Below are 57671 nucleotides of genomic sequence, written 5' to 3'. Positions count from 1 at the left end.
AGCACCACGACGGCATTCAGGTAGTCAGGTTGATCCTGGGGTCCCAGCGGCGGTGTACGGTAGAAAGAGGAAACCGCTACGATCCGGCTCTGTGGGATCTCACCCAGCGCCTGAACGGCAGCGTTAACCTGCTCCAGCGGAGAGGCCAGATTGCTGCCGATGGCGATATACGCGAGGGTCATGCGCTGCCTTCGCGGCGTGGCGCACGTTTGCGTGGACGACGATGGCGACGACGCGGTGCGGGTTCATCATCCAGATCCGTCAGCATATCTTTTTGTTCTGGCGGCGCAGAAACCTGGAATTCACCCCACCACTGCGCCAGACGCTGCAGTTCCTGATTCTTTTCGATCTCAGCACGCAGTGACAGCAGATCGAACGCGGCGCGGAATTTTGGATGCTCCATCAGCTTCCAGGCGCGTTTGCCCTGACGACGGGACATGCGTAGCTGAAGCTGCCAGATATCACGTACCAGGGTGGTAATACGTTTCGGGATCGCCAGCGTGCGACAGCCTTCATCCAGCACGTCGTTTGCCGCCAGCGCGAATGCATCGTAATAGGCCAGACCGCTTTCCTGGGCAATTTTCTGCGCGGTTTCCAGCAACGGATACCAGAACATCGCCGCGAACAGGAATGCCGGGTTCACACGCATATCATTGTGGATACGGGTGTCGGTATTCTTCAGCACCTGCGCAATCATGCGCTCCATTGGGCTGTCACCGTTTTCGGTGAAGTAGCGGGTGATGGTCGGGAACAGCGGCTGGAACAGGCTGTATTCGCGCAGCAGATTGTAGGTTTCAAACCCGTAACCCGCCTGCAGCAGTTTCAGCGCTTCTTCAAACAGACGAGCGGGTGGCACGTCGTTAATCAGCGTTGCCAGACGTGGGATCGGCTCTGCGGTTTCCGGGCTGATGCGCATATTCAGCTTGGCAGCGAAACGCACGGCGCGCAGCATGCGCACAGGATCTTCGCGATAGCGTGTTTCCGGCGTGCCGATCAGACGAATCAGACCCTCTTTCAGGTCCTGCATGCCGCCGACGTAATCACGAACGGTGAAATCTGCCACGCTGTAGTAAAGGCTGTTGATAGTGAAATCGCGACGCTGAGCATCTTCTTCGATAGAACCGAAGATGTTGTCACGCAGCAGCATGCCGTTCTGGCCGCGCTGGGAGGTGGTGCGATCGGTTGTGCCCGCTTCGTGATGGCCACGGAACGTTGCTACTTCAATAATTTCCGGCCCAAACATCACGTGAGCAAGACGGAAACGGCGGCCAACAAGACGGCAGTTGCGGAATAATTTGCGCACCTGATCAGGTGTGGCGCTGGTCGTCACGTCGAAATCTTTTGGTTTTTTGCCCAGCAGTAAATCACGTACTCCGCCGCCGACGAGATAGGCCTCGTAGCCTGCTTTATTCAGACGATAGAGCACCTTGAGGGCATTTTCACTGATATCTTTGCGGGAAATATTGTGCTGCTCACGCGGAATAACCGACATGTGGGTTTGCGCAATAGCATCATTCGCCATGCTCTCTTCGCGGCTTAGCACTTTACGGCAAAAATTAGCGACTCGGGTAAAAATGGTACACCTCGTAGTGTGTTTTGTTATGAAAAAAGCGGCTAATCATAGCTCAGCGCAACGCATTTGAGAATGCTGGATTTTTGGCACAGTCCTGAGCGTCCAGTTGGCAACCGCCAGATCCAGCAATTCGTCAATACGCAGATCCTGCCATTCACTGGTTACATTCTGGTTGAGAAATCGCAGGGCGTCGATCAAAACAGGGCGCGCATCGCCGTCTGGCAGGGCGGGCGCGTGATTCTGTTTTGACAATTTATTACCCTGTTCATTGACCGCCAGCGGCAGATGAATGTAATCCGGCTCTGTCCAGCCAAACTGGTGGTAAAGCGATATTTGCCGCACGGTTGGTTCTACCAGATCAGCTCCGCGCACAATCTCCGTGACGCCCTGAAAGTGATCATCCACTACCACCGCCAGGTTATAGGCAAACAGGCCGTCACGGCGGTGAATAATAAAATCCTCACGCGCAAGACGTTCATCGGCATGGATAACGCCCGAGAGTAAATCGTTAAAGTGCGTCACCGGCGCGTGCTGCCGCAAACGCACGGCGGCATTTTCGGGGCCGTGGTTGAGCGTACGACAGTGGCCGTCATAGACGCCGCCCACGCTCTGAATACGCGCACGCGTGCAGGTACAGTTGTAGGAAAGCCCCTGCTCGCAGAGCCAGGCCAGGCGTTCCCGGTAGGCATCGTGACGTTTTGACTGCCAGAGTACGTCGCCGTCCCAGTGAAGACCGTAATGTTCCAGCTGACGCAGAATGGTTTCTGCCGCACCGGGAACTTCACGCGGAGGATCGATATCTTCAATGCGAACGAGCCATTTACCCTGCTGAGCGCGCGCCTGCAGGTAGCTGCCGAGGGCGGCAATTAACGAGCCGAAGTGGAGTTCACCGGAGGGAGATGGCGCGAAGCGCCCGATATAGTGTGATTCAGACATATCAATAGTAACAAGGCGGGAGTGACTCCCGCCTTTACAGTATTGAGATAGCGGTTATTAACCGGCCATCTGTTTTTCGCGAATTTCTGCCAGCGTTTTACAGTCGATGCACAGATCGGCAGTTGGACGCGCTTCCAGGCGACGAATACCAATTTCAACACCGCAAGATTCGCAGTAGCCAAAATCTTCGTCCTCAACCTTTTTCAGCGTTTTTTCGATCTTTTTGATCAGTTTGCGTTCGCGGTCACGGTTACGCAGTTCGAGGCTGAACTCTTCTTCCTGAGCGGCACGGTCTACCGGATCCGGGAAGTTTGCAGCTTCATCCTGCATATGTGTAACGGTGCGATCGACTTCATCCCTGAGTTGATTACGCCATGCTTCAAGAATACGCTTGAAGTGCGACAGCTGGGCTTCGTTCATATACTCTTCGCCCGGTTTCTCTTGATACGGCTCCACCCCAGCGATGGCGAGAATACTCAGGGACGATGTTTTACGGTTTTGCCCTTCTTGCATGTTGCTTCTCCTTAACACGCACTATCGATCCCCGTGTTGGGGGAAAAATCAGGTCGCTATAAATAGCAGATGCTTTTCCGTATGGCAATTATCTAAACGTAACACTTGACAAGCCTGTGAGGAAAAGCGTATTTGCGCACGCGGCCAGAACACTTAATAGACAATCGTCTAATCCCTTATAAGACAACGGGAAGAGAGGATCTCAGAGTCATATTATCGGCAGAAAGTTCCGCTTTATAAGCGAAAACCTCTACCCCCTGCTTTTGTGCCTCATTCAACAATTGCGCGTATTTAGGATCAATATGGCGGGCTGGAGAAAACCGTTCAATGGCTGAATGCAAAACCGCAAACAGCAACACGGCGCGTTTGCCCACCGCCGCAACACTCATCAGCTCCCGCAGATGCTTCTGGCCACGTAACGTGACTGCATCCGGAAAGTAGCCATTTTCCTGTTCCGCTAACGTCACTGATTTTACTTCAATATAGCACTCAGGCCGGTCTTCCGCCTGTAACATAAAGTCAATTCTGCTGCCTTCATCGCCATATTTCACTTCACTTTTTTGTGTGTCATAACCGACAAGTTCGGGGAGCGTCCCGTTCGTCAGCGCTTCCTTTACTAACTGGTTTGCACGCAGTGTGTTGACGCAAATAAACGCCCCTTGTTGTGTCTGGGTCATTTCCCAGGTGTGGGGATATTTACGTTTAGTATTTCCCGAAGTGGAATACCAGACTGTATCACCGGGCGTCGCGCAGCCGGTCATCGCGCCGGTATTAGGGCAGTGCAGAGTTAACGTTTCACCTTCCGGTGTCACCACGTCGGCGAGAAAGCGTTTGTAGCGCTGGATAAGCGTAGCGCGCTGTAGCGCGGGACTAAACTTCATCAGAATTCCTTAAAGTATCGCCCAGCGTCCAGCGCTGTAGCGGCGTGTAGCGAGTGCGTCCTTGTGCAAAGACAGATTCGTACAGTGCGAACTCCTTCACCGGAAAGGCCCAGTGAAAGCCCGGCGCTGGGATGGCGACGGCCTGACCTGCATCGCGCAGCAACGTAATATGAGGATGAAACGGCTGTGGGCTTTGGTAACAGCCGCTGCGAGCGGCCTGTGCGCGTAGCATACTGGCAAGCTGTAACAATCCACGTGGCGGCTGGCGCGTACCCAGCCAGACCACGCGGGAACGCAGCCACTGTCCGGCATCGTCAAGGTGCAGCGTAAACCCTGGCTGAGAAATCCGTCCGGCCATTGACGCCAGGGCGCGCTGTTTTTCAGCGCTTATGTCGCCCAGAAAGGCCAGCGTCAGGTGCAGGTTGGCAGCCGCAACGGGGCGGCCCGCTTCCGGTGGGAAGTGGCTGGCGCGCCAGCGGACGATTTGCCGCTGTATCGTGGCAGGCATTTCAATGGCGAAAAACAGCCGTTTCGACTCAGACATACGGGGGACTCGGTAATGATATGCGCCGATGCTACAATGTACGCCGACTAATGTTAACCCTCTGGAGCTGTTAGTGTCCTCATTGCCGGTCGCCGTCGTCCTTCCTGAGCTACTTGCTGCCTTACACCATGCCCCGCAGGTTTTACTTAATGCTCCCACGGGCGCGGGTAAATCCACCTGGCTGCCGCTGCAGATCCTGAAAGACGGTAATATCCGCGGGAAAATTATCCTGCTGGAGCCACGCAGGCTGGCCGCGCGCAATGTGGCGCAGCGTCTGGCGGAACTGCTGAACGAAAAGCCCGGAGAAACCGTGGGTTACCGTATGCGTGCTGAAACCTGCGTCGGCCCGTCCACCCGGCTTGAGGTGGTCACCGAGGGCATTCTTACCCGCATGCTGCAAAACGATCCGGAGCTGACCGGCGTCGGGCTGGTCATTCTGGATGAATTCCACGAACGCAGCCTGCAGGCGGATCTGGCGCTGGCGCTGTTGCTGGATGTCCAGCAGGGGCTGCGCGACGATCTCCGGTTACTCATCATGTCGGCTACGCTGGATAACGAACGGCTGCAGCAGGTGCTGCCTGATGCGCCGGTGATCGCCTCAGAAGGTCGCGCTTTCCCGGTTGAGAGACGCTATCAACCGCTTTCGGCTCATCAGCGTTTTGACGATGCCATTGCCATCGCAACCGCAGAACTGCTCCGTCAGGAACCCGGCTCGCTTTTGCTGTTTTTACCCGGCGTGGGTGAGATCCAGCGTGTACAAGAGCAACTGGCCTCGCGTGTGAGTAGCGATGTGGCACTTTGCCCGCTCTACGGTGCGCTGTCGTTGGCTGACCAGCGTAAGGCGATTCTTCCCGCACCGACGGGGCAGCGCAAAGTCGTGCTGGCCACCAATATTGCTGAAACCAGCCTGACCATCGAAGGGATCCGTCTGGTGGTGGATAGCGCGCAGGAGAGGGTGGCGAGCTTCGATCCGCGCACCGGGCTGACCAGACTGCTTACGCAACGCATAAGCCAGGCATCAATGGTTCAGCGTGCAGGCCGCGCGGGGCGACTTGAACCGGGTATCTGTCTGCATTTAACCAGTGCAGAGCAGGCGGAACGCGCTGCGCTGCAAAGTACACCGGAAATTCTGCAAAGCGATCTCTCTGGCCTGGTGATGGATCTGTTGCAGTGGGGCTGTCCGGATCCCGCTCAACTGACCTGGCTCAACCTGCCGCCTGCTGCAAACCTTGCCGCTGCACGGGCTTTACTGACCCGGCTTGGTGCGCTGGAAGGGGAGCGTCTGACATCGTGTGGACAGAAGATGGCTGCTCTGGGGAATGACCCCCGTCTGGCGGCAATGTTGATGGCGGCGCAAGGGGAAGATGAAATTGCGACGGCAGCAAAACTGGCGGCTATTCTTGAGGAGCCTCCGCGCGGCGGGAGTAGCGATCTGGCGCAGGCCTTTTCACGTAATCAGGGAAACTGGCAGCAGAGGGCGAAACAGCTCTGTAAACGGCTTAATATCCGTGCGGGCCTGCCTGACAGCGATAAGATAGCCCCTCTCCTGGCGCAGGCATTCCCGGACAGGATTGCACGCCGTCGCGGGCTGGACGGGCGCTATCAGCTGGCAAACGGCATGGGGGCGATGCTGGACAGTGATGATGCCCTGACGCGCCATGAATGGTTGATTGCGCCATTGCTGTTGCAGGGCAGTCACTCGCCGGATGCGCGCATATTGCAGGCGATGGCTGTTGATATCGATGTCCTGACGCGTGCTTGTCCACATTTACTGCAGCAGTCAGATACCGTGGAGTGGGATGATGTACACGGGACGCTGAAGGCGTTTCGGCGTAGCCAGATTGGCAAATTAACCCTGGGCACGAAGCCGCTGGCGAAGCCATCAGAAGAAGAGCTGCATCAGGCGATGCTGAACGGCATTCGCGAAAAAGGGCTGAGCGTTTTGAACTGGACGCCGGAGGCGGAGCAATACCGTATTCGTCTGCACTGCGCCGCACGCTGGCTGCCGGAGTATGCCTGGCCTGCGGTTGATGATGAGACCCTTCTGGACTCTCTTGAAACGTGGCTACTGCCGCAAATGAGCGGTGTACACTCGCTGCGTGCGCTAAAAGCCCTTGATGTTAAGGTCGCGTTACAGAATTTACTGGACTGGTCATTACGTCAACGTCTGGATAGTGAACTGCCAGGGCATTACACTGTGCCGACCGGAAGCCGGATTGCCATTCGTTATCACGAGGATAATCCTCCGGCGCTGGCGGTACGGATGCAGGAGATGTTTGGTGAGGCGGTGACGCCCTCTATCGCCGAAGGACGTGTTCCTGTGGTGCTTGAACTGTTGTCACCCGCACATCGTCCGCTACAGATCACCCGCGACCTGGGGGCGTTCTGGGCGGGAAGCTATCGTGAAGTGCAAAAAGAGATGAAGGGACGTTATCCCAAACATGTCTGGCCTGACGATCCGGCGAATACCGCGCCGACAAGACGTACGAAGAAATATTCGTGAGTTAGGTGAAAAAGGGGAGTGCGGCCTGTTGCCCTCACCCCGGCCCTCTCCCACGGGGAGAGGGAGAAAACACTAAAGACTTTCCTGTCAGGAAAGTCTTGCTGTTTATTTTGAGAGATTTCTTCTTCCACAGATCGGTGGAAGAAAAGAGAATCGGGCCTTTGCGCCTGAAAGTTGCGGAGAAAAAGCATGGCGGGGAATGACCGCGAGCCAATAGGACGTAAGGGAAAACCAACGCGTCCGGCGAAAGAGAAGGTGAGCCGTCGTCAACTCAGAGATGAGGATTATGACGATGACTATGAAGACGATTATGAGGATGAAGAACCCATGCCGCGTAAAGGGAAAGGCAAAGGGCGTAAGCCTCGTGGCAAGCGCGGCTGGTTCTGGCTGCTTCTGAAGCTGTTCATTGTTTTTGTTGTGCTGATGGCGATTTACGGCGTCTATCTGGATCAGAAGATCCGTAGCCGTATCGACGGGAAAGTCTGGCAGTTGCCTGCAGCGGTGTATGGCCGCATGGTGAACCTTGAGCCGGATATGGCCATCACGAAGAACGAGATGGTGAAACTGCTGGAAGCCACTCAGTATCGTCAGGTGTCTAAAATGACGCGCCCTGGCGAATTTACCGTGCAGGCGAATAGCGTTGAGATGATCCGTCGTCCGTTCGACTTCCCGGACAGCAAAGAGGGGCAGGTGCGTGCGCGTCTGACCTTTGATGGCGATCGTCTGGACACCATCGAGAATATGGATAACAACCGCCAGTTCGGTTTCTTCCGTCTCGATCCACGCCTGATCACCATGCTTTCGTCGGCGAACGGCGAACAGCGCCTGTTCGTGGCGCGTAACGGTTTCCCGGATCTGCTGGTGGATACGCTGCTGGCGACCGAAGACCGTCACTTCTACGAGCATGATGGTATCAGCCTCTACTCCATTGGCCGTGCGGTGCTGGCGAACCTGACCGCCGGACGTACGGTGCAGGGGGCGAGTACGCTGACCCAACAGCTGGTGAAGAACCTGTTCCTCTCCAGCGAACGCTCATACTGGCGTAAAGCCAACGAAGCGTACATGGCCGTGCTGATGGATGCGCGTTACAGCAAGGATCGCATCCTTGAGCTGTATATGAACGAGGTGTACCTCGGCCAGAGCGGCGATAATGAGATCCGCGGCTTCCCGCTGGCGAGCCTGTACTACTTTGGCCGTCCGGTGGAAGAGCTGAGCCTTGACCAGCAGGCGCTGCTGGTGGGCATGGTGAAAGGGGCGTCCATCTACAACCCGTGGCGTAACCCGAAACTGGCGCTGGAGCGTCGTAACCTGGTGCTGCGTCTGCTGCAGCAACAGCAGGTCATTGACCAGGAACTGTACGACATGCTGAGCGCACGTCCACTCGGCGTTCAGCCACGCGGTGGTGTGATCTCTCCACAGCCTGCGTTTATGCAGCTGGTGCGTCAGGAGCTGCAGAGCAAGCTCGGCGATAAAGTGAAAGATCTCTCTGGCGTGAAGATCTTTACCACCTTCGACTCCGTTGCTCAGGATGCGGCAGAAAAAGCCGCTGTCGATGGCATTCCGGCGCTCAAGAAGCAGCGGAAGCTTAGCGATCTTGAAACCGCGATGGTGGTGGTTGACCGTAACACCGGTGAAGTTCGCGCAATGGTAGGAGGGGCTGAGCCGCAGTTTGCAGGCTACAACCGTGCAATGCAGGCGCGTCGTTCGATTGGTTCTCTGGCAAAACCGGCGACCTATCTCACCGCCCTGAGCCAGCCCAATCAGTATCGCCTGAACACCTGGATTGCCGATGCCCCGATCTCCCTGCGCCAGCCTAACGGCCAGGTATGGTCACCGCAGAACGATGATAAACAGTTCAGCGGCCAGGTCATGCTGGTGGATGCATTAACCCGCTCCATGAACGTGCCGACGGTTAACCTGGGTATGGCGCTGGGTCTGCCAGCGATCGTCGACACCTGGCAGAAACTGGGGGTACCGAAAGATCAGCTGAATCCGGTTCCGGCGATGATCCTGGGGGCACTGAACCTGACGCCTATCGAAGTCGCGCAAGCGTTCCAGACCATTGCCAGCGGGGGTAACCGCGCACAACTGTCCGCACTGCGCTCGGTGATTGCCGAGGATGGCTCCGTGTTGTATCAGAGCTTCCCACAGGCGGAACGCGCTGTACCGGCACAGGCTGCCTATATGACGCTGTGGACGATGCAACAGGTTGTACAGCGTGGTACGGGGCGTCAGCTTGGGGCGAAGTATCCGAACCTGCACCTGGCAGGTAAAACCGGGACCACCAACAACAACGTCGATACCTGGTTCGCCGGTATTGATGGCCGTGAAGTGGTGATCACCTGGGTAGGCCGCGATAACAACCAGCCAACTAAACTGTATGGTGCCAGCGGGGCGATGTCGATTTACCAGCGCTATCTGGCTAATCAGTCTCCGGTTCCGCTGAATCTGGTCGCACCGGAAGATATCGTCGATATGGGCGTGGACGGTGCCGGTAACTTTGTCTGCGGTGGTGGTATGCGTACGCTGCCGGTCTGGACGACCAGTCCGGATTCATTATGCCAAAGCCAGTCTCAGCCACCAGCGGGTAATCCGTTTGACTCGTCTTCTCAGCCGCCGCAACAGCAGCAGCAACAGCAGCCGCAGCAGCAGAATGAGAAGAAAGACAGCGATGGTGTAGCCGGTTGGATCAAGGATATGTTTGGCGGTAACTGATCTGACGGGGTTGTTTGTCTCTGTTAAGAAAGCAGGGCAGGTAAAAAAGCCGGGTGGCGCTGACGCTTACCCGGCTTGTCAAACTGTACTGTTGTGGGCCGGGTAAGGCTAAACTGCCACCCGGCAACACATCGACAACTCAGAGCTTGCCAAACACCTTACGCGCCGCGTCGATGGTGTTATTGATATCGTCTTCGCTGTGCGCCACAGACATAAAGCCTGCTTCAAACGCGGATGGAGCCAGGTATACACCTTCTTCCAGCATCAGGTGGAAGAAGCGCTTAAAGCGTTCAACATCGCATTTCACCACGTCCTGATAACAGGTCACGGTCTTGGCATCAGTGAAGAAAATCCCGAACATTCCACCAACGTGGTTGACGACCAGCGGAATTCCCGCATCTTCAGCGGCGTCCATCAGGCCATTTGCCAGTTGAGTCGTCAGAGCTGTCAGCGTTTCATGGATACCCGGCTGTGCCACTTCGGTCAGACAGGCAAAACCGGCTGCCATCGCAATCGGGTTACCGGACAGCGTACCCGCCTGGTAAACCGGGCCTGTCGGAGCCAGAGCTTCCATCACATCCCTACGACCACCGAATGCACCGACCGGCATGCCGCCGCCGATGATTTTGCCCAGGCAGGTTAAATCCGGCTCGACGCCATAGTAAGACTGCGCACCCGCCAGTGCCACGCGGAAGCCGGTCATCACCTCGTCGATGATCAGCAGCGCGCCGAATTCATCGCACAGTGCGCGCAGGCCCGGCAGGAAATCAGGCTGTGGTGGAATGCAGTTCATGTTGCCCGCAACCGGTTCAACGATGATGCAGGCAACCTCCTGCGGATACTGTTCGAATGCGGCGCGAACGGTGTCCAGATCGTTATAGGTGCAGGTCAGGGTGTGCTTAGCGAAATCAGCAGGTACGCCCGGAGAGTTTGGCTGGCCGAGGGTCAACGCACCGGAACCGGCTTTTACCAGCAGGCAGTCCGCATGGCCGTGGTAGCAGCCTTCAAACTTGATGATTTTGTCACGGCCAGTAAAGCCGCGCGCCAGACGAATGGCGCTCATGGTGGCTTCAGTACCGGAGTTCACCATACGCACCATGTCCATTGTGGGGACCAGTTCAGTGACCAGCTCCGCCATTTTGACTTCCATCTCGGTTGGTGCACCGAAGCTCAGACCGCGCTGGGCCGCTTCAATGACCGCATTGCGGATCGCCGGGTGGTTATGTCCCAGCACCATCGGTCCCCAGGAACCGACGTAATCAATATAGGCTTTGCCGTCGACATCAAACAGGTACGCGCCGTCAGCACGTTCAATAAACAGCGGGGTTCCGCCTACGCCGGTAAAGGCGCGAACAGGCGAGTTTACGCCACCCGGAATAAGCTCGCGGGCTGCACTGTAGAGGTTTTCAGACTTGCTCATGGCGTCGTTCCTGGTTCGTATAAAATGATTAAGCACACTATTCTAAGTGATTCGCGAAAGGTTATGAAATTTTTGCCCCATTAATGCATAAACAATTGTTAAGGATTTTTCAGGGGACGAGAAGACAGTCTCTGGTAAAATTTCCGCAGTGATTTGTATGATGAAAAAAACGGACAATGAAAGCAGAATCTCCCTCTTTTGAAGAACAACAGTTTACGCGTGCGAGACACCGTATCAGCATCCGGCGATTGCTCAATCGCGATAAAACGCCGCTGGCAATTCTGCTGGCCGCCGCCGTGGTGGGCTCGGTAGCCGGGTTGGCGGGTGTCGCGTTCGAAAAGGCAGTGAACACGGTACTGAACTGGCGCATTGGCACCATTGCCGGTTTCGCCAATAGCGGATGGCTGGTCTGGGTGTGGGCGTTTGGTCTGTCTGCCGTGTTTGCGATGGTGGGCTATTTTCTGGTGCGTAAATTTGCACCTGAGGCCGGAGGGTCTGGTATCCCGGAGATTGAAGGGGCGCTTGAAGAACTACGTCCGGTTCGCTGGTGGCGGGTGATCCCCGTTAAGTTTATCGGTGGCATGGGAACGCTGGGGGCAGGGATGGTGCTCGGGCGGGAAGGGCCGACGGTACAACTGGGCGGTAATGTGGGACGCATGGTGGGCGATCTGTTTCGGATGCGCAGTGCCGAAGCGCGCCATACGTTGCTGGCAACGGGTGCCGCGGCGGGGCTTTCTGCCGCATTCAATGCCCCTCTGGCGGGGATCCTGTTTATTATCGAGGAGATGCGCGCCCAGTTCCGTTACAACCTGATCTCCATAAAAGCGGTTTTTACCGGTGTGATTATGTCGAGCATCGTCTTTCGCATTTTTAATGGCGAAGGGGCGGTGATCGAAGTGGGAAAACTGACCAATGCGCCAGTGAATACGCTGTGGTTGTATCTGGTTCTTGGCATGATTTTTGGCGTAGTAGGGCCGCTTTTTAATACGCTGATTTTACGCGCTCAGGATATGTTCCAGCGCATCCACGGCGGTAACACGACCAAATGGGTGCTGGTCGGTGGTTTCCTCGGCGGGGCTTGTGGCATCCTCGGCGTTATTGAACCCAATGCAGCGGGCGGTGGTTTTGGGTTGATCCCCATTGCGGCGGCGGGCAATTTCAGCGTGGGCCTGCTGCTGTTTATGTTTATTTCCCGGGTGGTAACCACGGTGCTTTGCTTTTCTTCCGGTGCGCCGGGCGGGATTTTTGCTCCGATGCTGGCGCTGGGAACTCTACTGGGAACGGCGTTTGGGATGGCGGCAGCTGCCGGGTTCCCGGCGTATCATCTGGATGCAGGGACGTTTGCCATTGCCGGGATGGGGGCGCTGCTGGCCGCGTCTTTGCGTGCGCCGTTGACCGGGATCGTGCTGGTGCTGGAGATGACGGATAATTATCAGCTCATTTTGCCAATGATCATTACCTGTCTCGGCGCGACACTATTAGCCCAATTCCTGGGTGGAAAACCGCTATACTCCACCATTCTTGCCCGTACCCTGGCAAAAGTTGAGGCTGAGCAGGCCGCGAAGCAGAATACTTGAATGAATTACCAGGGTATTAGATAATGAAAAAAAGAATTGGGTGATTTTTACCCAATAGCAGTAAGCAGTATTCATGGGAGCATAAGATGAGTGATGATGTAGCGCTGCCGTTGCAGTTTACCGAAGCAGCAGCCAACAAAGTGAAAACCCTGATTGCCGACGAAGACAATCCGGATCTGAAACTGCGTGTTTATATTACCGGTGGCGGCTGTAGCGGCTTCCAGTACGGTTTTACCTTTGATGACCAGGTGAACGATGGTGATATGACTATCGAGAAGCAGGGCGTCGCGCTGGTGGTTGACCCAATGAGCCTGCAATATCTGGTGGGCGGTGCGGTTGACTACACCGAAGGTCTGGAAGGCTCTCGCTTTGTTGTGACCAACCCGAACGCGAAAAGCACCTGTGGGTGTGGTTCTTCGTTCAGCATCTGATAGCGTCTGGTGTCGTTGTGGGCCCGGTAAAGCGTCGCGCTACCGGGCTTATAAACGGCCTTATCTTGAATTATCATCCAGCGCAAACGTCGGCAGCTTCAGGTGCCAGCGGATCGCCGCTAAACGTATCCCCAGCGTCACAACCATCCCCAGCATTGCCGCATTCTCCAGTGGAATGGCAAAGGTATAATACGCCGTGGCGTGAACAATGCCGCCGACGATACAGGCTGTCGCGTAAATCTCCGTTCGCAGGATCATCGGCACTTCGCGCGCCAGAATGTCACGAATGATCCCGCCGCCCACACCGGTTAAGACCCCCATGCAGATAGCCACCATTGGGCCGGTTCCCGCATTAAAGGCTTTATTCACCCCAATGCCGACAAACACCGCCAGGCCGACGGCATCCAGCACCGGGAGCACCCATTTTGGTAAACGGCGGGGCTGTCGAACTAACGCGATCGTTAACAGGCAGGTGACCATTGCCACCACCAGATCGGTGGGATCTTTCACCCAAAATACCGGGCCATTTGCCAGCGCCATATCGCGGATCGTTCCGCCGCCAACGGCAGTAACCACGCCAAGTACCAGCACGCCAAACGGATCCATGCGTAATTTCCCGGCGAGCAAAACGCCGGAGATAGCAAAAACGGCGGTGCCAAGAATATCCAGCCAATAAACGAGCATCGTTAAATCCTCGAACTTTTGTGTCTGTTTCTATGTTAGTGACTCTCTGCCAGTGCGGCACAGAGTTGTTTTGCGGCGAGGATAATACGCGGGCTGGCGCGTTCAAACCAGTCGCTGTTGAGTGGGATCACCGGAATTTTTAGCTGGCGTTGCCAGAATTGTTCAATTTTAGGAATCTCACTCGCATTTCCGACCACCACGATAGCCTGCGGATGGCGAGCCAGAACCTGCTCCCGGCTGACCTGCGGCCACGGAACCCGGCTGGCAGCAAAGATATTTTCACCGCCACAAATCTCAAGCACCTGGTTCTGAATAGAGCCTTGCCCGGTAGTGAACAGCGGCTGGCTGCCAAACTGCAGGAAGATGCGTTTTTTCGTCGGGGTGTCGTATCTGGCTTTCAGTGCCGCATAGTCGCTGAGCATCTGTTGTGCTGCACTTTCGGCTTTCTTCGGCGTTGGGCTATAAGGTGCCAGCGCGCGCAGCGCCTGAGCAATTTGCTCAATGCTCACCGCGTCTATCCACATCACCTTGATCCCAAGTGAAGTGAGCTGGTTGACCTGCCGCTCGGCATTGCCACCGCGCCAGGCCAGCACGAGATCGGGTTTAAGTGCCACGATGCGCTCAAGGTTCATCCCTTGCCAGGTCGATACCTCTTCAATGCCAGCCGCTTGCGGTGGGTAATCCGAAAAACTGCTTACGCCAACGGGAGTGATCCCGGCGGCAAAGGCCAGCTCGGTGTTAGCGGGGGAGAGGGTAATCACACGCGGCACAGCATAAAGCCATGCCGGTGCGAGCAGAAGCAGGGCAACCAGTGCCCTAAAAGGGTGTTTAGCCACGTGCCAGTTTCTGCACCAGGCTTTCCACCATCACGGTGGACTGTTTTGCCGCAACGGCCAGGAATTCGTCGAAGCTGATATGAGACTGTTGGTCAGCCACGTCAGAGATCGCACGAACCACCACGAACGGGACGCTGAAGTTATGGCAAACGTGGGCAATCGCGGTTGCTTCCATCTCAACGGCAACGGCCTGAGGGAAGTTATGGCGGATTTTAGCCAGACCAACTGAGCCATTGATGAAGGCATCGCCGCTGACAATCAAACCGCGCACTGCGTTGAGGTTCAGCTCTGCGATGCAGGTTTCTGCTGCAGCAATCAGTTTATCGTCAGCTTTAAACCCGGCCGGACAACCTGGGAGCTGGCCATATTCGTAGCCGAACGCAGTCACGTCTGCATCGTGGTAACGCGCTTCGTCAGAGACAACGATATCACCGACTTTCAGCGTTGGTGCGAGACCGCCAGCGGAACCGGTGTTGATGATCACGTCCGGCTTGCAGCGTTCGAGCAGCAGGGTTGCGCCCAGTGCTGCAGCAACTTTACCGATGCCAGATTTCAGCAGAGCAACGTCAACGCCGTTCAACTGGCCGGTGTAGATCTCGCAACCACCCAGAGAGAGGGTCTGACGGTTCTCAATTTTGTCACGCAGTAGCGTAACTTCTTCTTCCATTGCACCAATAATGCCGATTTTCATAGATTTACTCGCGATGTGCTTCGTTAAGATGCATAGTCTATCATGCGGTTAAGGGGAAACGCATTCTCACGCGGGGGAGCACATGGCACCAATCGATTTTCGCACCAAAATTAACTGGCACCGACGTTTCCGCTCGCCGCAGGGCGAAAAGAGCGAACATGAGATCCTGCGCATCTTCGAAAGCGATCGTGGGCGCATTATTAACTCACCTGCAATCCGTCGCTTACAGCAAAAAACCCAGGTGTTCCCGCTTGAGCGAAACGCTGCGGTGCGTACGCGCTTAACCCACTCAATGGAAGTTCAGCAGGTTGGGCGTTACATTGCCAAAGAGATTTTAAGCCGCCTTAAAGAGCAGCGTTTGCTGGAAACCTATGGTCTTGATGAGCTGACGGGGCCGTTCGAAAGCATCGTCGAGATGGCCTGCCTGATGCACGATATCGGCAACCCGCCGTTTGGCCATTTTGGGGAGGCGGCGATAAATGACTGGTTTAAACAGCGACTTTATCCTTCGGATGCGATAAGCCAGCCGCTCAGTGATGATCGCTGTGTAGTCAGGGATTTACGCCTGCGTGAAGGTGAAGAAGGATTAAACGATCTGCGCCGCAAAGTGCGTCAGGATCTTTGCCACTTTGAGGGTAATGCGCAGGGGATCCGCCTGGTACACTCCCTGATGCGTATGAACCTGACCTGGGCGCAGGTGGGCTGCATTCTCAAATATACGCGCCCCGCCTGGTGGATGGGGGAAACACCTGCCTCACACAGTTATTTGATGAAAAAGCCGGGCTATTATTTATCTGAAGAAGCCTATATAGAGCGGTTACGTAAAGAACTTTCACTGACCCCGAATGGCCGCTTTCCATTGACATGGATAATGGAAGCCGCTGACGATATTTCCTATTGCGTTGCCGACCTCGAAGACGCCGTTGAGAAAAGAATATTCAGTGTTGAGGAACTTTATCAGCATCTTTATGTTGCCTGGGGTAAACATGAAAAAGGGTCGCTGTTTGCTCAGGTTGTCGAAAATGCCTGGGAAAAATCGCGCTCAAATTCATTAAGCCGCAGCACGGAAGATCAGTTCTTTATGTATTTGCGGGTCAATACATTAAATAAACTGGTGCCGTATGCGGCTTCGCGTTTTATTGACAACTTGCCGATGATTTTTAGCGGGGAATTCAATCACGCGTTGCTGGAAGATGACAGCAGCTTCAGTCAGCTTCTTGAGTTATATAAAAACGTGGCGATGCGTCATGTGTTCAGCCATCCGGATGTCGAGCAGCTGGAGCTGCAGGGATACCGGGTTATCAGCGGTTTACTGGAGATTTACCGCCCACTGCTTCAGCTATCGGTCAACGAGTTCAGCGAGCTGGTGGAACAAGAGCGCGTGCGGCGATTGCCAATTGAATCCCGGCTTTATCAAAAACTTTCTACCCGCCATCGCCTGGCTTATGTTGAAGCAGTCAGCAGACTGGATCGACAATCACCTCAATGGCCTATTATGGAATATTATTCTCGTTGCCGTCTTATTCAGGACTATATCAGCGGCATGACGGATTTGTATGCCTGGGATGAATACCGCAAGCTCATGGCTGTCGAATAAACGCTGAGTTTTGTAAAGACGGCCAATAAATTTTTACTTTTTCCATAAACTTAATCCCGGAACTAAGCGGTATAAAACGAATCTGAGTTACACAGCAATTTTGCGTTACCTGTAAATCGAGATTGAGAAACATGAAAAAAACCACATTAGCAATGAGTGCACTGGCTCTGAGTTTAGGTTTAGCGCTGTCTCCTCTGACTGCTACTGCAGCTGAGAGCTCATCGTCGGCAGCAACCGCGCAGCAGATGCCAAGCCTGGCACCGATGCTCGAAAAAGTGATGCCATCGGTGGTGAGTATTAACGTTGAGGGCAGTACGACCGTCAATACGCCGCGTATGCCGCGTAACTTCCAGCAGTTCTTCGGTGATAACTCACCGTTCTGCCAGGACGGTTCACCCTTCCAGAGCTCCCCGTTCTGTCAGGGCGGTGGTGCAGGGGATGAAAGCCAGGGCGGTAACGGTGGCGGCCAGCAACAGAAATTCATGGCACTCGGTTCGGGCGTCATTATTGATGCGGCAAAAGGCTACGTGGTGACCAACAACCACGTTGTTGATAACGCCAACACCATTAAAGTTCAGCTGAGCGACGGACGTAAATTCGACGCTAAAGTGGTGGGTAAAGATCCACGTTCGGATATCGCGCTGATCCAGATTCAGGATCCGAAAAACCTGACGGCGATTAAGCTCGCCGATTCCGACGCGCTGCGTGTGGGTGACTACACCGTAGCCATCGGCAACCCGTTCGGTCTGGGTGAAACCGTGACCTCTGGCATTGTCTCCGCGCTGGGTCGTAGCGGCCTGAACGCAGAGAACTACGAGAACTTTATCCAGACGGATGCGGCGATTAACCGGGGTAACTCCGGCGGTGCGCTGGTGAACCTGAACGGTGAACTGATTGGTATCAACACCGCAATCCTGGCTCCGGACGGCGGTAACATCGGTATCGGCTTTGCTATCCCAAGTAATATGGTGAAAAACCTGACCGCACAGATGGTGCAGTATGGCCAGGTGAAACGCGGTGAGCTGGGTATCCTGGGGACTGAGCTGAACTCCGAGCTGGCGAAAGCAATGAAAGTGGACGCCCAGCGTGGGGCATTTGTCAGCCAGGTGCTGCCGAACTCCTCTGCGGCGAAAGCGGGGATTAAAGCCGGTGATGTGATCACTTCTCTGAACGGTAAACCGATCAGCAGCTTTGCGGCCCTGCGTGCTGAAGTGGGTTCCATGCCGATTGGTAGCAAAATCACCCTCGGTCTGCTGCGTGAAGGTAAGCCGGTTAACGTGAGCCTGGAACTGCAGCAGAGCAGCCAGAATCAGGTGGACTCCAGCACCATCTTCAATGGTATTGAAGGTGCTGAGATGAGCAACAAAGGCGAAGATAAAGGCGTTGTGGTGAACAACGTGAAAGCGAACAGCCCGGCTGCCCGTATCGGCCTGAAAAAAGGCGATGTGATCATGGGGGCTAACCAGCAACCGGTGAAAAACATCGCTGAACTGCGCAAAATCCTCGACAGCAAACCTTCCGTGCTGGCGTTGAATATTCAGCGTGGTGATTCTTCAATTTACCTTCTGATGCAGTAATCCCTCCGCGCCCCTGCTCAACCACGAGCAGGGGCCATTTTTGTTTCTGTGACCCTTTCCACAAGTCCATATTTCTCTCCGTGGCTTTGTGCATTTGCACAATGCAGCCGTGACTGAACTTCCCTATTCTTGAGCCCTGCTCACAGGAGGGTTACATGGCTGGCAGGCATCTTGATACCAAAATGGCGCAGGATATTGTGGCGCGTACCATGCGCATCATTGATACCAATATCAATGTAATGGATGCTCGCGGGCGCATTATTGGCAGCGGCGATCGTGAACGCATTGGGGAAGTGCACGAAGGTGCGTTGCTGGTGCTCTCTCAGGGGCGCGTGGTGGATATCGACGATGCGGTTGCGAAACACCTTCACGGTGTCCGTCAGGGGATCAATTTCCCGCTGCGGCTGGAGGGGGAAATTGTTGGCGTGATCGGCCTGACGGGCGAACCGGAGTCGCTGCGTAAATATGGCGAGCTGGTCTGCATGACCGCCGAAATGATGCTGGAGCAGTCGCGTCTGATGCACCTGCTGGCACAGGATAGCCGCCTGCGTGAAGAGCTGGTCATGAACCTGATCCAGGCAGAAGAACACACACCTGCGCTGAGCGAGTGGGCGCAGCGTCTGGGCATCGATCTTGATCAGCCACGCGTGGCGGTGGTCATTGAAGTCGATAGCGGCCAGTCTGGCGTAGACAGCACGATGGCCGAACTGCAGCAGCTGCAAAATGCACTGGTCACACCGGAGCGCAACAACCTGGCGGCAATTGTTTCTCTGACTGAAATTGTGGTGCTCAAACCGGCGCTTAACCCGTTTGGCCGCTGGGATGTTGAAGATCACCGTCGCTGGGTGGAGCAGCTGATTGCACACATGAAGGAGGGCGGACAACCGCGTTTTCGCGTTGCCCTGGGAAATTACTTTACCGGGCCGGGCAGTATCGCCCGCTCATGGCGCACGGCGCGTACCACGATGATGTCAGGTAAACAGCGGATGCCGGAAAGCCGGAGCTACTTCTACCAGGAACTGATGTTGCCGGTGCTGCTCGATGGCCTGCGCGGTGGCTGGCAGGCCGATGAGCTGGCGCGTCCGTTAGCCCGTCTGAAAGCGATGGACAACAACGGTTTGCTGTACCGCACGTTGCAGGCATGGTTTCATCATAACGTGCAGCCGCTGGCAACGTCGAAAGCGCTGTTTATTCACCGCAATACGCTGGAATACCGGCTTAACCGGATCTCGGAACTGACCGGGCTGGAGCTGGGGAATTTTGACGACAGGCTGCTGCTGTACCTGGCGCTGCAGTTAGATGAGCAGAGATGAGGTTTCACCCTCTCCCTGTGGGAGAGGGCCGGGGTGAGGGCATCAGGCCGCACCTGTCATTACTTATTACGAGTAAGCTTCTCAAGATCCGCTTCAATCTCGCTGATCTTGTTCGTGACAACGCTTTCCAGATGACGCAGGTCATCGAGGATCTTACGTTTCAAATCGACTTCGGTGCGATCGCGCTGGCAGATCTGATCGAGTTCATCGATCACATAGCGCAGGTTAGGGCTGATTTCCTGTACTTCTTTGTACCCTTGTCCTACGCCGTCAGCGACGACGGTCTTACGCTGGCGTGGATATTTAAACTTCACGCTCTTGGCGAAAAACTCGCCTTTATCCTTGTGAAAATAGATTTTCAAAATATCGTTATTCGCTTCCTGGCGGAGGCTGTAACGATCAATTTCATCAGGATTGGTAATGCCCAGACTTTTCAGATTATCGTACATAGCGGTACCCTTGATCTCAACATAACCTTTGAATAATTAACGAAAAAATCTATTTTCGCCACCCTCAGATATAAAAAAAGCGGGGTTGCCCCCGCTTTTTGTTATACCCGATTAATCGATGGTGCGCAGCAGTTCGTTGATACCCACTTTACCGCGGGTTTTTGCATCGACTTTTTTCACGATAACCGCACAGTACAGGCTGTATTTGCCATCTTTTGACGGCAGGTTACCGGAGACGACGACGGAACCCGCAGGTACGCGACCGTAGTGAACTTCGCCGGTTTCACGATCGTAAATACGGGTGCTCTGACCGATGTAGACGCCCATAGAAATAACGGAGCCTTCCTCAACGATCACACCTTCAACCACTTCGGAGCGTGCGCCGATGAAGCAGTTGTCTTCGATAATGGTTGGGTTCGCCTGCAGTGGCTCCAGAACGCCACCGATGCCGACGCCGCCGGACAGGTGAACGTTTTTACCGATCTGCGCGCAAGAACCGACGGTTGCCCAGGTGTCTACCATTGTGCCTTCATCAACATACGCACCGATGTTCACGTAGGATGGCATCAGCACGGTATTGCGTGCGATGAATGCGCCCTGGCGAACTGCCGCCGGAGGCACAACACGGAAACCTTCTTTCTGGAAACGCGCTTCATCGTAGTCAGCGAATTTCATTGGTACTTTATCGAAGTAGCGGCTTTCTGCTCCGTCGATAACCTGGTTATCGTTGATACGGAAAGAGAGCAGCACGGCTTTCTTCAGCCACTGATGAGTTACCCACTGACCGTCGATTTTTTCTGCCACGCGCAGCGCGCCGGAATCCAGCAGAGAAATCACCTGATTAACCGCTTCACGGGTAACGGTATCCACATTTGCCGGGGTAATCTCGGCGCGACGCTCAAAAGCGGACTCAATAACGTTCTGTAACTGCTGCATTGTTTACTCTTTCCATTTCACTAAAAAACACGTCACCCTTTATCGTTTGGATTGAGGGCTGCTGTCAACCGTTGTTGCACTTCCAGCTGCAGGTCATTATTAAGGGCACGCCGGTCGGCCGTTGCGATTATAAATAAATCTTCTACTCGCTCACCAATGGTTGTAATTCGGGCTCCATGAAGCGAAATTCCCAGATCGGCAAAAACCTGGCCGACGCGGGCGAGCAACCCTGGCTGGTCGAGGGCGATAAGCTCCAGGAACGATTTGCGGTCGGTGTGGGTCGGCAGGAAATTGACCTCGGTATCGACGGTAAAGTGACGCAATTTGGCCGGTTGACGACGCGGTTGCGGCGGTTGCCAGCTGCGCTGGGTGATGGCCTGTTCCAGACCAAAGCGTATCCCTTCATGACGGTCCGACGACAGCGGGCTGCCGTCCGGCTCCAGTACGATAAAGGTATCCATCGCCATGCCGTCTCGGGTGGTAAAAATCTGTGCGTCGTGAACGCTGAGGTTGCGTCTGTCCAGCTCGGCGCAGACGGCGGCAAACAGATAAGGCCGGTCCGGGCTCCAGATAAAGATCTCTGTGCCGCCGCGCGTGGCCTGCGGGCTGAGCAGGATCATCGGTTTCGACAAATCATGCTGGAGCAGATGCCGCGCATGCCAGGCAAGCTGGTTTGGGCTATGACGCACAAAGTAGTTGGCGCGACAGCGGGCCCAAATCTGATGTAATGCCTCTTCATCAATGTTATCCATCCGCAGCAACGCCAGCGCCTGCACCTGATGGTGACGTACACGCTCGCGCATGTCCGGGGTGTTTTGCATTCCGCGACGCAGCTGTTTTTCCGTCGCGAAGTAAAGCTCGCGCAGCAGGCTTTGCTTCCAGCTGTTCCACAGCGTTTCGTTGGTGGCACAAATATCCGCTACCGTCAGGCAGACCAGATAGCGCAGGCGGTTTTCAGTTTGCACCTCTTCGGCGAATTGCTTAATGACTTCCGGATCCTGAATGTCACGACGCTGTGCGGTAACTGACATCAGCAGGTGATGGCGCACCAGCCAGGCGACCAGCTGCGTCTCGCGCGAGTTCAGACCATGCAGCTCGGCAAATTTCAGTACGTCCTGCGCACCCAGTACCGAGTGGTCGCCACCGCGACCTTTCGCGATATCGTGGAACAGGGCGGCAATCAGGATCAGTTCCGGGTGGGAAAGACGCGGCCACAGCTCAACGCACAGCGGATGGCGGGAGCGCGTCTCTTCTTTGGCAAAGCTCTCCAGCTTGAGCATGACGCGGATCGTGTGTTCATCCACCGTATAAGCGTGGAAAAGATCGAACTGCATCTGCCCGACGATATGCGACCACTGCGGCATATAGGCCCACAGCACACTGTGGCGGTGCATCGGTAGCAGGCCCCGGCTGACGGCTCCCGGGTGGCGTAGCATGCTGAGGAACAGGGCTCGCGCTTCCGGGATATAACACAGCGGCTGTGTCAGATGGCGGCGCGCGTGGCGCAGATGGCGCAGGGTCGTGGAGTAGATCCCGGTGATCGCGCTGTTGCGCACCATCGTATAGAACATGCGGAGGATCGCTTCCGGCTCGCGGATAAACAGCGTTTCGTCGCGCAGATCGATAAGCGTGCCGCGCAGCTGGAATTCATCATCAATGGGCCGTGGTTTTTCGTCCGCCGTCAGCGCCAGGATCGCTTCGTCAAACAGCTGCAGCAGCATCTGGTTGAGTTCGGTCACGCGGCGGGTAACGCGGAAGAAATCCTTCATCATGTGCTCAACCGGCTCGTTGCCCTCACCGCTGTAATTGAGGCGCTGAGCCACGCTGAGCTGGCGGTCAAACAGCAGACGGTTATCGTAACGGCTGACTTCAAGATGCAGGGCAAAGCGAATGCGCCACAGGAGATGTAAACACTCGTTCAGTTCATTACGTTCGGCTTCGGTTAAGAAACCAAACCCGACCATCTCGTCCAGCGACGTTGCACCAAAATGACGACGGGCGACCCACTGCAGGGTGTGGATGTCGCGCAGACCGCCAGGGCTACTTTTGATATCAGGCTCCAGGTTATAGCTGGTACCGTGATAGCGCTGGTGGCGCTGATTCTGTTCCTCGACCTTTGCGGCGAAGAATTTCTCTGACGGCCAGAACCCGTCGCTGAAAATGTGTTTTTGCAGTTCCAGGAACAGCGCAACGTCGCCGATCAGCAGACGGGTTTCAATCAGGTTGGTGGCAACGGTGAGGTCAGATAACCCTTCCAGCAGACACTCTTCCAGCGTGCGCACGCTGTGACCCACTTCCAGCTTCACGTCCCAGAGCAGCGTCAGCAGTTCGCCAATTTTCTGCGCCTGTTCGTCTGGCAGCTTTTTACGGCTTAAGATCAGCAGGTCGATATCGGAAAGCGGATGAAGCTCGCCACGGCCATAGCCCCCGACGGCGACCAGTGCGACGTCGCTAATCTGACCGAAACCATAGTCAATCCACAGGCGCTGCAGGAGCTGGTCAATAAATTCGGTGCGCGCTTCGATGAGCTGCTCGGCAGAAATACCCGCATCAAACGCGCTACCCAACCAGCGATGGAAAACATCCATATGCGCTTTGATATGGGCGCAGGTCAGCTCGTGCGGTGGCCAGACGCCCGGGTTGTCGGGCTGGTCGGGGAGGGTGGGAAGTGCTGTATTCGCATACTGTTCGGGTAATAGATTACTCATCGCGTGCCACCCATAAGAAAAAGCTATCGCCATTAAAAAAGCCGGCATTTGCCGGCTTTTTTATCATTCATCGTGCGTCAGTATCGCCGGGATGGTGTCATCCTTGCGCAACGTCATAATCTCACAGCCGTTGTCTGTTACCACAATAGTATGCTCGTACTGCGCAGACAAGCTTCTGTCTTTGGTTTTCACCGTCCAGCCATCTTTCATGGTACGGATGCGGTAGTCGCCAGAGTTGACCATTGGCTCGATAGTAAAGGTCATGCCTTTTTGCAGCACCACGCCGCCGTCATCGGCATCGTAGTGCAGAACCTGCGGCTCTTCGTGGAAGACGCGGCCGATACCGTGACCGCAATATTCACGCACCACAGAGAAACCTTCTGCTTCAACGAATTTCTGGATAGCGGCACCGATGGTGCGCAGGCGGATACCGGGTTTAACCATCTTCAACGCCAGGTAGAGACTTTCCTGAGTCACTTTGCACAGGCGCTCGCCCAGAATAGTGGGTTTACCAACGATGAACATCTTCGAGGTGTCACCGTGGTACTCATCTTTAATGACGGTGACGTCGATGTTGACGATGTCGCCATCTTTCAGCAGTTTTTCATCATCCGGAATACCGTGGCAAACCACCTCATTAATTGAGATACAGACGGATTTCGGGAAACCGTGGTAGCCGAGGCAGGCGGAGATCGCGTGCTGCTCGTTGACGATGTAGTCGTTACAGATGCGATCCAGCTCGCCGGTGCTGACGCCCGGTTTGACGAACGGTTCAATCATTTCCAGCACTTCCGCGGCCAGACGACCGGCGACGCGCATCTTTTCAATTTCTTCAGGTGTCTTAATAGAGATAGCCATGTAATCTGTCCATCGGTGTCGATTTTTTCGACAATATAAATCTACGTGTCCTCAATGGTATCAGTCAGGCGCACCCCGTGCCAAATTGAGAATCATTAACAGCACACTCCGCCAACAATTATTGGTTTCTGGTCGTGTTTTGTGGTATAAAGCGCGCCGGACTTCCGATCCATCGAAGACTACACAGGTTGGACGGAAGCGACAAATCTCACTTTGTGTAACAACACACACGTATCGGCACATATTCCGGGGTGCCCTTTGGGGTCGGTAATATGGGATACGTGGAGGCATAACCCCAACTTTTACTATAGAGGTTTTAAACATGGCAACTGTTTCCATGCGCGACATGCTCAAGGCTGGTGTTCACTTTGGTCACCAGACCCGTTACTGGAACCCGAAAATGAAGCCTTTCATCTTCGGCGCACGTAACAAAGTTCACATCATCAACCTTGAGAAAACTGTACCAATGTTCAACGAAGCCCTGGCTGAGCTGAACAAGATTGCTTCCCGTAAAGGTAAGATTCTGTTCGTTGGTACTAAGCGCGCTGCAAGCGAAGCTGTGAAAGATGCTGCTAACAGCTGCGACCAGTTCTTCGTGAACCATCGCTGGTTGGGTGGCATGCTGACTAACTGGAAAACTGTTCGTCAGTCCATCAAACGCCTGAAAGATCTGGAAACCCAGTCTCAGGACGGTACTTTCGACAAGCTGACTAAGAAAGAAGCGCTGATGCGCACTCGTGAACTGGACAAGCTGGAAAACAGCCTGGGCGGTATCAAAGATATGGGCGGCCTGCCAGACGCGCTGTTCGTAATCGATGCAGACCACGAGCACATCGCAATCAAAGAAGCTAACAACCTGGGTATCCCGGTATTCGCTATCGTTGATACCAACTCCGATCCGGACGGTGTTGACTTCGTTATCCCGGGTAACGACGACGCCATCCGTGCTGTTAGCCTGTACCTGAGCGCTGTAGCTGCTACCGTTCGTGAAGGCCGTTCCCAGGATCTGGCTTCTCAGGCGGAAGAAAGCTTCGTAGAAGCTGAATAATAAGGTTTCACCCCTTATTAGTACCGTGTATGAATAGGGGCCAATTATCGGCCCCTTTTTTCAATTTATACTGTTTGGCCCCCGGCCGGGCAGTTCACATCTCCCGAGGATTTAAGAATGGCTGAAATTACCGCATCCCTGGTAAAAGAGCTGCGCGAGCGTACTGGCGCAGGCATGATGGATTGCAAAAAAGCGCTGACTGAAGCGAACGGCGACATCGAGCTGGCAATCGAAAACATGCGTAAATCCGGTGCGATCAAAGCAGCTAAAAAAGCAGGCAACGTGGCTGCTGACGGCGTGATCATCACTAAGATCGACGGCAACTACGGCATCATTCTGGAAGTTAACTGCCAGACTGACTTCGTTGCTAAAGACGGTGGTTTCCAGGCATTTGCTAACAAAGTTCTGGACGCAGCTGTTGCAGGCAAAATCACTGACGTTGACGTTCTGAAAGCACAGTTCGAAGAAGAACGTGTTGCGCTGGTTGCTAAAATCGGTGAGAACATCAACATCCGTCGCGTGTCCTCCCTGGAAGGCGACGTACTGGGTTCTTACCAGCACGGTGCACGTATCGGTGTTCTGGTTGCGGCTAAAGGCGCTGACGAAGAGCTGGTTAAACAGCTGGCTATGCACATCGCTGCAAGCAAACCAGAATTCGTTAAGCCAGAAGACGTGTCTGCTGAAGTGGTAGAGAAAGAGTACCAGGTTCAGCTGGACATCGCGATGCAGTCTGGTAAGCCAAAAGAAATCGCAGAGAAAATGGTTGAAGGCCGCATGAAGAAATTCACCGGCGAAGTTTCTCTGACTGGCCAGCCTTTCGTTATGGATCCAAGCAAGTCTGTTGCTCAGCTGCTGAAAGAGCACAACGCTGACGTAACTGGCTTCATCCGCTTCGAAGTGGGCGAAGGCATCGAGAAAGTTGAGACTGACTTCGCAGCAGAAGTTGCTGCAATGTCCAAGCAGTCTTAATGATTGAAAAGGAGCCGCCTGAGGGCGGCTTCTTTTTGTCACCCGTCAGACGAAATCAGACAGGCTCCAGTATCGCTGTGCTGATATGCGACATATCATGTCGCCAGAATTAACCCCCATCTTAATCGTTGACAGTCTCAGGAAAGAAACATGGCTACCAATGCAAAACCCGTGTACAAACGCATTCTGCTTAAGCTGAGTGGCGAAGCGCTGCAGGGATCGGAAGGCTTCGGTATTGACGCAAGCATCCTTGATCGTATGGCACAGGAAATCAAAGAACTGGTCGAACTGGGTATTCAGGTTGGCGTGGTCATTGGCGGTGGCAACCTTTTCCGTGGCGCTGGTCTGGCGAAAGCAGGGATGAATCGCGTTGTGGGCGACCACATGGGTATGCTGGCAACCGTCATGAATGGCCTGGCGATGCGTGATTCGCTTCATCGCGCCTATGTGAACGCGCGCCTGATGTCCGCTATTCCACTGAATGGCGTGTGCGATAACTACAGCTGGGCAGAAGCTATCAGCCTGCTGCGTAACAACCGCGTGGTGATCCTCTCCGCCGGTACCGGTAACCCGTTCTTTACCACCGATTCCGCAGCCTGTCTGCGCGGTATCGAAATCGAAGCCGATGTGGTTCTGAAAGCAACCAAAGTGGATGGCGTGTTTACCGCCGATCCGGCAAAAGATCCTTCTGCCACCATGTACGATCAGCTGACCTACAGCGAAGTGCTGGATAAAGAGCTGAAAGTGATGGATCTTGCCGCCTTCACGCTGGCTCGTGACCATAAACTGCCGATCCGTGTCTTCAACATGAACAAGCCAGGCGCACTGCGCCGCGTCGTAATGGGCGAAAAAGAAGGCACTTTGATCACGGAATAATTTCCGTCGGCGATAAATACAGGTAAGATTCCGCTTTATTTGTAGCGGTATCTTACCCGGGCGCGCCTTTGGCGTTGTCATGAATTAAACGCGACTATACTTAGCACACCTGTAGCGCTGTGCTGGCGGATAGTCTGCCTGAGACAAGTTTTCAAGGATTCGTAACGTGATTAACGACATCAGAAAAGATGCTGAAGTACGCATGGACAAATGCGTAGAAGCGTTCAAAACCCAAATCAGCAAAATCCGTACTGGCCGTGCTTCCCCAAGCCTGCTGGATGGCATCATCGTGGAATACTACGGCACGCCAACCCCACTGCGTCAGCTGGCGAGCGTGACTGTAGAAGATACCCGTACGCTGAAAATCAACGTATTCGATCGTTCTATGAGCCCGGCCGTTGAAAAAGCGATCATGGCATCTGACCTGGGTCTGAACCCAAGCTCTGCGGGTTCTGACATCCGTGTTCCACTGCCTCCGCTGACGGAAGAACGTCGTAAAGACCTGATCAAAGTGGTTCGTGGTGAAGCTGAGCAAGGTCGCGTTTCTGTGCGTAACGTACGTCGCGACGCGAACGATAAAGTGAAAGCTCTGCTGAAAGAAAAAGAGATCAGCGAAGATGACGACCGTCGCTCCCAGGACGACGTGCAGAAGATGACTGACGCAGCTATCAAGAAAATTGATGCGGCGCTGGCAGATAAAGAAGCGGAACTGATGCAGTTCTGATTTCTGTCGTACACTGATAAACGCCGTTCAGAGAGACATGATGTCTTGCTGGCGGCGTTTTGCTTTTATCTGGTCTAACTTTTTCCGGGCATCTCATGAAGCATTTAACTCTCCTTGGCTCAACTGGCTCTATCGGTTGCAGCACTCTCGACGTTGTTCGCCATAACCCTGAACTCTACACCGTGACGGCACTGGTGGCCGGTAAGAACGTGCAGCGAATGATCGAACAGTGCCTGGAGTTTGCGCCTCGCTATGCGGTGATGGATGACGAAAAGAGCGCCCGCCTTGTGAAAGCGCAGCTGCAGGAGAAGGGCAGTCGCACCGAGGTGCTGAGTGGGAAACAGGCGGCCTGTGATATGGCTGCGCTGGATGAGGTCGATCAGGTGATGGCGGCAATCGTCGGGGCGGCAGGGCTTCTGCCTACGCTTGCGGCTATCGATGCCGGTAAAGATGTATTGTTGGCGAATAAAGAGTCGCTGGTGACCTGTGGACGCCTGTTCATGGAGGCGGTTAAGCAGCGCGGCGCGCGTCTTTTGCCGGTCGATAGTGAACACAACGCAATTTTTCAGAGTTTACCGCAACTTTTTCAACAGAACCTGGGGTACGCTGACCTCGAGCAGAATGGCGTTGTGTCGATTCTGCTTACCGGGTCTGGTGGTCCGTTCCGTGAAACGCCGCTGTCTGAACTGAGCGCAATGACGCCGGATCAGGCGTGTCGTCATCCGAACTGGTCAATGGGACGTAAGATCTCTGTCGACTCTGCCACCATGATGAACAAAGGTCTGGAATACATTGAAGCGCGCTGGCTGTTTAATGCGTCAGCGAAACAGATGGAAGTGCTGATCCACCCGCAATCGGTGATTCACTCGATGGTGCGTTATCAGGATGGCAGCGTGCTGGCACAGCTGGGTGAACCGGATATGCGCACGCCAATTGCACATTCGATGGCGTGGCCTAACCGTGTGAAGTCTGGGGTGAAACCGCTCGATTTCTGCAAGCTCAGCTCTCTGACATTCAGTGAGCCAGATTACGACCGTTATCCGTGTCTGAAGCTTGCGATGAATGCCTTTGACCAGGGGCAGGCGGCGACGACAGCACTCAATGCGGCCAATGAAATTACCGTTGAGGCATTTCTGAATCAGCAGATTCGTTTTACCGACATCGCGACACTGAATCGCTCGGTGCTGGACATGATGGATTTGCGCGAACCACAAAGCGTGGAAGAGGTGTTGGCGGTAGATGCTCAGGCCCGCATTGTTGCGCGTAAACAGGTGACACGTCTCGCAAGCTGGTGATAAAGCAACCACTAATTGTCGTGCTATTTGTTAGCGTTGGGCTTCAGTGATATAGTCTGCGCCACCTGATCGCAGGTATTTGACTTAATGTGGTCAGGTAAGCCGTGGTTTGACACGGCTTTTTTATGTATAGGCTTCAGTATTCCTGAGTACCGTTAAATCCTTTTCAGGGACTAAAAACGCGTTATGTTGTCTGCGAATCAACCAATAAGCGAAAATTTGCCCGCTCATGGCTGCCGTCATGTAGCAATTATCATGGATGGCAATGGCCGCTGGGCGAAAAGACAAGGGAAGATACGAGCCTTTGGGCATAAAGCTGGGGCGAAGTCTGTTCGCCGCGCCGTTTCTTTTGCCGCCAATAACGGCATTGATGCGTTAACGCTCTATGCTTTTAGCAGTGAAAACTGGAATCGACCGGCGCAGGAAGTCAGTGCGTTGATGGAATTGTTTGTGTGGGCGCTCGACAGCGAAGTAAAAAGCCTGCACCGCCACAACGTCCGCCTGCGTATTATTGGCGAGACCAGTCGTTTTAACTCACGTTTGCAGGAACGGATTCGTAAAGCAGAAGCGCTGACTGAAAATAATACTGGTCTGACGCTCAATATCGCGGCGAATTACGGCGGACGCTGGGATATTATCCAGGGCGTTCGGCATTTGGCCGAACAGGTTCAGGAAGGGCTGTTGAGACCCGACCAAATTGATGAAGAGATGCTGAGTCAGCAAATCTGCATGAATGAACTGGCACCTGTGGATTTGGTAATTAGGACAGGGGGAGAACATCGCATAAGTAACTTTTTGCTTTGGCAAATTGCCTATGCCGAACTTTACTTTACTGATGTTCTTTGGCCCGATTTTGATGAACAAGACTTTGAAGGTGCGCTGCATGCCTTTGCCAATCGAGAGCGTCGTTTCGGCGGCACCGAGCCTGGTGGCGACAAAGCCTGATGGGGGTAGCTTTTGCTGAAGTATCGCCTGATTTCCGCTTTTGTATTAATACCCATTGTCATTGCGGCGCTGTTTTTACTGCCCCCAGTGGGATTCGCTATTGTTACGCTGGTAGTGTGTATGCTCGCCGCGTGGGAATGGGGACAGTTTAGCGGCTTTACCTCGCGCACTCAGCGGGTATGGCTGGCGGTACTCTGTGGCTTTTTACTGGCCCTGATGCTGTTTACCTTGCCTGAATATCACCACGATATTCATCAACCGCTGGTTGCCGGCTCCCTGTGGGTATCGTTGGCCTGGTGGATTGCTGCGCTCGTGTTGGTGCTTTTTTATCCAGGTTCTGCGGCATTATGGCGCAATTCAAAAGTATTACGCCTTATTTTTGGCCTGCTCACAATTGTTCCTTTTTTCTGGGGTATGCTCGCGCTGCGCGCCTGGCACTATGATGAAAACCACTACAGCGGTGCAATCTGGCTGCTTTATGTGATGATTCTGGTCTGGGGGGCTGACTCTGGGGCCTATATGTTTGGTAAACTGTTCGGCAAACATAAACTGGCTCCGAAGGTTTCTCCGGGTAAAACCTGGCAAGGATTTATCGGCGGCTTGTTTACGGCAGCAATCATCTCCTGGGGCTATGGCGTCTGGGCGGATCTGAGCGTTGCGCCGTCGACACTGCTGGTGTGCTCAATTTTTGCTGCACTGGCCTCGGTACTGGGTGATTTAACCGAAAGTATGTTTAAGCGTGAAGCAGGGATTAAAGACAGTGGTCACTTGATTCCAGGGCATGGCGGTATAATGGATCGCATTGACAGCCTGACTGCGGCAGTCCCCGTGTTTGCTTGCTTGCTTTTATTGGTGTTCGGGACGATTTAACGGAAGGTTTTATGCTGAGCATTCTCTGGAATCTGGCGGCGTTCGTTGTTGCACTGGGTGTACTGATTACCGTGCATGAATTTGGCCATTTCTGGGTTGCTCGCCGCTGTGGTGTGCGCGTGGAGCGATTCTCCATTGGTTTTGGTAAATCGCTCTGGAAGCGTACCGACCGCCACGGCACTGAATTCGTCATCGCCCTTATCCCGCTGGGTGGCTATGTTAAAATGCTCGACGAACGTGTTGAGCCTGTTGCCCCTGAACTTCAGCATCGCGCGTTCAACAACAAAACTGTTGGGCAACGCGCCGCCATCATTGCTGCCGGTCCGGTAGCCAATTTCATCTTTGCTATCTTCGCCTACTGGCTGGTGTTTATCATCGGCGTCCCTGGCGTGCGTCCGGTGGTGGGTGAAATTGCCCCTAACTCCATCGCGGCAAGTGCGCAAATTACGCCGGGGATGGAACTTAAAGCCATTGATGGCATCGAAACCCCTGATTGGGATGCCGTGCGGCTGCAGTTGGTCGCCAAAATTGGTGATAAGCAGACAACGGTCAGCGTTTCGCCGTTTGGTTCTGACCAGCGACAGGACAAAGTGCTGGATTTACGCCACTGGAGTTTCGAGCCTGACAAAGAAGATCCCGTCTCTGCACTGGGGATTCGCCCACGCGGTGCGCAGATCGAGCCGGTATTAGCCGAAGTACAGGCCAATTCGGCGGCGAGCAAAGCAGGTTTGCAAGCAGGCGACAGGATCGTTAAAGTCGATGGTCAACCATTAACACAGTGGATGACCTTTGTTACTCTGGTGCGCGATAATCCAGGTATTTCGCTCGCACTGGAAGTGGAAAGGCACGGGAGTCCGCTTTCGCTGACGCTGACCCCGGATACCAAATCGGGCGGCAAAAAGGCAGAAGGGTTTGCAGGTGTAGTGCCGAAAGTGATCCCGCTGCCAGATGAGTACAAGACAATACGCCAATATGGGCCGTTTAGCGCCATCCTTGAAGCCACGGATAAAACATGGCAACTGATGAAGCTTACGGTCAACATGTTGGGGAAATTGATAACCGGTGATGTGAAACTGAACAACCTCAGTGGGCCAATTTCAATTGCTCAGGGGGCTGGGATGTCAGCGGAATTCGGGGTGATTTACTATCTCATGTTTCTCGCGCTTATAAGCGTGAATCTGGGGATAATCAACCTGTTCCCGCTTCCCGTATTAGACGGGGGCCATCTGCTGTTTTTAGCGATTGAAAAGCTAAAAGGCGGACCGGTATCCGAGCGAGTTCAAGACTTTAGTTATCGCATTGGCTCGATTTTGCTGGTGCTGTTAATGGGGCTTGCACTTTTCAATGATTTCTCTCGGTTGTAAGAGAGTGTTAGGAAGAACGCATAATAACGATGGCGATGAAAAAGTTGCTCATAGCGTCGCTGCTGTTTAGCAGCGCCACCGTATACGGTGCTGACGGGTTCGTAGTGAAAGACATTCATTTCGAAGGCCTCCAGCGTGTCGCCGTTGGTGCGGCCCTCCTCAGTATGCCTGTGCGCCCCGGCGATACGGTTAATGATGATGATATCAGTAACACCATCCGTGCTCTGTTTGCCACTGGCAACTTTGAGGACGTCCGCGTCCTGCGCGATGGTGATACGCTGCTGGTTCAGGTAAAAGAACGTCCAACGATCGCCAGTATCACTTTCTCCGGCAACAAGTCGGTGAAAGATGACATGCTCAAGCAGAACCTTGAAGCATCCGGTGTTCGTGTGGGGGAATCTCTGGACCGCACAACCCTTTCAGATATTGAAAAAGGTCTGGAAGATTTCTATTACAGCGTCGGTAAATACAGCGCAAGCGTGAAGGCGGTTGTGACTCCGCTGCCACGTAACCGTGTTGACCTGAAGCTGGTCTTCCAGGAAGGTGTCTCTGCGAAGATCCAACAGATCAACATCGTAGGGAACCACGCGTTCAGCACCGACGAACTGATCTCGACTTTCCAGCTGCGTGACGAAGTGCCGTGGTGGAACGTGGTTGGCGATCGCAAATACCAGAAGCAGAAACTGGCGGGCGACCTCGAAACCCTGCGCAGCTACTATCTGGATCGCGGTTACGCGCGTTTCAACATCGACTCTACTCAGGTCAGTCTGACTCCGGACAAGAAAGGGATCTACATTACGATTAACATCACTGAAGGCGAGCAGTACAAGCTTTCTGGTGTTGAAGTCAGTGGAAACCTGGCGGGGCATTCTGCAGAGATCGAATCGCTGACCAAAATTCAGCCGGGCGATCTGTATAGCGGTGCTAAAGTGACCAAGATGGAAGACGGCATTAAGAAGCTGCTCGGCCGTTACGGTTATGCTTATCCGCGCGTACAGACTCAGCCTGAAATCAACGATGCGGATAAAACCGTTAAGCTTCGCGTTAACGTTGATGCGGGCAACCGTTTCTACGTACGTAAGATCCGCTTTGAAGGTAACGACACTTCAAAAGATTCCGTTCTGCGTCGCGAAATGCGTCAGATGGAAGGGGCGTGGTTAGGTAGCGATCTCGTTGACCAGGGTAAAGAACGTCTGAACCGTCTGGGTTATTTTGAAACGGTCGATACCGACACCCAACGTGTGCCAGGCAGCCCGGATCAGGTTGATGTCGTTTATAAAGTGAAAGAGCGTAACACCGGTAGCTTCAACTTTGGTGTGGGCTACGGTACTGAAAGTGGCGTGAGCTTCCAGGTCGGTGTTCAGCAAGATAACTGGCTGGGTACGGGTTATTCTGTTGGTATCAACGGTACCAAGAACGACTACCAGACCTACTCTGAGTTCTCTGTCACTAACCCATACTTCACCGTTGATGGTGTGAGCCTGGGTGGTCGTATCTTCTATAACGACTTTAAAGCAGATAACGCGGATCTGTCCTCCTATACCAACAAGAGTTATGGTGTAGACGGTACGCTGGGCTTCCCGGTCAACGAATACAACACCCTGCGTGCAGGCTTAGGTTACGTGCATAACGACCTGTCCAACATGCAACCGCAGGTGGCGATGTGGCGTTATCTGGACTCCATCGGTCAGTCAACCAGTAAGACCGGTGACAATAACGGTTTTGCGGCAGATGACTTCACCTTCAACTATGGCTGGACGTATAACCGTCTTGACCGTGGTTACTTCCCGACGGAAGGTTCTCGTGTCAACCTGAACGGTAAAGTCACCGTTCCGGGTTCCGATAACGAGTTCTACAAGGTGACGCTTGATACCGCGTCCTACTTCCCAATTGATGACGACCATAAATGGGTTGTTCTGGGTCGTACCCGTTGGGGCTATGGCGATGGTTTAGGTGGCAAAGAACTGCCATTCTATGAAAACTTCTATGCCGGTGGTTCCAGTACCGTTCGTGGCTTCCAGTCCAATAACATTGGTCCGAAAGCGGTCTACTACGGTGGAAACAAAACGGATAACTGTAATAAATCCTCGTCTTCAGAAGTCTGTAGTTCTAATGATGCGGTGGGCGGTAACGCGATGGCAGTGGCTAGCCTGGAGTTCATTACGCCAACGCCGTTTATCAGTGATAAATATGCGAACTCAGTCCGTACCTCCTTCTTCTGGGATGCCGGTACTGTGTGGGATACCAACTGGGAGAATACCGCACAGATGCGTGCAGAAGGTATTCCAGACTACAGCGATCCGAGCAATATTCGCATGTCTGCAGGTATCGCATTACAATGGATGTCACCGCTGGGGCCGTTGGTCTTCTCTTACGCCCAGCCGTTTAAGAAATATGATGGAGATAAATCGGAGCAATTCCAGTTTAACATTGGTAAAACCTGGTAATAATCCGCTGCAATGGAATGCGTTGGCAGTGTAGCGCTGACAACTGGCGATCGTGCAGACGATCGCCTTGCCACGCAAAGAACGGTACCTTTGAGGTACTAATGGGATGGTAAGGAGTTTATTGTGAAAAAGTGGTTATTAGCTGCAGGTCTCGGTTTAGCGATGGCAACGTCTGCTCAGGCAGCGGGCAAAATTGCGATCGTCAATATGGGTAGCTTGTTCCAACAGGTTGCGCAGAAAACGGGTGTTTCCGCAACGCTGGAAAACGAGTTCAAAGGCCGTGCAAGCGAACTGCAAGGCATGGAAAGCGATCTTCAGTCCAAGATGCAACGTCTGCAGCGCGATGGTTCTACCATGAAAGCGGCTGACCGTAGCAAACTGGAAAAAGATGTTATGTCTCAGCGCCAGGCATTCTCCCAGAAAGCACAGGCTTTCGAGCAGGATCGTCAGCGTCGTTCTAACGAAGAGCGTGGCAAACTGGTGACGCGCATTCAGACAGCAGTTAAATCTGTTGCTGCCGATCAGGGCGTCGATCTGGTTGTTGATGCGAATGCCGTTGCTTACAACAGCAGCGATGTTAAAGACATCACCGCTGATGTTCTGAAACAGGTTAAATAAGTAATGCCTTCTATTCGACTGGCTGATTTAGCTCAGCAGTTGGATGCAGAATTACACGGTGATGGCGATATCGTCATCACCGCTGTTGCGTCCATGCAATCTGCTAAAGCTGGCAATATTACCTTCATGGTAAGCCCTAAGTATCGTGAACATCTGGCTCAGTGCCAGGCGTCAGCTGTTGTTCTTACGCAGGACGATCTTCCGTTTGCCGCAGGTGCTGCTTTGGTAGTGAAAAATCCCTACCTGACGTATGCACGCATGGCCCAAATTCTTGATACCACGCCGCAGCCGGCACAGAGTATTGCTGCCAGTGCAGCAATCGATCCGACGGCTCAGCTTGGTAACAACGTTGCAGTTGGCGCTAATGCCGTTATTGAGTCGGGCGTCGTGCTGGGCGATAACGTCGTGATTGGCCCGGGTTGCTTCGTTGGGAAAAATACGAAAATCGGTGCAGGAACCCGCTTGTGGGCTAATGTGTCCGTTTACCATGAAGTTGAAATCGGCGAAAATTGCCTTGTTCAGTCCAGCACCGTGATTGGTTCTGACGGGTTTGGTTACGCTAACGATCGTGGTAACTGGGTTAAGATCCCACAGCTTGGTCGCGTTATCATTGGCGACCGTGTTGAGATCGGCGCATGTACCACCATTGACCGTGGTGCGCTTGACGACACCATTATTGGCAATGGTGTTATCATCGATAACCAGTGCCAGATTGCACATAACGTTGTGATTGGCGACAATACCGCAGTTGCGGGTGGCGTTATCATGGCAGGCAGCCTGAAAATTGGCCGTTACTGCATGATTGGCGGTGCCAGCGTGATCAACGGTCATATGGAAATATGCGACAAGGTGACGGTGACGGGAATGGGCATGGTTATGCGTCCTATCACTGAACCAGGCGTCTATTCCTCTGGTATTCCGCTGCAACCGAACAAGGTATGGCGTAAAACAGCAGCTCTGGTGATGAATATTGATGATATGAGCAAGCGTCTCAAGTCTCTTGAGCGCAAGATCGATCAACAAGACTAAGCGTTCATCCGTTTAACGCTACTTTCCCGGCCTGTCGGCTTTCTTATAAACCGGCAGGCCGTGTTATTATTGCTACTTAGTACATTTGACAGGAAGAGTATTTTGACTACTGACACTCATACTCTGCATATTGAAGAGATTTTAGAACTTCTGCCGCACCGCTACCCGTTTTTGCTGGTAGACCGTGTGCTGGATTTTGAAGAAGGTCATTTTCTGCGCGCAGTGAAAAATGTCTCCGTAAATGAGCCGTTCTTCCAGGGACACTTCCCTGGTAAGCCTATCTTCCCGGGTGTGTTGATCCTGGAAGCAATGGCACAGGCTACCGGTATTCTGGCGTTTAAAAGCGTGGGTAAACTGGAGCCGGGCGAACTGTACTACTTCGCGGGTATTGATGAAGCACGCTTTAAGCGTCCTGTCGTGCCTGGTGATCAAATGATCATGGAAGTCACTTTTGAAAAAACGCGTCGTGGCCTGACTCGCTTCAAAGGCGTAGCACTGGTTGACGGCAAAGTTGTTTGCGAAGCGACTATGATGTGTGCGCGTAGCCGGGAGGCCTGATACGTGATTGATAAATCCGCCTTTATTCATCCTACTGCTATTGTAGAAACGGGTGCCATCATTGGTGCTAACGTTCACATTGGCCCGTTTTGTATTGTTGGACCCCAAGTCGAAATTGGTGAGGGTACAGTACTGAAATCTCACGTTGTCGTGAATGGTCACACGACCATTGGCAGCAATAATGAGATCTATCAGTTCGCCTCCATCGGCGAAGTAAACCAGGATCTGAAATATGCTGGTGAGTCGACCCGTGTGGAAATCGGCGATCGTAACCGTATTCGCGAAAGCGTCACCATTCATCGTGGAACAGTACAGGGCGGTGGATTGACAAAGGTGGGCAGCGACAACCTGTTTATGGTTAATGCGCATATCGCGCATGACTGTACTGTAGGTGACCGCTGTATTCTTGCCAACAACGCAACGCTGGCAGGACACGTATCGGTTGATGATTTCGCAATTATTGGCGGCATGACCGCAGTCCATCAGTTCTGCATCATTGGTGCGCACGTGATGGTCGGTGGATGCTCCGGTGTGGCGCAGGACGTCCCACCTTATGTTATTGCGCAGGGTAACCATGCCACGCCGTTTGGCGTGAACATCGAAGGCCTTAAGCGTCGTGGCTTTAGCCGCGAAGCGATTACAGCTATCCGCAACGCGTACAAACTGCTGTACCGTAGCGGTAAAACGCTGGAAGAGGTGAAGCCGGAAATTGCCGATCTGGCGAAAAAGTACCCGGAAGTGAACGAGTTCATGGAGTTCTTTGACCGTTCCACACGTGGTCTGATTCGTTAATGGTCGACAGCCGTCCGCTTACGATAGCCCTGGTCGCCGGAGAAACCTCCGGCGATATTCTTGGTGCAGGTCTTATCCGCGCGCTGAAAGCCCGTGTCCCTAATGCCCGCTTTGTCGGTGTTGCTGGCCCGCTGATGCAGGCCGAAGGCTGTGAAGCATGGTATGAAATGGAAGAGCTGGCCGTGATGGGCATCGTTGAAGTGCTGGGGCGTTTGCGTCGCTTGCTGCATATTCGTGCCGATCTCACCCACCGTTTTACCGAGCTTAAACCCGATGTGTTTGTCGGGATCGATGCACCTGATTTCAACATTACCCTTGAAGGGAACCTGAAAAAGCAGGGCATCAAAACCATTCACTACGTCAGTCCGTCCGTCTGGGCGTGGCGACAGAAACGCGTTTTCAAAATCGGGAGATCCACCGATCTGGTGCTGGCTTTCCTGCCTTTCGAAAAAGCGTTTTATGACAGATTTAATGTTCCGTGTCGTTTTATCGGCCATACCATGGCGGATGCAATGCCGCTGGATCCGGATAAACACGCGGCACGCGATGTGCTGGGTATTCCGCATGATGCTCATTGTCTGGCACTGCTGCCGGGAAGCCGTGGTGCAGAAGTCGAGATGCTGAGCGCCGATTTCCTGAAGACGGCGCAAATCCTTCGCAAAACATATCCCGATCTTGAAGTGGTTGTGCCGCTGGTGAATGCCAAACGCCGCGAGCAGTTTGAACGCATCAAGGCGGATGTGGCCCCGGATCTTCATGTCCACCTGCTGGACGGGAAGGGCCGTGAAGCGATGATCGCGAGTGATGCCGCGCTGCTGGCCTCCGGTACGGCTGCGCTGGAGTGTATGCTGGCGAAATGCCCGATGGTAGTAGGCTACCGCATGAAGCCGTTTACCTTCTGGCTGGCAAAACGTCTGGTGAAAACCGACTACGTTTCGCTGCCAAACCTGCTTGCCGGTCGCGAGCTGGTGAAAGAGCTTTTACAGGATGAGTGTCAGCCGCAGGCACTGGCTGATGCACTGTTGCCGCTGCTTGCTGACGGCAAGACCAGCCACCAGATGCATGATACGTTCCGCGAACTGCATCAGCAGATCCGCTGTAATGCCGATGAGCAAGCGGCTGATGCGGTGCTGGAGTTAGTAAAATGATGGAATTTATTTATCCCCACACGCATCTCGTGGCGGGTGTGGACGAAGTGGGGCGTGGCCCGTTAGTGGGGGCTGTGGTGACCGCAGCGGTGATCCTCGACCCGTCTCGCCCGATCGTCGGGCTGAATGACTCTAAAAAACTGTCTGAAAAGCGCCGACTGGCGCTGTTTGACGAAATCCAGGAAAAGGCGTTGGCCTGGAGCCTGGGTCGCGCAGAGCCGCATGAAATTGACGAACTGAACATTCTGCATGCCACCATGCTGGCAATGCAGCGTGCGGTCGCCGGGCTGAAAATTGCTCCCGAGTATGTCCTGATTGACGGTAACCGCTGTCCGGCACTGCCTGTGCCTTCGATGGCGGTCGTTAAAGGCGATAGCCGGGTCGCAGAAATCAGTGCGGCTTCTATCATAGCCAAAGTGACGCGCGACGCCGAAATGACCGCGCTGGACCTCACTTATCCCCAGTATGGTTTCGCCCAGCACAAGGGATATCCAACCGCTTTTCACCTGGAAAAGCTGGCTGAACATGGCGCAACCGAACATCACCGGCGCAGTTTTGGCCCGGTGAAACGGGCGCTGGGACTGGTGTCCTGAATCAAGACGCAAGCAATTAAGTAACGCGGAATCTGAAGATGGCTGAACCACGTTTCGTACACCTGCGGGTGCATAGCGACTACTCCATGATCGATGGGCTGGCGAAGACCGGGCCGCTGGTGAAAAAGGCGGCCTCGCTTGGCATGCCTGCGCTGGCGATCACCGATTTTACCAACCTGTGTGGTCTGGTGAAGTTCTACGGAACGGCGCATGGCGCGGGGATGAAACCCATCGTCGGCGCGGATTTTCATGTGCAGAGCGAGTTGCTCGGTGATGAAATGACGCAAATTTCCGTGTTAGCGATGAACAACGCGGGCTACCAGAACCTCACACTGCTGATCTCAAAAGCTTACCAGCGCGGCTACGGCGCGTCTGGCCCGTGGATCGACCGCGACTGGCTGGCAGAGCTGAACGAAGGCCTGCTGCTGATTTCCGGTGGCCGGATGGGCGATGTTGGCAAAAGCCTGCTGCGCGGCAATAGCGCACTGGTGGATCAGTGTGTCTCGTTCTATGAAGAGTATTTCCCGGATCGCTACTATCTGGAGCTGATCCGCACCGGTCGCGCAGATGAAGAGAGCTACCTGCACGCCGCCGTTGGGCTCGCTGAAGAACGCGGGTTGCCGGTTGTGGCGACTAACGATGTACGTTTCCTTGAACCGGGAGACTTTGACGCACACGAAATTCGTGTGGCCATCCATGATGGCTTCACCCTCGACGATCCGAAACGTCCGCGCAACTACTCCTCGCAGCAGTACATGCGTAACGAAGAGGAGATGTGCGAGCTTTTCTCCGACATCCCGGAAGCGCTGGAAAACAGCGTTGAGATAGCGAAACGCTGTAACGTCACCGTGCGTCTCGGCGAATACTTCCTGCCGCAGTTCCCTACGGGGGAGATGACCACGGAAGATTTCCTGGTCGTAAAATCGAAGGAAGGTCTGGAAGATCGTCTGGCGTTTCTGTTCCCGGACGAAGCGGTTCGCAAAGAGAAACGCCCGCCGTACGATGAGCGCCTGGATATTGAGCTTCAGGTTATCAACCAGATGGGCTTCCCGGGTTACTTCCTGATCGTGATGGAATTTATCCAGTGGTCGAAGGACAACGGCGTGCCGGTCGGCCCAGGACGTGGTTCCGGTGCCGGTTCGCTGGTGGCGTATGCGCTGAAAATTACCGATCTCGATCCGCTGGAATTCGATCTGCTGTTCGAACGTTTCCTGAACCCGGAACGTGTCTCCATGCCCGACTTCGACGTCGACTTCTGCATGGAGAAACGCGACCAGGTTATCGAACACGTGGCGGACATGTACGGCCGTGACGCGGTATCGCAGATTATTACCTTCGGTACGATGGCGGCGAAAGCGGTTATCCGCGACGTAGGCCGCGTACTGGGGCATCCGTACGGCTTTGTTGATCGTATCTCAAAACTGGTACCACCCGATCCGGGGATGACGCTGGCAAAAGCCTTTGAAGCTGAGCCGCAGCTGCCGGAAATCTACGAAGCGGATGAAGAAGTAAAAGCGCTGATCGACATGGCGCGTAAGCTGGAAGGCGTCACGCGTAACGCCGGTAAGCATGCCGGTGGCGTGGTTATCGCCCCGACCAAAATCACCGATTTTGCGCCGCTTTACTGCGATGAAGCGGGTCAGCATCCGGTAACCCAGTTTGACAAGAACGACGTAGAATACGCCGGGCTGGTGAAGTTTGACTTCCTCGGTCTGCGTACGCTCACCATCATCAACTGGGCGCTGGAGATGATCAACGCCCGTCGCGAGAAGAGCGGCGAGCCACCGCTGGATATTGCGGCCATTCCGCTGGATGACAAGAAAAGTTTTGATATGCTGCAACGCTCGGAGACCACCGCCGTCTTCCAGCTTGAATCCCGCGGCATGAAAGACCTGATTAAACGCCTGCAACCTGACTGTTTCGAAGATATGATCGCACTGGTGGCGCTGTTCCGTCCAGGGCCGCTGCAGTCGGGGATGGTAGATAACTTTATCGACCGTAAGCACGGGCGCGAAGAGATTTCTTACCCGGACGTTCAGTGGCAGCATGAAAGCCTGAAACCTGTACTGGAGCCAACCTACGGCATCATCCTGTACCAGGAACAGGTTATGCAGATTGCCCAGGTGCTCTCTGGCTACACCCTTGGCGGCGCGGATATGCTGCGTCGTGCGATGGGTAAGAAAAAACCGGAAGAGATGGCCAAGCAGCGCGGCACCTTCGAAGAAGGGGCGAAACAGAACGGCGTTGACGGCGAACTGGCGATGAAAATCTTCGACCTGGTGGAGAAATTCGCCGGGTACGGGTTTAACAAATCGCACTCCGCTGCCTATGCGTTGGTCTCGTATCAGACGCTGTGGCTGAAGGCGCACTATCCTGCTGAGTTTATGGCAGCGGTAATGACGGCCGATATGGACAACACCGAGAAGGTGGTTGGCCTGGTGGATGAGTGCTGGCGCATGGGGCTTAAGATCCTGCCGCCGGATATCAACTCCGGTCTGTACCATTTCCACGTTAATGAGCACGGGGAAATTGTGTACGGGATCGGTGCGATCAAAGGTGTGGGTGAAGGCCCGATCGAGGCGATCATCGAAGCGCGTAACAACGGCGGTTACTTCCGCGAGCTGTTCGATCTTTGCGCCCGTACCGACACTAAAAAACTGAATCGTCGCGTGCTGGAAAAACTGATCATGTCTGGTGCGTTCGACAGGCTGGGGCCGCACCGTGCCGCGCTGATGAACTCGCTCGGCGATGCGTTAAAAGCGGCTGATCAGCACGCGAAAGCGGAAGCTATCGGCCAGGCGGATATGTTCGGGGTGCTGGCAGAAGAGCCAGAGCAGATCGAGCAATCTTATGCCAGCTGCCTGCCGTGGCCAGAACAGGTGGTGCTGGATGGTGAGCGTGAGACGTTAGGTTTGTACCTGACGGGGCACCCGATCAACCAGTACATCAAAGAAATTGAGCGTTATGTCGGAGGCTATAGGCTAAAAGACATGCATCCGACAGAACGTGGTAAAATCACCACGGCTGCGGGGCTCGTGATTGCTGCAAGGGTAATGGTCACCAAGCGCGGCAATCGTATCGGCATCTGTACGCTGGATGACCGTTCCGGGCGTCTGGAGGTGATGTTGTTCACCGATGCGCTGGATAAATACCAGCAATTGCTGGAAAAAGACCGCATACTTATCGTCAGCGGACAGGTCAGCTTTGATGACTTCAGCGGGGGGCTTAAAATGACCGCCCGCGAAGTGATGGACATTGACGAAGCCCGGGAAAAATATGCTCGCGGGCTTGCTATCTCGCTGACGGACAGGCAAATTGATGACCAGCTTTTAAACCGACTCCGTCAGTCTCTGGAACCCCACCGCTCGGGGACAATTCCAGTACATCTCTACTATCAGAGGGCGGATGCACGTGCGCGGTTGCGCTTTGGTGCAACGTGGCGTGTCTCTCCGAGCGATCGTTTACTGAACGATCTCCGTGGCCTCATTGGTTCGGAGCAGGTGGAACTGGAGTTTGACTAATACAGGAATACTATGAGTCTGAATTTCCTTGATTTCGAACAGCCGATTGCAGAGCTGGAAGCGAAAATCGATTCTCTGACAGCGGTAAGCCGTCAGGATGAAAAACTGGATATTAACATCGACGAAGAAGTGCATCGTCTGCGCGAAAAGAGCGTAGAACTGACGCGCAAAATCTTTGCCGATCTCGGCGCATGGCAGATCGCCCAGCTGGCGCGTCATCCACAGCGCCCGTACACCCTGGATTATGTCCGCCTGGCGTTTGATGAATTTGACGAACTGGCAGGCGACCGCGCTTATGCTGACGATAAAGCTATCGTTGGCGGTATCGCGCGTCTGGACGGACGCCCGGTGATGATCATTGGTCATCAGAAAGGTCGTGAAACCAAAGAGAAAATCCGTCGTAACTTTGGTATGCCGGCACCGGAAGGCTACCGTAAAGCCCTGCGTCTGATGGAGATGGCTGAGCGTTTCAACATGCCAATCATCACCTTTATCGACACCCCAGGTGCATACCCTGGCGTGGGCGCGGAAGAACGCGGTCAGTCTGAAGCCATCGCACGCAACCTGCGTGAAATGTCCCGTCTGAGCGTGCCGGTCATCTGTACCGTTATCGGTGAAGGTGGTTCTGGTGGTGCGCTGGCGATTGGTGTGGGTGATAAAGTGAATATGCTGCAATACAGCACCTATTCCGTTATCTCTCCGGAAGGTTGTGCGTCTATTCTGTGGAAAAGTGCCGACAAAGCACCGCTGGCTGCAGAAGCGATGGGCATCATTGCCCCACGTCTGAAAGAGCTGAAGCTGATCGACACCGTGATCCCGGAACCGCTGGGTGGTGCACACCGTAAGCCGGAAGTGATCGCGGCGTCCCTGAAGGCGCAGCTGCTGGCCGACCTGGCTGAGCTGGACGTGCTGAGCAAAGAAGAGCTGCTCAACCGCCGCTACCAGCGTCTGATGACCTACGGTTACGCATAAGCTTCACAATTATCTGAAAAGCCGCACAATGTTGCGGCTTTTTTTATACCCACCGTTTACCTTAACTATGCTTATCTGGTGTTTTTCAAGGAGGTAGACCATGAACATCATTGCCATCATGGGGCCACACGGTGTCTTTTATAAAGACGAGCCCATCAAGGAGCTGGAGCAAGCCCTGCGGTCGCGTGGATATCAGCTTATCTGGCCGCACAACAGCGCCGACCTGCTGAAGTTCATTGAGCACAACCCGCGGATCTGTGGCGTTGTCTTCGACTGGGATGAATACGATCTGGAGTTGTGCAGCGATATCAATAAGCTGAATGAATACCTCCCGTTGTATGCCTTTATCAATACTCACTCGACGATGGATGTCAGTGCCCACGATATGCGAATGGCGCTGTGGTTCTTTGAATACTCCCTCGGCGTAGCGGAAGATATTGCAACCCGCATTCAGCAGTACACGGGGGAATATCTCGATAACATCACGCCACCGTTTACCCGTGCGCTGTTCACCTACGTGAAGGAAGGGAAATACACGTTTTGTACGCCAGGCCATATGGCGGGGACGGCATACCAGAAAAGCCCGGTGGGTTGCCTGTTTTATGATTTCTTTGGCGGAAATACGCTTAAAGCGGATGTATCGATTTCGGTTACTGAGCTGGGTTCTTTGCTCGATCATACCGGCCCGCATCTGGAAGCCGAAGAGTACATTGCCCGCACGTTCGGTGCTGAGCAGAGCTACATGGTGACCAATGGCACCTCGACCTCGAACAAGATTGTCGGGATGTACGCCGCACCCGCCGGAAGCACATTGTTGATTGACCGTAACTGCCACAAGTCGCTGGCACATCTGCTGATGATGAGCGACGTCGTACCGTTGTGGTTGTCGCCGACGCGTAATGCACTCGGTATTCTTGGCGGTATTCCACGCCGTGAGTTTACGCATGAAGCCATCGAAAATAAGGTTGCGGCGATCCCCGACGCCAGCTGGCCTGTCCACGCGGTGCTCACCAACTCTACCTATGACGGCCTGTTGTACAACACTAACTGGATCAAGCAGACGCTGGATGTATCATCGATTCATTTTGATTCCGCATGGGTGCCTTACACTAATTTCCACCCGATTTACGCCGGTAAAAGCGGTATGAGCGGTGAACGCGTACCGGGCAAAGTGTTCTTCGAAACGCAGTCGACGCACAAAATGCTGGCCGCATTCTCCCAGGCGTCGCTCATTCACATCAAGGGCGAGTATGACGAAGATACCTTCAACGAAGCCTTTATGATGCACACCACCACCTCTCCGAGCTACCCGCTGGTGGCCTCCATTGAAACGGCAGCGGCGATGCTGCGCGGAAACTCGGGTAAACGTCTGATTAATCGTTCTGTGGAACGGGCGCTGCATTTCCGCAAAGAAGTACAGCGGCTGAAAGATGAGGCTGACGGCTGGTTTTTTGATATCTGGCAGCCAGAAGAGATTGAAGAGGCAGAGTGCTGGCCGGTCGCGCCAGGCGAAAGCTGGCACGGCTTCCGCGATGCTGATGCCGACCATATGTTCCTCGACCCGGTAAAAGTGACGATCCTGACACCCGGTATGGACGAGCAGGGCAATATGAGTGGTGAGGGGATCCCCGCCGCGCTGGTGGCGAAGTTCCTTGATGAACGTGGTGTGGTGGTGGAGAAAACCGGGCCCTATAACCTGCTATTCTTGTTCAGCATTGGGATTGATAAAACCCGTGCGATGGGGTTGCTGCGCGGTCTGATGGAGTTTAAGCGTGCCTACGATCTCAATTTGCGGGTCAAAAATATGCTGCCGGATCTCTATGCAGAAGATCCTGACTTCTACCGCAATATGCGTATTCAGGATCTGGCGCAGGGGATCCACAAACTGATCCGCCAGCACGATCTACCGCGTCTGATGTTGCAGGCGTTTGACGTATTGCCTGAAATGAAACTGACGCCGCACAAAGCCTGGCAGAAGCAGGTGAAAGGCGAGGTGGAAACCATTGAGCTGGAAAATCTGGTCGGTCGCGTGTCGGCCAATATGATCCTGCCTTATCCTCCGGGCGTACCACTGCTGATGCCGGGTGAGATGATCACCGAGGAAAGCCGGACGGTGCTCGATTTCCTGCTGATGCTCTGTTCGGTTGGGCGTCATTACCCGGGCTTTGAGACGGATATTCACGGTGCGAAGCGTGATGAGAACGGTGTGTACTGGGTGCGAGTCTTAAAATAAAGGTGGTGGCTTGCCAGGCGTAGGTTTTCGGTTGTAACGTTCAGAACATCATAAAAAGGAGAAACTATGCTGGGTTTAAAACAGGTTCACCATATTGCGATCATTGCTACCGATTACGCACAAAGTAAGGCGTTCTACTGTGGCATTCTTGGCTTTACGCTGTTAAGCGAGGTTTACCGTGAAGAGCGCGATTCCTGGAAGGGAGACCTGGCATTAAACGGGCACTATGTGATTGAGCTGTTTTCTTTTCCTTTTCCGCCTGCACGTCCGTCCCATCCTGAAGCCTGCGGGCTGCGACACCTCGCCTTTAGCGTTGATGATATTGATCGTGCGGTAAAACATCTGGAAGCCCACGGCGTGAAGTGTGAAGCGATACGTGTTGATCCGTTTACCGACAAGCGCTTTACCTTTTTCAATGATCCGGATGGCCTGCCGCTGGAGCTTTACCAGCAGTAATCGCCATCCTGTGTGATAATGCCCGCTCAGTTCGGGCATTTTTTATGTGTAATTTCCTATGACCTTACCTGCTATCGCACACGCCGTTTCACCGTACCGCCAGCTACTGGTGGGGTTTAGCGGTGGTCTGGATTCCACCGTTCTTCTCCATCGCCTTAAACTCTGGCGCGACCAGGAGCCTGATGTTCAGCTTCGGGCACTGCATGTCCATCACGGGTTAAGCCCTCATGCTGAGGATTGGGTCGCACACTGCGAGGCATTGTGCGCGACGTGGGGGATCCCGCTGAGCGTTGAACGGGTGAGGCTTCAGGATGAAGGTCTGGGTACTGAGGCTCAGGCGCGTAAAGCCCGCTATGCTGCCTTTGCCCGTGTAGTGCAACCCGGCGAAGTACTGGTAACGGCGCAGCATCTTGATGACCAGTGCGAAACCTTTTTGCTGGCACTGAAGCGGGGAAGTGGTCCGGCGGGGTTATCCGCCATGCCTGAGCGAACTGATTTTGCCGGGACGCAGTTAATTCGTCCGTTACTGCGTGAAACGCGTGCTTCTCTGGAAACCTGGGCGCGGACGCATCAGCTGAGCTGGATTGAAGATGAAAGCAACCAGGACGACAGTTACGACCGAAACTTCCTGCGCCTGCGCGTTGTCCCGCTCCTGACCGAGCGTTGGGGGCATTTTGCCGAAGCGACGGCCCGAAGCGCCATGCTCTGCGCTGAACAGGAAAGTCTGCTGGATGAGTTGCTGAGCGAAGAGCTGGCCGAATTGATTTCAGCTGACGGAACGCTGACGATTGCACCGCTTGAAGGCATGAGTTCAGTCCGCCGTGCCGCGCTGCTACGGCGCTGGCTGGCCTCTCACAACGCGGTAATGCCGTCGCGGGCCATGCTGAGCCGCATCTGGGATGAAGTGGTTCAGGCACGGGAAGATGCTGCGCCTTGTCTGCATCTGAACGGTTTTGACGTGAGGCGCTACAAAGGGCAGCTCTGGTGGGTCAGGTCGATGCCTTCGCTTGTTGATACTGTTCTCGACTGGAAGACGCCAGATGAAACGCTGGCGTTGCCATGCGGTGCCGGACATATTTCTCTGGTGCAATCGGGTCATGTGCGTCCGCCTGCAGCCGATGAGCCGGTTACCGTGCGCTTTAAGGCCGGTGGTATGTTGCATATTGTCGGGCGCAATGGCGGACGGAAGCTGAAGAAAATCTGGCAGGAGTGTAATGTGCCGCCCTGGTTGCGTGATACCACGCCGCTGCTGTTTTACGGTGAGACGCTGATTGCCGCTGCGGGTGTGTTCATCACTGAAGAGGGGTGGACAGAAGAGGGGATGAATTTTGAGTGGAAAGCGTAACGGGCAGTCGGGCTGCCCGTGAGTGTTATCAGGACTCGCTCACCACAACGGTGCCGATTTCCGGGTGGCTGAAGCTGGCAATTTTGTCCAGGCGAAGCTCACGCGTCGCCCCTGCATCTTCCACAACCAGATATTCCACATTCTTACGCGAAACCAGATCGCTGGCTTTCGCCTTCAATACTTCGCCATCTTTTAGCTCCAGCGTCAGTATTAAATGATGCTGACAGGCGAGTTCGAGGTTGTCATAGTCATCACAATTGATGGGTTGATAAGTATCATTCATCGACATAATCGCTCACCAGTAAATTCGCCGCAGCATACGCTGCTTTTTCCCTGACCGATTCTGAAAGGGTCTCATCAGAGGCCATTTCATTAAGCACTTTCAATACACAGCCCAACGCATCCGGGATGTATCCCAGATCGCCGCTGGCGATTTCCGCATACCGTTTGCGAATTAACTCACAATAATTATTCACATCCCCTCCCGCCAGCGCACTGACTTACTGTGAGATACCATTAAGCCTACGAAGATAAACTCGGTTTAGCAAGGTGACTATACCATACTCATTTAAGCAATATCAGAGCCTTGATAGTCGGGTATTCATCACCTCGTAACAGCCTTTTGCCGCTGTTTTCGCTACAATGTGCGCCTGATTCAAAAGGAGTTTACTCATGGCGCTGAAAGCGACAATTTATAAAGCTGTGGTCAATGTGGCGGATCTTGATCGCAACCAGTTTCTGGATGCGTCATTGACGCTGGCGCGTCATCCCTCTGAAACCCAGGAACGCATGATGCTGCGCCTGTTGGCGTGGATTAAGTATGCTGATGAGCGCTTGCAATTTACCCGTGGCTTAAGTGCGGAGGACGAGCCAGAAGCCTGGCTGCGCAACGATCATCTGGGTATCGATTTGTGGATTGAGCTGGGTCTGCCGGACGAACGTCGTATTAAAAAGGCCTGCACCCAGTCCGCTGAAGTGGCGCTATTTGCATATAATCAACGCGCTGCGGAGATCTGGTGGCAGCAAAACAAGAGCAAATGCGCACAGTTTAAAAATCTTACCGTCTGGTATCTGGACGATGAGCAACTGGCGCAGCTGAGTGAGTTTGCCAGCCGGACGATGGTCCTGCAGGCGACAATTCAGGACGGCGCGATCTGGCTCTCTGATTCTCAGAATAATCTGGAAATTCACTTAACGCCGTGGCAGCCGGCGTCATGATTGTTTTGTCCCGAAATGTCAGCATCCCTGATAATGAGCTGGAGATCACCGCTATCCGTGCTCAGGGAGCCGGTGGGCAGCACGTGAACAAAGCGTCGACGGCTATCCATTTGCGCTTTGACATTCGGGCCTCCAGCCTGCCAGAGTATTATAAAGACAGTCTGCTTGCAGCCAGCCATCACCTGATCACCAGTGACGGTGTCATTGTGATTAAAGCGCAGGAGTACCGTAGCCAGGAATTAAACCGGGAAGCGGCAATTGCCAGGCTGGTGGCGGTGATAAAAGAATTAACGACAGTGCAAAAAAGCCGTCGGGCAACACGACCAACCCGCGCATCGAAAGAGCGCCGGTTATCGTCGAAGGCGCAAAAATCCACAGTGAAAGCGCTACGCGGTAAAGTTCGTCGCCCAACGGAGTGACGAAAGGGAACACACTTTTCATAAGGAATTCATTGTGAAAAAAGCATTATTGTCAGCGCTGGCAGTGAGTACGCTGTTTGCGCTTTTCGGGTGTAATAACCGTTCGGAAACGCAGGTATTACAGCCCACCCAGAGTGAAGAATTAAAGCCGATGCAGCAGAGCTGGCGTGGTGTGTTGCCTTGCGCGGATTGCGAGGGTATTGAGACATCTCTGTTCCTGCAAAAAGATGGTACCTGGGTGATGAACCAGCGTTATCAGGGTGCAAAAGCACCTTCGTCCTTTGCCACTTACGGCACATGGGCACGCACGGCTGAGAAACTGGTGCTGACCGATACCACCGGTGATAAAACCTGGTTCCGCCCTAAAGGTGACAGCATGGAGATGCTCGATCGCGAGGGGAACCCGATTGAGTCCCAGTTCAACTACACGCTGGCTCCGGTAAAAGCAGCGCTGCCTGCCACGCCAATGGCGATGCGGGGAATGTATTTCTATATGGCAGATGCGGCGATCTTTACCGACTGCGCTACCGGCAAGAAAGTCAGCGTGGCGAATAACGCCCAGCTTGAACGTGATTATGCCGTTGCGCGGGGTAATGACAGCAAGCCGGTATTACTGACGGTTGACGGTCACTTTACGCTGGAGCCAAACCCGGATAGCGGTGAGATGGTGAAAACGCTGGTGGCGGATAAAGACGCGAAGTTCCTGGCGGGCAGAGATTGCAGCAGCAAATAAGCTGAATTATCCCATTAAAAAACCCCGCATGTGCGGGGTTTTTTGTTTATTAACCTTTGATGGCTTTCACCAGGTAATCAAGGATGTCACCGGTCTTGATCATCTGTTTCTCGCCGCTACGACGGTATTTATATTCAATCTCGTCGCTGTCGAGGTTACGGTCGCCGATAACAACAGTGTGCGGAATACCGATCAGTTCCATGTCAGCAAACATCACACCTGGACGCTCTTTACGGTCATCCATCAGGACTTCGATACCCTGAGCGCGCAGCTCGCCGTACAGTTTCTCGGCCAGCTCCTGCACACGGTAAGATTTGTGCATGTTCATTGGCAGGATCGCCACCTGGAATGGTGCGATGTTATCTGGCCATACGATGCCGCGCTCATCGTTATGCTGCTCAATGGCAGCGGCAACAACACGCGTAACGCCAATGCCGTAGCAACCCATCGTCAGGATCTGGTTACGGCCATCTTCACCCTGAACGGATGCGTTCAGTGCGCGGGAGTATTTATCACCCAGCTGGAAGATATGACCCACTTCGATGCCGCGTTTGATCATCAGGGTACCCTGGCCATCCGGGCTTGGGTCACCGGCAACCACGTTACGGATATCTGCCACTTCTGGTGTCGCCACATCGCGATCCCAGTTGATGCCAAAGTAGTGCTTGCCATCGATGTTTGCGCCAGCGGAGAAGTCGCTCATTGCTGCAACCGTACGGTCAACAACAACGGGGATTGGCATATTCACTGGGCCCAGAGAACCCGGACCTGCATTCACGACAGCGCGGATTTCGGCTTCTGTTGCGAACGCCAGTGGGCTGGCAACCTGCGACAGTTTCTCTGCTTTCACTTCGTTCAGTTCGTGATCGCCGCGAACCAGCAGGGCGACCAGCGGGCTTTTACTGCCTTCAGCCGCTTTCACCAGCAGGGTTTTAACCGTTTTCTCAACAGGCAGATTGAATTGTTCCACCAGTTCGGCAATGGTTTTCGCGTTTGGCGTATCAACCAGCTTCATCTCTTCAGTTGCTGCGGCGCGTGGTGTTTTTGGTGCCAGGGCTTCAGCAAATTCGATGTTAGCGGCGTAATCAGAGGAGTCAGAGAAGATCACATCGTCTTCACCGTTCTGCGCCAGTACCTGGAACTCATGGGATGCGCTGCCACCGATAGAGCCAGTGTCAGCCTGAACAGCACGGAAATCCAGACCTATACGGGAGAAGATTTTGCTGTACGCTTCGTACATCTTGTCATAGGTCTCTTGCAGAGATTCCTGAGTCGTGTGGAAAGAGTACGCATCTTTCATCAGGAATTCGCGGGAACGCATGACGCCAAAGCGTGGACGCACTTCGTCGCGGAACTTGGTCTGGATCTGGAAGAAGTTCAGCGGCAGCTGTTTATAAGAGCTCAGCTCATTACGGATAAGATCGGTAATGACTTCTTCATGCGTCGGGCCGAGGACAAACGGACGATCGCCACGATCGGCAATACGCAGCAGCTCCGGACCGTACTGCTCCCAGCGACCGCTCTCCTGCCACAGTTCAGAGGGCTGAACGACAGGCATTAACACCTCGATTGCACCGGCGTTGTTCATCTCTTCACGCACGATGTTTTCGACTTTTTTCAGGACGCGCACGCCGGTCGGCAGCCAGGTGTATAACCCGGAGGCCAGCTTGCGGATCATCCCGGCGCGCAGCATCAGCTGGTGGCTGATAACTTCGGCGTCGGCGGGTGTCTCCTTCAGAGTGGAGAGCAGATATTGGCTAGTACGCATGTTGTTACGGTTCCATTTCGACGATTGGAACAGGCTGAAACACCAGCCTGACACAAAAAAGTGGTTTAGTTTACCAGTGTGGCAAAGATGCCAAAAGAGAGGAAAATAAAATTACCTGGGTTCCAGGGCAAAGACTTCAAATCCCGCCTCAGTTACGCGCCAGCGAACGTTAAAATCCAGCAGCCAGACAGCGTAGGTTTTCCCGGCATCCTCTTCTTTACGGTAGGCTGGACGGGGATCCTGAGCCAGAACTTCAGTAATAAAGTCCCGAAGGTGGGGATAGCGTTTTTCCAGCTGGCTGAGTTGTGCAGTTAACTCAGCGGTGAAGTGAACAGGCATATCTGCCCGTGGTGCTTCCTGAGCATAGCTGGCGCGGGCATCCGGCAGCGCTTCGGCGAAAGGCAGATACGGCTTGATATCGATAACCGGCGTGCCATCAACCAGATCAAGACTACCTAACTCCAGTATCACCTGATCTTTCTGACAGCGTATGCCTTTCAGCTCGACCAGTGACATACCGACAGGGTTTGGGCGGAACGTTGAGCGAGTCGCAAACACGCCCATTCTGGCATTGCCTCCCAGACGAGGAGGGCGCACGGTAGGACGCCAGCCCCCTTCCATGGTCTGGTGAAACACAAACACCACCCATAGGTGGCTGAACGCTTCGAGCCCGCGTACCGCATCGGCCTGATTGTAAGGCGCGATCAAGTGAAGTTCACCACCGCCGCGGGTAACCAGACCTGGCTGGCGCGGTACGGCGAACTTCTCTTTATAAGGTGAGCGGATAACGCCTATCTGCCCGAACTGAAATGAACTCATTTCGCAGTAATGTTAAGCGCAGAACCGATGCAAACTGCCTGACGGTAGCAGCCAGGTGTACCACTGGTCACTTCACAGCTGTGCAGCAGAACCGCGTTGGCTTTCATTTTTGCTGCGTTGATCTGCATGCGTTTACGAGCCGTTGGGATGTTTGGTGGGGAGTCCTGATTGGTTGCCTGACAGGATTCACCGCTCACTTCACCCAGTTCACGGAAAGGTTTACCCACGAGATCGTCGGCTTTGGTAATAATGCGAACCGGTGCAGGACGTGGCGCTTTCGGCTTTGCTGGCTCCGCTTTTGGCGGGGTTGCTGTGCTTTGAACAGGCTCAACAGGAGATCTGCTTAGCATAGAACAGCCGCTCAGCATCAGTGCTAAAAGACAGATCGGTAAAGCACGCATAATAGTTCCTCAATGGATGATCAAATCGTCAGATATTGAATCAGTTGCCTGCATAAATGACAAGACGGGCTTTCGCCCGTCCTGATGATATTACACTGAGGTGAGATTACCAGCCTTTAACAGCGCCGCCGTTAAACACTTTATTGGCTTCCTGGTAAACTTCGTCAGACTGATATGCCTGAACGAATTTCTTCACGTTTTCCGCGTCTTTGTTGTCTTCGCGAGTCACGATCAGGTTTACGTATGGAGAGTCTTTATCCTCCACGAAGATACCGTCTTTTGCCGGAGTCAGGCCAATCTGGCTTGCGTAGGTGGTGTTGATAACCGCCAGTGCAATCTGTGCATCGTCCAGGGAACGTGGCAGCTGCGGTGCTTCCAGTTCAACAATTTTCAGATTTTTCGGGTTCTCGGTAACGTCCAGAACGGTCGGCAGCAGGCCAACACCGTCTTTCAGTTTGATCAGACCCACTTTCTGTAACAGCAGCAGGGAACGGCCGAGGTTGGTCGGGTCGTTAGGCACGGCAACCTGAGAGCCTGGCTGCAGTTCGTCCAGAGATTTAATTTTCTTGGAGTAACCCGCAATTGGGTAAACAAAGGTATTGCCAACCGCGACCAGTTTATAGCCACGATCTTTAATCTGCTGATCCAGGTACGGTTTGTGCTGGAAGGCGTTGGCGTCGATATCGCCTTTGCTCAGCGCTTCGTTCGGCAGAACGTAGTCGTTGAAGGTGACCAGCTCAACGTCCAGGCCATATTTCTCTTTCGCCACCTTCTGAGCGACTTCAGCAACCTGCTGTTCTGCACCCACGATAACACCCACTTTGATGTGGTTTGGATCTTTCTCGTCCTGACCGCAACCCACCAGTGCCAGAGAGCCGATCAGCGCGCCTACCGCTGCAAGGGTCTTTAATTTAAACGCCATGTTATATCCTTAACTCGTCGAGTTTGTGTTGTGTGTACGTTATTTGTGAGTAACAGTCCGGACGATGCGATCGCCAGAGAACTGGATTAAGTAAACCAGAACAACCAGCAATACCAGAACGGTATTCATTACGGTAGCGTTATAACCAATATAGCCGTACTGGTAACCAATCTGGCCTAAACCGCCAGCACCAACTGCACCACCCATCGCGGAATAACCGACCAGAGTGATAAGCGTAATGGTTGCTGCGTTTACCAGGCCTGGCAGCGCTTCAGGGAGCAGAACTTTGCGCACGATCTGCATCGGTGTTGCCCCCATCGCACGGGAGGCTTCAATCAACCCTGTTGGGATCTCCAGCAGGGCGTTTTCCACCATACGGGCGATAAACGGTGCAGCACCCACGGTCAGCGGAACGATTGCCGCCTGCAGACCGATAGACGTACCGACGATCACGCGGGTAAATGGAATCATCCACACCAGCAGAATAATGAACGGGATAGAACGGAAGATATTCACCAGCGCAGAAAGAGTGCGGTAGAGCTTCGCGTTCTCAATGATTTGACCTGGGCGCGTTACGTACAACAGCACGCCGACCGGCAGGCCAATCACAAACCCAAAGAAACCTGATACAAAGGTCATTGCCAGCGTTTCCCAAACGCCGCGAACCAGTAACCACATCATCGGCTCAGACATAACCCAGTACCTCTACTTTTACATGATGTTCTTGCAGCCAGGCGATCGCCGCCTGTGTTTCTTCTTGTGTGCCGTGCATTTCCGTCAGCATGATGCCGAACTTCACACCACCGGCGTAATCCATCTGCGCGCTGATGATGTTGTTGTTCACGTTAAAGCGACGCGCGGTTTCAGAAAGCAGTGGTGCATCGACAGATTGACCGGTGAATTCCATGCGCAGCATCGGGACGCTGTCTGCAATCGGTTCTGCTTTTAAACGTTCCAGATAATCTTCCGGAATATCCAGGTGCAGTGTGGACTGAATAAACTGTTGCGCCAACGGCGTCTTCGGATGAGAGAACACTTCGCTTACCGTGTCCTGCTCAATCAGTTCACCGTTGCTGATTACGGCAACACAGTCACAGATGCGTTTCACCACATCCATTTCATGCGTAATAAGGAGAATAGTCAGACCCAGACGACGGTTAATGTCTTTCAGCAGTTCCAGAATAGAACGTGTGGTTGCCGGGTCCAGTGCGCTGGTGGCCTCATCGCACAGCAGCACTTTAGGATTACTTGCCAGCGCGCGGGCAATGGCCACTCGCTGTTTTTGTCCACCGGACAGATTTGCCGGGTAGCTATCATGTTTATCACCCAGGCCGACGAGATCCAGCAGTTCGGTTACGCGACGCTTCACTTCATCTTTAGGTGTGTTGTCCAGTTCCAGCGGCAATGCAACGTTGCCGTAAACAGTGCGGGAAGCCAACAGGTTGAAGTGCTGGAAAATCATGCCAATCTGGCGACGTGCTTTGGTGAGTTCTTTCTCTGAGAGGGCGGTAAGCTCTTGTCCGCCAACCTCAATGCTACCCTGGGTTGGACGCTCAAGAAGGTTAACACAACGGATCAGTGTACTTTTGCCTGCACCCGATGCGCCAATGACGCCATAAATTTGACCAGCAGGAACATGCAGGCTGACGTTGTTCAGCGCCTGAATGGTTCGGTTCCCCTGCTGGAACACTTTGGTGATATTGGAAAGTTTAATCATTAGATTATTTTTATCGTATGTAAGTTAGCCGTGGCATTTTCTTCTGCCAGATACGGGTGATGACCGTAAACAAAATGGATGTTAAGGCATCCAGACGTCTAAATCAATCCAACTCTGTGCGATGAGCACTTTATTGCGCTGCGATTCATGAGATACTAGCCGGACATGCCTTTTTCAGGAGCAAACCGGTGGCAAAATCAGTACCCGCAATTTTTCTCGATCGTGATGGCACTATTAATGTGGATCATGGTTACGTCCATGAGATTGATGAGTTTGAGTTTATCGAAGGCGTAATAGATGCCATGCGCCAGCTGAAAGAGATGGGCTATGCGCTGGTGGTCGTGACAAATCAGTCTGGTATTGCGCGTGGCAAATTCACTGAAGCGCAATTCGAGACGCTGACGGAATGGATGGACTGGTCGCTGGCTGACCGCGGCGTTGATTTGGACGGTATCTACTATTGTCCGCATCACCCTCAGGGTACAGTAGAAGAATATCGCCAGACCTGTGATTGTCGTAAACCGCATCCAGGAATGTTTATCTCTGCGCAGGAGTTCCTGCACATTGATATGGCCGCTTCTTATATGGTGGGCGATAAACTGGAAGATATGCAGGCGGCAACTGCTGCTGGTGTAGGCACCAAAATATTAGTGCGCACTGGTAAACCCGTCACGCCAGAAGCAGAGAATGCGGCTGACTGGGTGATTAATAGCCTGGCAGATTTACCAAAAGAGATTAAAAAGCACCAAAAATAGCCTTTTTGGCGAAAAGATGAGCGGTTGAAATAAAAATGCATTTTTCCGCTTGTCATTCCTCGGAGGCTCCCTATAATGCGCCTCCATCGACACGGCAGATGTGAATCACTTCACAAACAACCCGGTCGGTTGAAGAGAAAAATTCTGAAATAACGGGTTGACTCTGAAAGAGGAAAGCGTAATATACGCCACCTCGCAACGGTGAGCTGAAAGCCGCGTTGCAACTGCTCTTTAACAATTTATCAGACAATCTGTGTGGGCACTCAAAGTGACATGGATTCTTAATGTCTTCGGACAATAAATGAATACCAAGTCTCAACGAGTGAACACGTAATTCATTACGAAGTTTAATTCATTGAGCATCAAACTTTTAA

Annotated in this window: 53 protein-coding genes (1 of these 53 running past the window's edge); 31 read left to right on the top strand and 22 right to left on the bottom strand. The window is 53.8% G+C overall.

The window, feature by feature from the left end; all coding sequences use genetic code 11:
• The 6 genes from folK to thpR all read right to left on the bottom strand — a co-directional run.
• Positions 1-182 carry the 5' portion of a 2-amino-4-hydroxy-6-hydroxymethyldihydropteridine diphosphokinase gene (gene folK, locus ACJ9N4_RS07995; protein ID WP_182919426.1) on the bottom strand. The gene continues 298 nt to the left of window position 1, outside the view, so only the first 182 of its 480 coding nucleotides appear in the window; its start codon is at positions 180-182; its stop codon lies off the left edge, out of view.
• The gene (pcnB, locus tag ACJ9N4_RS07990) at positions 179-1576 is read right to left on the bottom strand and encodes a polynucleotide adenylyltransferase PcnB (protein WP_411500405.1); all 1398 of its coding nucleotides are present in this window, start codon (positions 1574-1576) and stop codon (positions 179-181) included. Before pcnB ends, folK begins: the two co-directional genes overlap by 4 nt.
• Before the next feature lie 42 nt (positions 1577-1618).
• Entirely contained in the window at positions 1619-2509 is an 891-nt protein-coding gene (gene gluQRS / locus ACJ9N4_RS07985) for a tRNA glutamyl-Q(34) synthetase GluQRS (protein ID WP_411500386.1), read from the bottom strand.
• A gap of 57 nt (positions 2510-2566) precedes the next feature.
• Positions 2567-3022 (bottom strand): RNA polymerase-binding protein DksA, encoded by a 456-nt coding sequence (gene dksA / locus ACJ9N4_RS07980; RefSeq protein WP_001155232.1) that lies wholly within the window; start codon positions 3020-3022, stop codon positions 2567-2569.
• A gap of 176 nt (positions 3023-3198) precedes the next feature.
• A complete protein-coding gene (gene sfsA, locus ACJ9N4_RS07975; RefSeq protein ID WP_411500385.1) occupies positions 3199-3903 on the bottom strand; it encodes a DNA/RNA nuclease SfsA in 705 nt (234 codons plus the stop codon).
• On the bottom strand, positions 3893-4447 hold the full coding sequence (gene thpR, locus ACJ9N4_RS07970; protein ID WP_182273795.1) for an RNA 2',3'-cyclic phosphodiesterase: 555 nt from the start codon (positions 4445-4447) through the stop codon (positions 3893-3895). Before thpR ends, sfsA begins: the two co-directional genes overlap by 11 nt.
• Positions 4448-4520: 73 nt before the next feature.
• Between thpR and hrpB the strand changes: the two genes are divergently transcribed.
• Together hrpB and mrcB are read left to right on the top strand one after the other, a co-directional pair.
• A complete protein-coding gene (gene hrpB, locus ACJ9N4_RS07965) occupies positions 4521-6950 on the top strand; it encodes an ATP-dependent helicase HrpB (protein WP_182919428.1) in 2430 nt (809 codons plus the stop codon).
• 189 nt (positions 6951-7139) lie between these two features.
• Positions 7140-9665: a bifunctional glycosyl transferase/transpeptidase gene (gene mrcB / locus ACJ9N4_RS07960; RefSeq protein ID WP_411500384.1), complete on the top strand. Its 2526-nt coding sequence runs from the start codon at positions 7140-7142 to the stop codon at positions 9663-9665.
• A gap of 139 nt (positions 9666-9804) precedes the next feature.
• On the opposite strand, the gene hemL is transcribed toward mrcB, so the two are convergent.
• Positions 9805-11085, bottom strand: coding sequence for a glutamate-1-semialdehyde 2,1-aminomutase (gene hemL / locus ACJ9N4_RS07955; protein ID WP_182273798.1), 1281 nt, complete (start codon positions 11083-11085; stop codon positions 9805-9807).
• Positions 11086-11261: 176 nt separating this feature from the next.
• On the opposite strand from hemL, the gene clcA reads away from it, so the two are divergent.
• Together clcA and erpA are read left to right on the top strand one after the other, a co-directional pair.
• Entirely contained in the window at positions 11262-12662 is a 1401-nt protein-coding gene (gene clcA, locus ACJ9N4_RS07950; protein WP_182919430.1) for a H(+)/Cl(-) exchange transporter ClcA, read from the top strand.
• Between the two features lie 86 nt (positions 12663-12748).
• Complete coding sequence (gene erpA / locus ACJ9N4_RS07945) at positions 12749-13093, top strand: iron-sulfur cluster insertion protein ErpA (RefSeq protein ID WP_182273800.1); 345 nt, start codon at positions 12749-12751, stop codon at positions 13091-13093.
• Between the two features lie 60 nt (positions 13094-13153).
• Here erpA and ACJ9N4_RS07940 read toward each other — a convergent pair whose 3' ends face one another.
• The 3 genes from ACJ9N4_RS07940 to mtnN are packed head-to-tail and all read right to left on the bottom strand — an operon-like array spanning position 13154 to position 15304.
• Positions 13154-13777, bottom strand: a complete 624-nt coding sequence (locus tag ACJ9N4_RS07940; protein ID WP_182273801.1) for a TRIC cation channel family protein — start codon at positions 13775-13777, stop codon at positions 13154-13156.
• A gap of 35 nt (positions 13778-13812) precedes the next feature.
• Positions 13813-14613, bottom strand: a complete 801-nt coding sequence (gene btuF / locus ACJ9N4_RS07935) for a vitamin B12 ABC transporter substrate-binding protein BtuF (protein WP_196390834.1) — start codon at positions 14611-14613, stop codon at positions 13813-13815.
• Positions 14606-15304, bottom strand: a complete 699-nt coding sequence (mtnN, locus tag ACJ9N4_RS07930; protein ID WP_182273803.1) for a 5'-methylthioadenosine/S-adenosylhomocysteine nucleosidase — start codon at positions 15302-15304, stop codon at positions 14606-14608. The genes btuF and mtnN overlap by 8 nt, the downstream gene beginning before the upstream one ends.
• Before the next feature lie 82 nt (positions 15305-15386).
• On the opposite strand from mtnN, the gene dgt reads away from it, so the two are divergent.
• The 3 genes from dgt (at position 15387) to ACJ9N4_RS07915 (ending at position 19791) form a co-directional block, all read left to right on the top strand.
• On the top strand, positions 15387-16901 hold the full coding sequence (gene dgt / locus ACJ9N4_RS07925; protein ID WP_182919432.1) for a dGTPase: 1515 nt from the start codon (positions 15387-15389) through the stop codon (positions 16899-16901).
• A 131-nt stretch (positions 16902-17032) separates the two neighbouring features.
• The gene (gene degP / locus ACJ9N4_RS07920) at positions 17033-18478 is read left to right on the top strand and encodes a serine endoprotease DegP (protein WP_182919433.1); all 1446 of its coding nucleotides are present in this window, start codon (positions 17033-17035) and stop codon (positions 18476-18478) included.
• A gap of 155 nt (positions 18479-18633) precedes the next feature.
• On the top strand, positions 18634-19791 hold the full coding sequence (locus tag ACJ9N4_RS07915) for a CdaR family transcriptional regulator (protein ID WP_182919434.1): 1158 nt from the start codon (positions 18634-18636) through the stop codon (positions 19789-19791).
• Positions 19792-19850: 59 nt separating this feature from the next.
• Here ACJ9N4_RS07915 and ACJ9N4_RS07910 read toward each other — a convergent pair whose 3' ends face one another.
• From ACJ9N4_RS07910 to map, 4 genes are all read right to left on the bottom strand, one after another.
• Positions 19851-20240, bottom strand: a complete 390-nt coding sequence (locus ACJ9N4_RS07910) for a DUF3461 family protein (protein ID WP_008501916.1) — start codon at positions 20238-20240, stop codon at positions 19851-19853.
• A 111-nt stretch (positions 20241-20351) separates the two neighbouring features.
• Positions 20352-21176 carry a 2,3,4,5-tetrahydropyridine-2,6-dicarboxylate N-succinyltransferase gene (gene dapD / locus ACJ9N4_RS07905; RefSeq protein ID WP_008501915.1) on the bottom strand — a complete coding sequence of 275 codons (825 nt, stop codon included), beginning with the start codon at positions 21174-21176 and terminating at the stop codon, positions 20352-20354.
• Between the two features lie 32 nt (positions 21177-21208).
• Positions 21209-23884 carry a bifunctional uridylyltransferase/uridylyl-removing protein GlnD gene (gene glnD / locus ACJ9N4_RS07900; protein WP_182919435.1) on the bottom strand — a complete coding sequence of 892 codons (2676 nt, stop codon included), beginning with the start codon at positions 23882-23884 and terminating at the stop codon, positions 21209-21211.
• A gap of 63 nt (positions 23885-23947) precedes the next feature.
• Positions 23948-24742 carry a type I methionyl aminopeptidase gene (gene map / locus ACJ9N4_RS07895; protein WP_182273808.1) on the bottom strand — a complete coding sequence of 265 codons (795 nt, stop codon included), beginning with the start codon at positions 24740-24742 and terminating at the stop codon, positions 23948-23950.
• Between the two features lie 322 nt (positions 24743-25064).
• Between map and rpsB the strand changes: the two genes are divergently transcribed.
• The 20 genes from rpsB to tilS all read left to right on the top strand — a co-directional run bounded on the left by rpsB (position 25065) and on the right by tilS (position 48545).
• Positions 25065-25790, top strand: coding sequence for a 30S ribosomal protein S2 (rpsB, locus tag ACJ9N4_RS07890; RefSeq protein WP_013095653.1), 726 nt, complete (start codon positions 25065-25067; stop codon positions 25788-25790).
• Positions 25791-25907: 117 nt separating this feature from the next.
• Positions 25908-26759, top strand: a complete 852-nt coding sequence (gene tsf / locus ACJ9N4_RS07885; RefSeq protein WP_182273809.1) for a translation elongation factor Ts — start codon at positions 25908-25910, stop codon at positions 26757-26759.
• A gap of 150 nt (positions 26760-26909) precedes the next feature.
• On the top strand, positions 26910-27635 hold the full coding sequence (pyrH, locus tag ACJ9N4_RS07880; RefSeq protein WP_004858112.1) for a UMP kinase: 726 nt from the start codon (positions 26910-26912) through the stop codon (positions 27633-27635).
• Positions 27636-27801: 166 nt separating this feature from the next.
• On the top strand, positions 27802-28359 hold the full coding sequence (gene frr, locus ACJ9N4_RS07875; RefSeq protein WP_182273810.1) for a ribosome recycling factor: 558 nt from the start codon (positions 27802-27804) through the stop codon (positions 28357-28359).
• A gap of 95 nt (positions 28360-28454) precedes the next feature.
• Positions 28455-29654 (top strand): 1-deoxy-D-xylulose-5-phosphate reductoisomerase, encoded by a 1200-nt coding sequence (ispC, locus tag ACJ9N4_RS07870; protein ID WP_182919436.1) that lies wholly within the window; start codon positions 28455-28457, stop codon positions 29652-29654.
• Positions 29655-29840: 186 nt separating this feature from the next.
• Complete coding sequence (ispU, locus tag ACJ9N4_RS07865) at positions 29841-30599, top strand: (2E,6E)-farnesyl-diphosphate-specific ditrans,polycis-undecaprenyl-diphosphate synthase (protein ID WP_182273812.1); 759 nt, start codon at positions 29841-29843, stop codon at positions 30597-30599.
• A gap of 12 nt (positions 30600-30611) precedes the next feature.
• Positions 30612-31469 carry a phosphatidate cytidylyltransferase gene (cdsA, locus tag ACJ9N4_RS07860; RefSeq protein ID WP_182273813.1) on the top strand — a complete coding sequence of 286 codons (858 nt, stop codon included), beginning with the start codon at positions 30612-30614 and terminating at the stop codon, positions 31467-31469.
• A gap of 11 nt (positions 31470-31480) precedes the next feature.
• Positions 31481-32833, top strand: coding sequence for a sigma E protease regulator RseP (rseP, locus tag ACJ9N4_RS07855; protein WP_182273814.1), 1353 nt, complete (start codon positions 31481-31483; stop codon positions 32831-32833).
• A 29-nt stretch (positions 32834-32862) separates the two neighbouring features.
• Positions 32863-35280 carry an outer membrane protein assembly factor BamA gene (gene bamA / locus ACJ9N4_RS07850; RefSeq protein ID WP_182273815.1) on the top strand — a complete coding sequence of 806 codons (2418 nt, stop codon included), beginning with the start codon at positions 32863-32865 and terminating at the stop codon, positions 35278-35280.
• A gap of 123 nt (positions 35281-35403) precedes the next feature.
• Complete coding sequence (gene skp / locus ACJ9N4_RS07845) at positions 35404-35898, top strand: molecular chaperone Skp (RefSeq protein ID WP_182273816.1); 495 nt, start codon at positions 35404-35406, stop codon at positions 35896-35898.
• Between the two features lie 3 nt (positions 35899-35901).
• On the top strand, positions 35902-36927 hold the full coding sequence (gene lpxD, locus ACJ9N4_RS07840) for a UDP-3-O-(3-hydroxymyristoyl)glucosamine N-acyltransferase (RefSeq protein ID WP_182273817.1): 1026 nt from the start codon (positions 35902-35904) through the stop codon (positions 36925-36927).
• A 102-nt stretch (positions 36928-37029) separates the two neighbouring features.
• Positions 37030-37485 (top strand): 3-hydroxyacyl-ACP dehydratase FabZ, encoded by a 456-nt coding sequence (gene fabZ, locus ACJ9N4_RS07835; RefSeq protein ID WP_038155523.1) that lies wholly within the window; start codon positions 37030-37032, stop codon positions 37483-37485.
• 3 nt (positions 37486-37488) lie between these two features.
• Entirely contained in the window at positions 37489-38277 is a 789-nt protein-coding gene (gene lpxA / locus ACJ9N4_RS07830; RefSeq protein ID WP_182919437.1) for an acyl-ACP--UDP-N-acetylglucosamine O-acyltransferase, read from the top strand.
• Positions 38277-39425 (top strand): lipid-A-disaccharide synthase, encoded by a 1149-nt coding sequence (gene lpxB / locus ACJ9N4_RS07825; protein WP_182273819.1) that lies wholly within the window; start codon positions 38277-38279, stop codon positions 39423-39425. Before lpxA ends, lpxB begins: the two co-directional genes overlap by 1 nt.
• A complete protein-coding gene (gene rnhB / locus ACJ9N4_RS07820) occupies positions 39422-40018 on the top strand; it encodes a ribonuclease HII (protein WP_182919439.1) in 597 nt (198 codons plus the stop codon). Before lpxB ends, rnhB begins: the two co-directional genes overlap by 4 nt.
• 38 nt (positions 40019-40056) lie before the next feature.
• Positions 40057-43539, top strand: a complete 3483-nt coding sequence (gene dnaE, locus ACJ9N4_RS07815; RefSeq protein ID WP_411500383.1) for a DNA polymerase III subunit alpha — start codon at positions 40057-40059, stop codon at positions 43537-43539.
• A gap of 12 nt (positions 43540-43551) precedes the next feature.
• Positions 43552-44511 (top strand): acetyl-CoA carboxylase carboxyl transferase subunit alpha, encoded by a 960-nt coding sequence (accA, locus tag ACJ9N4_RS07810; protein ID WP_182273822.1) that lies wholly within the window; start codon positions 43552-43554, stop codon positions 44509-44511.
• A 100-nt stretch (positions 44512-44611) separates the two neighbouring features.
• Entirely contained in the window at positions 44612-46744 is a 2133-nt protein-coding gene (locus tag ACJ9N4_RS07805; protein WP_182273823.1) for a lysine decarboxylase LdcC, read from the top strand.
• A gap of 66 nt (positions 46745-46810) precedes the next feature.
• Positions 46811-47200: a VOC family protein gene (locus ACJ9N4_RS07800; RefSeq protein ID WP_182919441.1), complete on the top strand. Its 390-nt coding sequence runs from the start codon at positions 46811-46813 to the stop codon at positions 47198-47200.
• A 58-nt stretch (positions 47201-47258) separates the two neighbouring features.
• On the top strand, positions 47259-48545 hold the full coding sequence (gene tilS, locus ACJ9N4_RS07795; RefSeq protein WP_182919442.1) for a tRNA lysidine(34) synthetase TilS: 1287 nt from the start codon (positions 47259-47261) through the stop codon (positions 48543-48545).
• Positions 48546-48573: 28 nt separating this feature from the next.
• On the opposite strand, the gene rof is transcribed toward tilS, so the two are convergent.
• Positions 48574-48834 (bottom strand): Rho-binding antiterminator, encoded by a 261-nt coding sequence (gene rof, locus ACJ9N4_RS07790; RefSeq protein ID WP_003856148.1) that lies wholly within the window; start codon positions 48832-48834, stop codon positions 48574-48576.
• Positions 48821-49021 carry a YaeP family protein gene (locus ACJ9N4_RS07785; RefSeq protein ID WP_182273826.1) on the bottom strand — a complete coding sequence of 67 codons (201 nt, stop codon included), beginning with the start codon at positions 49019-49021 and terminating at the stop codon, positions 48821-48823. The genes rof and ACJ9N4_RS07785 overlap by 14 nt, the downstream gene beginning before the upstream one ends.
• 196 nt (positions 49022-49217) lie before the next feature.
• Between ACJ9N4_RS07785 and ACJ9N4_RS07780 the strand changes: the two genes are divergently transcribed.
• From ACJ9N4_RS07780 to nlpE, 3 genes are read left to right on the top strand one after another with little or no spacing between them, the layout of a single operon-like run.
• Complete coding sequence (locus ACJ9N4_RS07780; protein ID WP_182273827.1) at positions 49218-49763, top strand: YaeQ family protein; 546 nt, start codon at positions 49218-49220, stop codon at positions 49761-49763.
• Complete coding sequence (gene arfB, locus ACJ9N4_RS07775) at positions 49760-50182, top strand: alternative ribosome rescue aminoacyl-tRNA hydrolase ArfB (RefSeq protein ID WP_182273828.1); 423 nt, start codon at positions 49760-49762, stop codon at positions 50180-50182. The genes ACJ9N4_RS07780 and arfB overlap by 4 nt, the downstream gene beginning before the upstream one ends.
• A 34-nt stretch (positions 50183-50216) precedes the next feature.
• Positions 50217-50915 (top strand): envelope stress response activation lipoprotein NlpE, encoded by a 699-nt coding sequence (gene nlpE, locus ACJ9N4_RS07770; RefSeq protein ID WP_182273829.1) that lies wholly within the window; start codon positions 50217-50219, stop codon positions 50913-50915.
• 49 nt (positions 50916-50964) lie between these two features.
• Here the strand turns inward: nlpE and proS are convergent, their stop codons facing one another.
• The 6 genes from proS to metN form a co-directional block, all read right to left on the bottom strand.
• Positions 50965-52683 carry a proline--tRNA ligase gene (gene proS / locus ACJ9N4_RS07765; RefSeq protein WP_182919443.1) on the bottom strand — a complete coding sequence of 573 codons (1719 nt, stop codon included), beginning with the start codon at positions 52681-52683 and terminating at the stop codon, positions 50965-50967.
• 111 nt (positions 52684-52794) lie between these two features.
• Positions 52795-53502 (bottom strand): tRNA (N6-threonylcarbamoyladenosine(37)-N6)-methyltransferase TrmO, encoded by a 708-nt coding sequence (tsaA, locus tag ACJ9N4_RS07760; protein ID WP_182273831.1) that lies wholly within the window; start codon positions 53500-53502, stop codon positions 52795-52797.
• A complete protein-coding gene (rcsF, locus tag ACJ9N4_RS07755; RefSeq protein ID WP_182273832.1) occupies positions 53499-53903 on the bottom strand; it encodes an Rcs stress response system protein RcsF in 405 nt (134 codons plus the stop codon). The genes tsaA and rcsF overlap by 4 nt, the downstream gene beginning before the upstream one ends.
• Positions 53904-54009: 106 nt before the next feature.
• A complete protein-coding gene (gene metQ / locus ACJ9N4_RS07750; RefSeq protein WP_182273833.1) occupies positions 54010-54825 on the bottom strand; it encodes a methionine ABC transporter substrate-binding lipoprotein MetQ in 816 nt (271 codons plus the stop codon).
• A gap of 39 nt (positions 54826-54864) precedes the next feature.
• A complete protein-coding gene (locus ACJ9N4_RS07745; protein WP_014168730.1) occupies positions 54865-55518 on the bottom strand; it encodes a methionine ABC transporter permease MetI in 654 nt (217 codons plus the stop codon).
• On the bottom strand, positions 55511-56542 hold the full coding sequence (metN, locus tag ACJ9N4_RS07740; protein WP_182273834.1) for a methionine ABC transporter ATP-binding protein MetN: 1032 nt from the start codon (positions 56540-56542) through the stop codon (positions 55511-55513). The genes ACJ9N4_RS07745 and metN overlap by 8 nt, the downstream gene beginning before the upstream one ends.
• Before the next feature lie 188 nt (positions 56543-56730).
• Here metN and gmhB point away from each other — a divergent pair, with 188 nt between their 5' ends.
• Positions 56731-57297 carry a D-glycero-beta-D-manno-heptose 1,7-bisphosphate 7-phosphatase gene (gene gmhB / locus ACJ9N4_RS07735; protein WP_143344664.1) on the top strand — a complete coding sequence of 189 codons (567 nt, stop codon included), beginning with the start codon at positions 56731-56733 and terminating at the stop codon, positions 57295-57297.
• Positions 57298-57671: the final 374 nt, after the last annotated feature.

The sequence above is a fragment of the Enterobacter sp. LM3 genome, assembly GCF_046622475.1.
Lineage (GTDB): Bacteria > Pseudomonadota > Gammaproteobacteria > Enterobacterales > Enterobacteriaceae > Enterobacter > Enterobacter cloacae_P.
Note: the sequence above shows the minus strand (reverse complement) of the source record. Positions and strands in the feature narration are given on the sequence as shown.

Coding starts and splice junctions, on each gene's coding strand:
- gluQRS (WP_411500386.1), bottom strand. CDS start 2,509: ATGTCTGAATCACACTATATCGGGCGCTTCGCGCCATCTCCCTCCGGT.
- dksA (WP_001155232.1), bottom strand. CDS start 3,022: ATGCAAGAAGGGCAAAACCGTAAAACATCGTCCCTGAGTATTCTCGCC.
- sfsA (WP_411500385.1), bottom strand. CDS start 3,903: ATGAAGTTTAGTCCCGCGCTACAGCGCGCTACGCTTATCCAGCGCTAC.
- thpR (WP_182273795.1), bottom strand. CDS start 4,447: ATGTCTGAGTCGAAACGGCTGTTTTTCGCCATTGAAATGCCTGCCACG.
- mrcB (WP_411500384.1), top strand. CDS start 7,140: ATGGCGGGGAATGACCGCGAGCCAATAGGACGTAAGGGAAAACCAACG.
- hemL (WP_182273798.1), bottom strand. CDS start 11,085: ATGAGCAAGTCTGAAAACCTCTACAGTGCAGCCCGCGAGCTTATTCCG.
- clcA (WP_182919430.1), top strand. CDS start 11,262: ATGAAAGCAGAATCTCCCTCTTTTGAAGAACAACAGTTTACGCGTGCG.
- erpA (WP_182273800.1), top strand. CDS start 12,749: ATGAGTGATGATGTAGCGCTGCCGTTGCAGTTTACCGAAGCAGCAGCC.
- ACJ9N4_RS07940 (WP_182273801.1), bottom strand. CDS start 13,777: ATGCTCGTTTATTGGCTGGATATTCTTGGCACCGCCGTTTTTGCTATC.
- mtnN (WP_182273803.1), bottom strand. CDS start 15,304: ATGAAAATCGGCATTATTGGTGCAATGGAAGAAGAAGTTACGCTACTG.
- dgt (WP_182919432.1), top strand. CDS start 15,387: ATGGCACCAATCGATTTTCGCACCAAAATTAACTGGCACCGACGTTTC.
- degP (WP_182919433.1), top strand. CDS start 17,033: ATGAAAAAAACCACATTAGCAATGAGTGCACTGGCTCTGAGTTTAGGT.
- ACJ9N4_RS07915 (WP_182919434.1), top strand. CDS start 18,634: ATGGCTGGCAGGCATCTTGATACCAAAATGGCGCAGGATATTGTGGCG.
- ACJ9N4_RS07910 (WP_008501916.1), bottom strand. CDS start 20,240: ATGTACGATAATCTGAAAAGTCTGGGCATTACCAATCCTGATGAAATT.
- dapD (WP_008501915.1), bottom strand. CDS start 21,176: ATGCAGCAGTTACAGAACGTTATTGAGTCCGCTTTTGAGCGTCGCGCC.
- glnD (WP_182919435.1), bottom strand. CDS start 23,884: ATGAGTAATCTATTACCCGAACAGTATGCGAATACAGCACTTCCCACC.
- map (WP_182273808.1), bottom strand. CDS start 24,742: ATGGCTATCTCTATTAAGACACCTGAAGAAATTGAAAAGATGCGCGTC.
- rpsB (WP_013095653.1), top strand. CDS start 25,065: ATGGCAACTGTTTCCATGCGCGACATGCTCAAGGCTGGTGTTCACTTT.
- tsf (WP_182273809.1), top strand. CDS start 25,908: ATGGCTGAAATTACCGCATCCCTGGTAAAAGAGCTGCGCGAGCGTACT.
- pyrH (WP_004858112.1), top strand. CDS start 26,910: ATGGCTACCAATGCAAAACCCGTGTACAAACGCATTCTGCTTAAGCTG.
- ispC (WP_182919436.1), top strand. CDS start 28,455: ATGAAGCATTTAACTCTCCTTGGCTCAACTGGCTCTATCGGTTGCAGC.
- ispU (WP_182273812.1), top strand. CDS start 29,841: ATGTTGTCTGCGAATCAACCAATAAGCGAAAATTTGCCCGCTCATGGC.
- rseP (WP_182273814.1), top strand. CDS start 31,481: ATGCTGAGCATTCTCTGGAATCTGGCGGCGTTCGTTGTTGCACTGGGT.
- bamA (WP_182273815.1), top strand. CDS start 32,863: ATGGCGATGAAAAAGTTGCTCATAGCGTCGCTGCTGTTTAGCAGCGCC.
- lpxD (WP_182273817.1), top strand. CDS start 35,902: ATGCCTTCTATTCGACTGGCTGATTTAGCTCAGCAGTTGGATGCAGAA.
- lpxB (WP_182273819.1), top strand. CDS start 38,277: ATGGTCGACAGCCGTCCGCTTACGATAGCCCTGGTCGCCGGAGAAACC.
- rnhB (WP_182919439.1), top strand. CDS start 39,422: ATGATGGAATTTATTTATCCCCACACGCATCTCGTGGCGGGTGTGGAC.
- dnaE (WP_411500383.1), top strand. CDS start 40,057: ATGGCTGAACCACGTTTCGTACACCTGCGGGTGCATAGCGACTACTCC.
- accA (WP_182273822.1), top strand. CDS start 43,552: ATGAGTCTGAATTTCCTTGATTTCGAACAGCCGATTGCAGAGCTGGAA.
- ACJ9N4_RS07805 (WP_182273823.1), top strand. CDS start 44,612: ATGAACATCATTGCCATCATGGGGCCACACGGTGTCTTTTATAAAGAC.
- ACJ9N4_RS07800 (WP_182919441.1), top strand. CDS start 46,811: ATGCTGGGTTTAAAACAGGTTCACCATATTGCGATCATTGCTACCGAT.
- tilS (WP_182919442.1), top strand. CDS start 47,259: ATGACCTTACCTGCTATCGCACACGCCGTTTCACCGTACCGCCAGCTA.
- rof (WP_003856148.1), bottom strand. CDS start 48,834: ATGTCGATGAATGATACTTATCAACCCATCAATTGTGATGACTATGAC.
- ACJ9N4_RS07780 (WP_182273827.1), top strand. CDS start 49,218: ATGGCGCTGAAAGCGACAATTTATAAAGCTGTGGTCAATGTGGCGGAT.
- arfB (WP_182273828.1), top strand. CDS start 49,760: ATGATTGTTTTGTCCCGAAATGTCAGCATCCCTGATAATGAGCTGGAG.
- proS (WP_182919443.1), bottom strand. CDS start 52,683: ATGCGTACTAGCCAATATCTGCTCTCCACTCTGAAGGAGACACCCGCC.
- tsaA (WP_182273831.1), bottom strand. CDS start 53,502: ATGAGTTCATTTCAGTTCGGGCAGATAGGCGTTATCCGCTCACCTTAT.
- rcsF (WP_182273832.1), bottom strand. CDS start 53,903: ATGCGTGCTTTACCGATCTGTCTTTTAGCACTGATGCTGAGCGGCTGT.
- metQ (WP_182273833.1), bottom strand. CDS start 54,825: ATGGCGTTTAAATTAAAGACCCTTGCAGCGGTAGGCGCGCTGATCGGC.
- ACJ9N4_RS07745 (WP_014168730.1), bottom strand. CDS start 55,518: ATGTCTGAGCCGATGATGTGGTTACTGGTTCGCGGCGTTTGGGAAACG.
- metN (WP_182273834.1), bottom strand. CDS start 56,542: ATGATTAAACTTTCCAATATCACCAAAGTGTTCCAGCAGGGGAACCGA.